Source organism: uncultured Thiohalocapsa sp., assembly GCF_913062725.1.
In the GTDB taxonomy this organism is placed as follows: Bacteria; Pseudomonadota; Gammaproteobacteria; order Chromatiales; family Chromatiaceae; genus Thiohalocapsa.
On the sequence record NZ_CAJXWY010000004.1, the window covers coordinates 57,672 to 112,030 of the forward strand.

The following is a 54,359-nucleotide window of genomic DNA, read 5'->3' on the forward strand; positions in this document are numbered from 1 at the left end:
CCGCTGGCAGGTCCGCCGCCCGTTCCACCAGCTCCCGGAAGGCTTCCCGGAAGGCCTCCAGCGCCTCATGGTCCAGCCGCTGGGCCTCCAGCAACTGCTCCGGCGGTACTTCCCGGGGCGGCCATGCAAACAGTGGATTCAGGTGCCGCCGGCGCAGGTGGCGCTCATGACGGCCGGGGTGCTGGGTGAATGACATTGGCGGTTTGGAGGACCAGAAGGTAGGAACTGGGAGTTAAGGCAAGTGTGATCCGTCGACGAAGCGTTCCGCCGTGGCGGTCGGGGCCCGGCACCGGGCTCACAGCCCCTGGCCGATCGCTTCGTACAAGGCCGCATAGTCGGCATCGCCGTAGCCGGCGTCGATGGCCCGCTCGGCCGCCGCCGCCACCGCCGCCAGCAGTGCCGTGTCGAGCCCGGCCTCACCCATGACGTCCTCCATCAGCCGCACGTCCTTCAACAGATGCTTGAGCGGGAAATTGGCGCTGGCGTAGTCGTGCGCCAGGTACTTGCCGAGCTTTTTGTCGAAGGTGGGGGCATACAGTGCGCTGCCTCGCAGCACGGCCATGAATTGCTCCACGTCGAGACCGGCCTGGCGCACCAGGCCGAGGCTCAGCGAGAAGCTGGTGGTGAGTCCGGCGATGAGCTGATTCATGGCCAGCTTGAGCGCCGCCGCCTGACCGACCCCGCCGATATGACGCGGGGCCTGCGACAGCGCCTCGAGCACCGGCAGGCAGCGCTCATACAAGGCCTGATCGCCGCCGGCCATGACCAGCAGCTTGCCGTCGCGGGCCTCGGGCAGGCTGCCGAGCACCGGCGCTTCCAGATAGGCGCCGCCGGCGGCGGCCACGCGCTCGCTCAAGGTGCGGCTCTGCGCCGGTGCGATGGTCCCCATCTGCACGATGACGCGCCCGGCCAGCGCCGGCGCCGTCTCGTCGGTGAAGAGGGTCGCTGCGATGGCCGCGGCGTCGGCCAGCAGCAGCACCACCACGTCGGCATCGGCGATGGCGGCGGCAGGTGTCTGCGACAGACGAATGCCGAGGGTGGCGAGGGGTGCCGCTTTGTCGGCGGTGCGATTCCACGCGCTCACAGCAAACCCCTGGGCCTTGAGGCGGATAGCGATCTCGCTGCCGAGCAGTCCGGTGCCGAGGATGCTGACCTGCATCATGAGCCTCTTTGGTGGTTGTTGGGCAATCGGTAGGGCCGTAGCGGGGCCGGCCGATGACCGCAGCGACCCTGCCGATCTTCATCGGCGGGCGTCATCGGCGGGCGCTCAGCGGCTCGCGGCGGCGCCGCGCAGCATGGCGATGACGGGCGCCGTGTCGGGCCGCACGCCGCGCCAGAGCCGAAAGGACTCCGCCGCCTGCTCCACCAGCATGCCGAGGCCGTCCAGCGCCCGTGCGGCGCCCTGGGCCTCGCCCCAGCGGCAAAAGGGCGTCGGCGCATCGCCGTAGACCAGGTCGTAGACCCAGGCGTCGGCGGCCAGGAGCCCATGCGGCAACGCCGGCACCTCGCCGTCGAGCCCGCTGGAGGTGGCATTGATGATCAGATCGAAGGCGCGGCCTGCCAGGTCATCCAGCCCGCAGCCGTCGACCGCCGTTGCGGCAACGCCTTGGGCGAGCGCCAGTGCCTTGGCGGGCGTGCGATTGGCGATGGTGAGCGCCGCCGGGCCGGCCTCCAGCAGCGCGCCGAGCACACCGCGGGCGGCCCCGCCGGCACCGAGCAGCAGCACCCGCTGGCGCGTGAAGTCGAAGCCGTGGTTGTCGCGCAGGTCCCGAACCAGCCCGATGCCGTCGGTGTTATCGCCGCGCAGGCGCCCGTCGTCCAGCACGAGGATGGTGTTGACGGCGCCGGCGGCTGCCGCGCGCTCGCTGCGGTCTGCCAGCAGGGCCCAGGCCTCCTGCTTGAACGGCACCGTCACATTCAGCCCGCGGCCGCCGTCGGCCACGAAGGCGCGCACGTCGCCGGCGAAGTCCTCCAGGCTGCCCAGAATACGCCCATAGTCCATGCGCTGGCCCGTCTGCCGGGCAAAGGCCGCATGAATCTGCGGCGATTTGCTGTGGGCGATGGGATTGCCGATGACGGCGTAGTGATCGGACATCAGCCCCCCATCCACTCCGCCGCCTGCTTGGCATAGTAGGTGAGGATGCCGTCGGCGCCGGCGCGCTTGCAGCCCATCAGCGCCTCCAGCACCACCGCCCGCTCGTCGAGCCAGCCCTGCTGGCCGGCGGCCTTGAGCATCGCGTATTCACCGCTGACATGGTAAACGAAGGTCGGGGCGGCGAAGCGGTCTTTCACACGCCGGACGATATCGAGGTAGGGCATGCCCGGCTTCACCATGACCATGTCCGCGCCCTCGGCGAGATCCAGCGCCACTTCGTGCAGGGCCTCGTCCGAGTTGGCCGGGTCCATCTGGTAGGTGTACTTGTTGCCGCCGCCCAGGTTGGCCGCCGAGCCCACGGCGTCGCGGAAGGGCCCGTAGAAGCTGGAGGCGTACTTCGCCGAGTAGGCCATGATGCGGGTGTTGATGGCGCCGGCTTCCTCCAGCGCCGCGCGCACGGCGCCGATGCGCCCGTCCATCATGTCCGACGGGGCGACGATGTCCGCCCCCGCTTCGGCATGGGATACCGCTTGGCGCACGAGCACCTCGACGGTGGCGTCGTTCATCACGTAGCCCGCGGCGTCGATGAGGCCGTCCTGGCCATGGGTGGTGAAGGGATCCAGCGCCACATCGGTCATCACACCCAGGTCCGGCACGGCATCCTTGAGCGCCTTCACCGCCCGCTGCGCCAGACCGTCTGGGTTGTAGGCCTCACGCGCGTCCTCGGACTTCGCCGCCATGGGCGTCACCGGGAACAGGGCCATGGCCGGCACGCCGAGCCCGGCGACGGCCCGGGCCTCTTCCACCAGCAGATCGATGCTCAAGCGCTCGACACCGGGCATGGAGGGCACCGCCTCGCGCTGGCCGGCGCCCTCGAGCACGAACACCGGATAGATGAAGTCGTCCGGGGTCAGCGCCGTCTCGCGCATGAGCCGGCGCGAGAAGTCGTCCCGGCGCATGCGACGCATGCGCGTGGTGGGATAGGCTGCACGTTGCGTGAGGACGTCGGTCATGGGCGGATTCCGCATTGAACTTGGGCTTCTCAGCCCACAACGATAGCGCATCCACGGTCGATGCCTCCACCCCGAGCCCGCACGTTGATCCGCACCCGCAGGAGGCCCGCAGAGCGCTCATGTCATTCAACGACCACGCAAACAGCCCCCACGTCATCGACATCGACCAGGAGCGCTTCGAGCAGGAGGTGATCCTCGCCTCCCGAACACTGCCGGTGCTGGTGGATTTCTGGGCGGATTGGTGCGCCCCCTGTCATCAGCTGGCACCACACCTGCACCGCGTCGTCGATGAGCTCGCCGGCGCCATCCGGCTCGCCAAGGTGGAGGTGGACGCGGGCGAGAACATGAAGCTTGCAGGCCACTTCCGGCTGCGCGGCTTTCCGACGGTCATCCTGTTCCAGGACGGCGAGGAGCGCGGGCGCTTCAGCGGCTCGCGCTCCAGTCACCAGATCCGCGCCTGGCTGCAGGAGCACCTGGGCGCCGGCGACGCGGCGGCCTGAGGGCGAGCGGGCCGAGCCGGGATGGCCCGAGCGCGCACGGCCGGCGGCGGCGCCGCGGAGGCGGCATGACGACATCGCCAAGCTGCCCCGGCACCGCCTCAGGCGGCGGCGAGCGGCGCCCGATCCGCCGCGCCCGGCGCCTGTTCGGCGGCACGGTTCAGCGCCGACAGCACCGCCCGCAGCGATGCACCGAGGGTATCCCGGTCGATGGCCGCGCCCGGCACCTGCCGACCTTCGATGTCCAGCAGCACATAGGCCGCGGCCTCCGCATCCGTGCCCGCGCCGATGGCGTGCTCCTGGTAGTCGACCACCTTCACCTCGGTGCCGAAGGCCCGCCGCCAGGCATCCGCAAAAGCCGCAATGGCGCCCTCGCCCTCGCCGGTGATGGCACGCTCGACATCGCTGGCCTGAACGCGTGCCTCGATGCGCTCGCGGCCGTTGCGGTGCAGCCGGTAGCCCGCGAGGCGGGTCGGTGCCTGCCGGCCATCGTGCACGAAATGCGCTTGGAACAGCGCATGGATGCGCTCAGCATCGATGATGCCGCCGCGCTGCTCGCTCTCGCGCTGCACGATGGGCGCCAGCGCCTGTTGCAGCCAGCGCGGCAGATTCAGGCCGTAGTCGCGCTCGAGCACGAAGGCGATGCCGCCCTTGCCGGACTGGCTGTTGACACGGATGACGGCCTCGTAGCTGCGACCGATATCCGCCGGATCGATGGGCAGATAGGCCACCTGCCAGGGCAGATCCTCGGCGGCACGCTGATGGCGCAGGGACTTGCCGATGGCGTCCTGATGGCTGCCGGAGAAGGCGGTGTACACCAGCTCCCCCACCCAGGGGTGGCGCGGATGGCAGGCGATACCCGTGCAGCGCTCGGTCACGGCGATGATCCGGTCCGGGTCCGACAGGTCCAGCTGGGGATCGACGCCCTGGCTGTAGAGATTCATGGCCACGGTCACCAAGTCCATGTTGCCGGTGCGCTCGCCGTTACCGAGCAGCGTGCCCTCCAGCCGGTCGGCGCCGGCCAACAGACCCAGCTCCGCCGCCGCCGCGGCCCCGCCACGGTCGTTATGGGTATGCAGCGACACGATCACCGCCTCGCGCCGGTCCAACTGGCGGCAGAACCACTCCACCTGATCCGCGAAGACGTTCGGGCTCGCCGACTCCACCGTCGCCGGCAGGTTGACGATGCAGGGCGCCGCCGGCGTCGGCTGCCACACGTCCAGCACGGCGTTGACCACCTCGATGGCATACTCCGGCTCGGTCTGCGAGAAGCTCTCCGGCGAGTATTGAAAGGTCCAGCGGGTGCCGGGGTACTTGGCCGCCTCGCGCTGCACCAGCTCGGCGCCGCGCACGGCGATGGCCTTCACATCTGCACGCTCGGCGCCGAACACCCATTCGCGCTGCACCGGCGACGTGCTGTTGTAGACATGCACGATCGCCTGGTGCACGCCATCCAGCGCCGCGAAGGTACGCTGAATGAGGTCCTCCCGGGCTTGGGTGAGCACCTGGATGGTCACATCTTCGGGGATCTGGCGTTCCTCGATGAGCCAGCGCACGAAGTCATGGTCGGGCTGGCTCGCGGACGGAAAGCCCACCTCGATCTCCTTCAGCCCGATGGCCACCAGCAGCCGCCACAGCGCCTGCTTCTGCGCAACACTCATGGGCGCCAGCAGCGCCTGGTTGCCGTCGCGCAGGTCCACGCTGGCCCAGCGCGGAGCGCGGCTGATGGTGCGGTCCGGCCAGCTGCGGTCGGCGAGCTGGACGGTCGGAGCGGGGCGGTATTTGCGGTGATCGAACATGGTCAGGCGCTAGGTTCTGGGGGTTAGGTTCTGGGGGCTGGGGTCGAGGTTCTGGGTTCGAGGGTTGGCGGCTCCGGACTGCGCCGGGTTACGGCCGCAGGCGTGGGAGCCACTGGCGCGGGCCGTCGCCTTGTGGGCTTGGCCCCCGCCGGCTTGTGGCCGACGCTGCATAGTCTGCGCGCATCGACCCCGCAGGTGATTGCGAATATGCCCCATGGATCGGCTTAATTGGCAATAATCTGTCGCATATAGCGCCTGTTGCGCAATTTGAACTATATTTTGCAAATCTGCGCAGTACTAAACACGGACGTCAGAAGAGCCGCCCCCAGCCCCCAGCCCATCGACGCATGCTCGACAACTACGACAAACGCATTCTCGACATCCTGCAGCAGGATGGACGCATCAGTAACCAGGAGCTCGCCGATCGCATCGGGCTGTCACCATCGCCCTGTCTGCGACGGGTGCGGGCGCTGGAGGAGGCCGGCATCATCGAAGGCTACCGGGCGCTGCTGAGCGCCAAGGCACTGGGGCTGAACCTCATCGCCTTCCTCAGCATCGCCATGGACCGGCACACGCCCGAGCGCTTCGCCAATTTCGACGCCCGGGTGGCGGCCATGCCGGAGGTGCTGGAATGCTTCCTCATCACCGGCCGCGACGCCGACTACCAGCTCAAGGTCATCGTCCGCGACATGGACGCCTACCAGGACCTGCTGCTGAACAAGCTGACCCGCATCGAGGGCGTGAGCGGCGTGCACTCCAGCTTCGTGCTGCGGCGCGTGGTGGAGCGCACGACACTGCCGGTGACGTGAGACAAACGCAGCCGCCCCCGGCCAGCGCCGGCGGCGGGCTGCCCCGAAGGTACGGGAGAAAAGATGCCAATGCCCGACGAGCACACAACTCAGCAGCGCACCGGCCGTTATTTCGTTTTGCTGTTCGGCTACATGATGGCGCAGCTGGCGATCTTGCCGATGTTCGAGGGCAATGAAACCTTGGGGGCCATCAGCGACCTCGCCTATGTCGTCGTCGTGTTCTACGTTGCCTACGCGATCCGGCACGACAACCTCTTCTGGACGACCGCAGTCTTCTTCGGTCTTATCCTGATCTTCTATGGCGTGCTCGTGCTCCATCCCCACGAGCGCGCCGTCTTCGTCGCCCTGAACTGCGCCGCCGGAGGCTTTCTGGTCACCGTCATCGTCAGTCTGATCGGCTTCATCCTGAAGCAGGAGCGCATCACGCTCGGCGGCGTGCTCGGCGGGCTTTGCGTCTATCTGCTGATCGGGGCGACCTTCACCGTCGCCTATGTCAATGTCGAGCTGCTGCGGCCCGGCTCCTTCGATTTCGGCGTGCACGGCTCAGACCCGGACGTCCTCCAGCTCTATGATCTGCTCTACTTCTACAGCTTCGTGTCGCTGCTGACCATCGGCTATGGGGACATCGTGCCAATGTCGAATCTGGCACAGTCCCTGTCCGTCCTCGAAGGGGTGATCGGCCAGTTCTATCTGGTGTTCAACATGGCCGTCCTGGTCGGCATGTATGTCTACGGCCGGCAGTCGCCGGAGGCCGACCGCTCAGGCGACGGCGAGTGATTGGCGCTGGCTGGCCATGCGTCGCGCCGTTGACCAAGTCGGCGGCGACCATGGCTCAGTCACGCTCCTCGTACAGCAGGCTGCCGTCATCGATGGCGTAGTAGAGTTCCCACTCCTGGCCGTTGGCATCGCGGATTTCCACCTCCCAGGCCTCGCGGCCGTTCTTGCGCTCGCGGTCGGTGCCCATGACCTCGCCGGGGCGCTGCGCCAGCGCCTTGTCCACGGCCTGCTGCATGGTCAAAGGCGCAGCGGCGGGAGCCCCCGTGTCCGCCTCCGCGGCGTGGAGACCGCCGGCGGCAAGGAGGGTGAGAATGGCGGCGATGCGGGATGCGGTGTGCATGTTTGTACTCCTGAGCAAGGGTGCGCGGTATGCCAGCGGCTGCGTGGACTTCCACGAGCCACCAGACTGAGACACAGCTTGCACGAGGATGCTGAAACCGAGCTGAACGCGGCAGCTATCCTTCGCGGAGGCAGACGCATGGCTTCGACGCGTGTGGCGCCGGCGGGATCACCTTTGGGCTGTCGGGTCCCGGCCGCAGGCGCCCACGAGCGGCGCAGGGCTCGGCTTTAGTCGTTGTTCACCGGCACCGGCAGATCCACGCGGGCCAGGAAGCCGCCCAGACGCGGCGAGCGTTCCAGCCGTATCGCACCGCCGTAGGACTCGGTGATCTCCCGGACGATGGCCAGCCCCAGCCCATGGCCATCCACCTGCTCGTCCAGGCGCTCGCCGCGGCGGGCAATTTGGGCCAGCTCGGCGTCGCTGCAACCGGGGCCGTCGTCCTCCACCAGCAGTCGCAGGCCGCCGCTGTCCTGCGCCGGCGCCAGCGTGCAGCGGACCCTTGCATGGGCCCATTTGCAGGCGTTGTCCAGCAGGTTACCGAGGATCTCCAGCAGGTCCTCGCGATCCAGGGAGACGGGTTGGGACAGCTGGCTCCGGCAGTCGATGTCCAACGCCTTGTGTCGATACATGGCGAGCAGTAAGCGCTTCAGGTCCGGCAATTCCAGTGCCGGATCGAAGACAGAGCCGGGCCGCGCGCGCCCGGCGATGCGCGCGCGCTTGAGCTCGCGCTCCACCAGCGCTGTGATGCGCTCCACCTCACCGGCACAGACGCGCCGCGGGCTATCAGCGGGCTCCCAGTCCGCGTCCGCTGCCGTTCGCGCCGGCCACCGCAGCTGCTGGCGCATCAGACTGAGGGGCCCCTTCAGCGCATGGGCAAGGTTGCCTGCGGCGTTGCGTGAGCGGGTCAAGCGTTGCTCGTAGACGGCGAGCAGGCCGTTGAGCTTGCGCACCAGGGGCAGGATCTCCGCCGGCACTTGCTCGGTCAGGCGATTGGCGGTGCCGCGCTCCAGCGCATCGATGTCCTGATAGACGGGCCTGAGTCGCCGGAAGGAGCGGCGCAGGATGGCTCGCTGCAGCACCAGCATCGCCAACAGGCCGACGACAGCCAGCGCCGCGAATGTCTGCTCGTAGACCCGCAGCGTGCCGAGCAGCGGGCTCAGGTCCTCGGCGACGGCGATGGTAACGGGCCCCGCCGCCACCCGGTAGCCCGCCGCGCGTACCAGGAGTGGTTGCCCCATGGGGCCGTCGCGATACCAGATGCGTACCTCCCCGATCCGCACCGGCGCCACCTCCAGATCCTGATCCCAGAGGGAGCGCGAGCGAACCACCTGCGCGCCGGTCAAGACCTTGAAATAATGTCCGGAGAAGGGCTGACGATAGACGGGCAGCAGCTGCTGGCCGGCGCCAGCCACGTCGTCGATGCGCTCCAGGCGCCCGAGCAGCGCCTGGGTGTCGTGCTCCAGCCGGGAGAGCACGTAGGCATCGGTGGTGCGGTGCAATGCCATGTGCCCGAGCCACCAGGCGGCGCCGATCAGGAGCGCCAAGCTCAAACCCAGCCCCAGATTGAGCCGGTTCTCCAGCGAGTCCCTGGGGGTGAAGCCCCGTCGATGGATGGCAGTGAGCCAACTGGCAACGCCGGTTGGACCGACGGACTGCCGCTCGGAGGCGGGCGCGTCAGGGCCGGGACGGGAAGACATAACCCTGCCCGCGCCGGGTGCGCAGATGCTGCCGACCGATCTTGCTGCGGAGTCGGCGCACATAAACCTCGATGGTGTTGCCGCCGGGCTCGGCGTGCTGATCGTAGACGTGATCGGCGATCCATTCCTTCGACAACACCTTGTCGGGGTTGCGCATGAACGCACGCAGCAAGCGGAACTCCGTCGCCGTCAGGGCTTGCTCGCCGCCGTCCGCCAGCAGGACGCACCGGCGGTCCTCATCCAGCGTCAGCCCGGCCACGCGCAGCCGCAGGCTGGCCTGACCACCACTGCGGCGGGTGAGCGCCTGCAGCCGTGCAATCAGCTCCTGTACGTGGAAGGGCTTGCCCAGGTAGTCGTCGGCGCCGGCGCGCAGGCCGTCGACCCGCTCGTGCCAGGCGTCACGCGCGGTGAGTATCAGCACCGGCGTGCGGATATCGGCGGCACGCCACTCGGCGAGCACCTCGAGTCCGGCCTTACCCGGCAGCCCCAGGTCCAGCACGATGACGTCGTAGGGCTGTTCCGTGCCCCAAAAAGCGCCGTCGACGCCGTTTCCGGCCCAGTCCACCGCATAGCCCGCATCGGCCAGGTCCCGGCGCAGTCCACGGGCGAGCCCGCCGTCGTCTTCGATGAGCAACAAGCGCATGCCAGCCGGGATAGGTGCTCAAAGGGGAAGCCATCCGCTGCCCGCGCGTCGGCGCAGCGCGCACAACGTTACCACCGCCAGCGCGCCTCAGTCGTCGAGCTCGACTTCGATCAGCGCGCCGGTGCTGGCGTCGAGTTCCACCTCCCAGAGCCGGCCGTCGGCATCCAGCACCTCCATCTCGTACACGTAGGTGCCGTGCTCACGCTCGTATTCCAGCTCCAGCTCGATGAGCGTGCCGGGCCTGGCCTCGCGCAGCAGCGGCAGAATCTCTTCCAACGTCAGGATGGCGCCCTCCTGCGCCAGCCGGCGGGCGCGGTCAGCGTCGGAGTCGGCCTGCGCCAAAGGCGGGCAGCAAAACAGCGTGATCACCGCGGTGGCAACGGATGGGCGCGTGTGCATCGGCTTGGCGCTCGAATGATGGCCGTTGCGCCGATCATGCGTCTCGACTCGAAAGGCCGCTTGTGTCTTGCGACGCCGATCCGTCATGAGCGCATGGTCGGAGTTGGTGCAGGCTATGGCGCATCTGCTACAGCGCCCGCGCCGGGTCCAGGCCCCGCTCGCGCACCCTGTGCAGAATCGCCTTGGCACGGCCCATGGCCTCCATCATCGGCTGCAGCCCCTGCGCGGAGCCGTCGGGGCTGGGGAATTCCAGCCATTCGCTGTCAGGCAGCGCCTGGAAGCCCATGCTCCAGTCCGGGCACTGACGCTCTGCCACATGTTCCTCGAATGCCAAAGCCACATCGTGATGACGCTCGTCCCTGGCGATCTGCGCGTACAGCGCGCGCACCACAGACTCTTCGCCTTCCAGCAGTTGGATGAACTGATCACCGCTGTAGAGGAGCAGACCGGTGATGCCGAGCGCCGTGTTCTTGTGCCGGGAGGTGGTGAGCAGGTCCACCAGGTCTTCGCGCTGCATATCGCGGCTGGCGGTGCTCAGGTAACAGAGTTGAAAGATCATCGATGCGCTTCCGGGTTGCTGTGCTGCGAAAGGGGTCAGGCGCCGGGCAGCCGCAGAGGCGTTCCCGGCGTACCCGGGCGCTCGGGGGTTGCTTCAAGGTGCCGGCGGCACCGGCTCCATGTGCCAGATGTCGTTGTTGTACTCAGCGATGGTGCGATCCGACGAAAAGAAGCCGCTGTGAGCCGTATTCAGCACGCTCATGCGCAGCCAGCGCTCGCGATCCTGGTAGGTTTCGGCGGCCAGCAGCTGCGCGCGGCGATAGCTGTCGAAGTCCGCCGCCGTCAGCCAGGGATCATGGGGGCTGCGGATGCCATGCACCAGCGGGTCGAAGATCCCCTGCTCGAACTGACTGAAGTGACCGCACTCCAAAAGCTGCATGACTTCTGCAAGCGCCGGGTCGTTGGCGATGATGCCGTTGGGATCATAGTGACCGCGGATGCGCTGCACCTCCTCGGCGGTGTGGCCGAACAGGAAGAAATTGTCCTCGCCCACCTGCTCGCGGATCTCGATGTTGGCGCCATCGAGGGTGCCGATGGTAACGGCGCCGTTCATCATGAACTTCATGTTGCCGGTGCCCGACGCCTCCTTGCCGGCGGTGGAGACCTGTTCCGACAGATCGGTGCCAGGGGCGAGCACCTCCATGACGGACACCCGATAGTCCGGGATGAAGGCCACCCGCAGCTGCTCGCGCACCACCGGGTCCGCATTGATGACGCCGGCGACGTTGTTGATGAGCTTGATGATGAGCTTGGCCATCTCGTAGCCCGGCGCCGCCTTGCCGCCGATGAGCACGCAGCGGGGCGCGCCGATGTCCGCGTCACCGTGCTTGATGCGGTTGTAGAGGTGGATCACATGGAGCACGTTCAGCAGTTGGCGCTTGTATTCGTGAATGCGCTTCACCTGCACGTCGAACATGAAGTCCACCGGGAACTCCACGTCACAGTTGGCGGCGATCAGGCCCGCGAGGCGCGCCTTGTTCTGGCGCTTGATGGTGTCCCAGCGCTCCCGGAAAGCGGCATCGTCGGCATGCGGTGCGAGCTGCTCCAGGCGCTTGAGGTCGTGCACCCAGTGCTCGCCGATGGTCTCGTCCAGCAGGGCGTGCAGGCCGGGATTGCACATGGCGAGCCACCGCCGGGGCGTCACACCGTTGGTTTTGTTGTTGAATTTCCCGGGCCAGAGCTCGTACCAGTCGCGAAACAGACCCTCTTTCAGCAGCTGCGAGTGCAGCGCGGCGACGCCGTTGACCGAAAAACTGCCGACGATGGCCAGATAGGCCATGCGCACCTGGGGGTCGCCGCCCTCCTCGATGAGCGACATGCGGCGCTGACGGTCCATATCCCCGGGCCAGCGCGCGGCGACTTTGGACAGGAATCTGGCGTTGATCTCGTAGATGATCTCCAGCACCCGTGGCAACAATTGCTGGAACAACCGCACCGGCCAGCGCTCCAGCGCCTCCGGCAGCAGGGTGTGGTTGGTGTAGGCCATGGTCCGGGTGGTGATGTCCCAAGCCGTCTCCCAATCCAGGTGCTGCTCGTCCACCAGCTGGCGCATCAGCTCCGGCACCGACACCGCGGGATGGGTGTCGTTGAGCTGGAAGCAGTTCTTGTCGGCGAACGCAGTGAAGTCACGGCCATGCAGTCTGGTCCACTCCCGCAGCACGTCCTTGATGCTGGCACAGGCCAAAAAGAACTGCTGACGCAGCCGCAGCTCCTTGCCGTTCTCGCTGGCGTCGTTGGGATAGAGCACCATGGTGATGTGCTCGGCGTTGTTCTTGGCTGCCACCGACTCGGGATAGCTGCCGGCGTTGAACTCACCGAGATCGAACTCGTCGGTGGCCGCCGCGGACCACAGCCGCAGCGTATTGATGGTGTTGTTCCGATAGCCGGGTATCGGGATGTCATAGGGCACCGCCAGCACGTCGTGGGTATCCACCCAGCGCCGATGCAGGCGCCCGGACTCGTCCTTGTAATGCTCGGTGTGGCCGCCGAAGGGAACGCGCTGGGTGTACTCGGGGCGCTCCAGCTCCCAGGGGTTGCCGTCGCGCAGCCAGTGGTCCGGCTCCTCCAGCTGGCGGCCGTTCTCGATGAGCTGGCGGAACATGCCGTACTCGTAACGCAGCCCGTAGCCTTTCACCGGCAGTTGCAGGGTCGCGCAGCTGTCCAGGAAGCAGGCGGCGAGACGGCCGAGGCCACCGTTGCCGAGACCCGCATCCATTTCCGCAGCCTCGATCTCCTCGTAGACCAGGCCCAGGTCGTAGAGCGCCTGCTGGGCGGCGTCGTCGATGCCGAGGTTGAGCAGCGCGTTGCTGAGCGAGCGCCCCATCAGGAATTCCAGCGACAGGTAGTAGGTGCGCTTGCAGTCGGCCTGATCGTGGGCCGCGCGGGTCCGCTTCCAGCGCTCCATCAACCGGTCGCGCAGCGCGATGGCCAGCGCCTTATACGGATAGTAAGCGGACTTGCAGTCGCGGTCGCGACCCAGGGTATAGGCGTAGTAACGCTTGAAATCCCGGGCGATGCCCTCTTTGTCCATGGGCAGGGGCGCGAGATCGAACAGCGCCGCTTTCGGCGCGCTCTGACTGAGGTCTCTGAATGGCGACATGGAAGATAGTCCAGGCATGGGGTCCGAGATGAGCCGCGGCGGTTCGTTGGCGGTACGGGCCGCCGTCGTGCCAAAGTCGTTGAAGCAAGAAACGATCCGTCGGCGCCGACGTTGGAACTAAAGATAACGCGCCCCAGCCATGGCGCGAAGCCGTTTATGCCCCATACGGTCGAGATTTTTCAGTGGGGACTGACACCAGGCATGTCGGCGCCCGATTTTGGCGCGAGGATCACGCACCAGGTGCCCCGTCGGTGCAGCCGCCCACACCCTGCAGCGGCCCCTGAACAGGCCTCGCCCGGGTGCACAGCGCGCTGCATCTGCTCACCGCACGGGGCCAACCGGCATGATTCAGCCCTATGCCTCCGGGGCCTCCAGGGCTTCCAGGGCCTCCAGCGCCGCGGCGGCCTCGAGCCAGTCGGCCTCGGCCTGCGCCAGTTCGGCATCGATGCGCTGCTTGTCGGCGATCAAGGTCAGCAGGCGCGGCTTGGCATCATCGGTATAGAGGGCAGGATCCGCAAGGGCTGCCTCCAATGCGCTGCACGCATGGCTCAGGCGCTCGACCTCGCCCTCCAGCGCTTGCACCCGCCGCCTCGCCGGTTGCAGCCGGGCCCGCTGCGCGGCCTCGCGGCGACGCTGATCCTTGCGGGAGGCCGCGGCGTCGCCGTTGGACGGAGTCTCAGCAGCCTGCTCGGCGCTTGCCCGCGGCCCGTCATCCGGCCGCGCCGCGGGCGTGGCCCGGGCCTGCGCTTTATTGCGGGCGGCGAGCCACGCCGGATAGTCATCGAGGCTGCCGGCGAAGGGCTCGGCGCGGCCGCCGTCCACCAGCAGCAGAGTGTCACAGGTGACCCGCAGCAGATGGCGGTCGTGGGAGACCAGCACCAGCGCGCCCTCGAACCCGAGCAGGGCCTCACTCAGCGCCAGGCGCATGTCCAGGTCCAGGTGATTGGTGGGCTCGTCCAGCAGCAGCAGATTCGGGCGCTGCCAGACGATGAGCGCAAGCGCCAGCCTGGCCTTCTCGCCACCGGAGAAGGGCGCCACGGGCTCGGTGGCGCGCTCGCCCTGGAAGCCGAAGCCGCCGAGGAAGTCGCGCAGCTGCTGCTCCGTGGCGGGCTTGACGCCCGGTTGCTCGGCCTGGGCTTGCAGCCGCTCGAGATGTCTGAGCGGTGAGGCGTCGGGGTCCAGCTGGTCCACCTGGTGCTGGGCGAAGTAACCGATGACCAGCCCCTGCCCCGCTTCGCGCCGCCCGCGGCGCGGCGCGATGAGCCCCGCCAGCAGCTTGATGAGGGTGGACTTGCCGGCGCCGTTGGGTCCGAGCAGCGCAATGCGATCCTCCGGGCGCAGACTCATGCCGACGTCCGCCAGCACCGTGGTCTCGCCCTGGGCCGTGGCATAGCCCGCGCGCACGTCCTCCAGCCGCAGCAGGGGGTCGGGCTGTGCCTGCGGCGGGCGAAAGCTGAAGCGAAACGGCGAGTCGACGTGCGCCGGCGCGATGAGCTCCATGCGCTCCAGGGCCTTCAGGCGGCTCTGTGCCTGGCGGGCCTTGGTGGCCTTGGCGCGGAAGCGGTCCACGAACGCGCGCATGTGTGCCACTTCGCGCCGCTGGCGCTCGTGGGCGGCCTGCTGCTGCGCGAGGTGCTCCGTGCGCTGGCGCTCGAAGGCGGAATAACCGCCGGCGTACACCTTCAGGCCGCGGCGTTCCACGTGGCAGATGCGCTCCACCACGGCGTCCAGGAAGTCACGGTCGTGGGAGATGAGCAGCAAGGTGCCGGGATAGGCCCGCAGCCAGCCCTCCAGCCAGATGACCGCGTCCAGATCCAGGTGATTGGTGGGCTCGTCCAGCAGCAGCAGGTCCGAGCGGCACATCAGCGCCTGCGCCAGGGCCAGGCGCATGCGCCAGCCGCCGGAGTAGCTCGACACGGCGCGCCGCTCGTCCCCCACCGCGAAGCCCAGTCCGTGCAGCAGCCGCGCCGCGCGGGATTCCGCCGTGTAGCCGCCGATGGCCTCGAGCCGCCCGTGCAGGGCCGCCTGGGTGACGCCGTCGTCGGCGGCCTCGGCGGCGGCGAGCCGGTGCTGCACCTCGCGCAGCTCCGTGTCGCCGTCCATCACGAATTCGAGGGCCGCCCGCTCGCCACCGGGCGTCTGCTGCGCCACATGGGCCATGCGCCAGTCCGGCGGCAAGGTCACGACGCCGGCATCCGGCTGCAGCTCACCGCGCAGCAGCGCGAACAGGCTCGACTTGCCACAGCCGTTGGCACCCGTGAGCCCCACCCGCTGACCCGCATGCACCCGCAGGTCCGCCCCTTCCAGCAACAGCTTGGGGCCGCGGCGCAGCGTGATGCCGGCGAGCTCCAGCATGCTCAGGCACCCCCGCCGGCGGACGCCGCCGCGCCGCCGCGGTCGAGCCGCCGGTAGCCGATGGCCTCGCTGAGATGCGCCACCGTGATGGCCTCGCTGTCGGCCAGATCTGCGATGGTGCGCGCCACTTTCAGGATGCGGTGATAGGCCCGACCCGAGAGCGACAGTCGGCGCATGGCCTGGGTGATCACCTGCCGGCCCTGTGCATCCAGGACACAGTGTTGCTCCAGCGCGCCGGCGGCGAGCGCCGCATTGGTGCAGCCGGCGCGCTCCATCTGACTGGCCCGCGCCTGCTCCACCCGCGCCCGCACCAGGGCACTGGGCTCGGCACCCTCCGGGCGCGCGATGAGTCGCTCCGCCGGCAGCCGCGGCACCTCCAGCTGCAGGTCGATGCGATCGAGCAGCGGACCCGAGATGCGCGCGCGGTAGCGGGCCACCTGCTCCGGCGTGCAGCGACAGCGGCCCTGGGGATCACCGAGATAGCCGCAGGGGCAGGGATTCATCGCCGCCACCAGCTGGAAGCGCGCCGGGAACTGCGCCTGCCGCGCGGCGCGGGAGATGTGGATGTGCCCGGATTCCAGCGGCTCGCGCAGCACTTCCAGCACCCGCCGGTCGAACTCCGGCAGCTCGTCCAGGAACAGCACACCCTCGTGCGCCAGCGAAATCTCACCGGGCCGCGGCGTGCTGCCGCCGCCCACCAGCGCCACCCCGGAGGCGGTATGGTGCGGCGCCCGAAACGGGCGCTCGCGCCAGTTGGCCGGATCCACCTCGGCCTGACCGCTGACCGAGCGGATGGCGGCCACTTCCAGCGCCTCGGCATCGTGGAGTCTGGGCAGGATGCCGGGTAATCGGTTCGCGAGCATGGATTTGCCGGTGCCGGGCGGGCCGATGAGCAGCAGGCTGTGGCCGCCGGCGGCGGCGATCTCCAGTGCCCGCTTGGCCTGCCCCTGGCCCTGCACCTCGGCGAGATCCGGGTAGGTCGCGGCCTGACGCTGAACGGCGGGGGCGCGGTGGGGTGCGATGACGGCGTCGCCATTGAGATGGGCGCAAACCTCCAGCAGGTGCTCGGCGGGCAGGATGTCCAGCCCCTCCACCAGGGCCGCCTCGTCGGCGTTGGCGCGCGGCAGCACCAGCGCGCGGCCGGCGGCGCGGGCGGCCAGCGCCGCCGGGAGCACCGCCGAGACCGGTCGCAGGGCACCGGTGAGCGCCAGCTCGCCCAATAGCTCGAGCCGCGCCAGCGCATCGGCGCGCAGCTGGCCCGTCGCCCCGAGAATACCAACGGCGATGGGCAGATCGAAGCGTCCACCCTCTTTCGGCAGGTCCGCCGGTGCCAGGTTGATGGTGACGCGCCCGGCGGGGTAAGAAAAGCCGGCGTTGGCGATGGCGCCACGCACCCGATCACGACTCTCCCGCACCGCCAGCTCGGGCAGTCCGACGATGGCGGTGGCGGGCAAGCCGCCCCCCGCGTACACCTCCACCGTGACCTCCGGCGCGCGAATCCCGTCGCGGGCGCGGCTATGCAGGATGCACAAGCTCATGGGGCAGGCGCGAGGTCACGCGGCGGCGCACCGACTCCCCGATGGCCGGCCGCCGGCGCCGGGCAGCGGGCGTCGTCGTCTAGTGATCGGCACCGGCGGCGGGGTGATCGGCGTCTGCGCCCGTCGCTTCGGTTTTGAGTGCGGCTTCCAGCTCGGCGACGCGTGCGGTCAGCGCCTCCAATTTCGCACGGGTGCGCGCCAGCACGGCGGCCTGGACATCGAATTCTTCCCGCGTGACCAGGTCGAGGCGACCAAGGCCGCTTTCCAAGGTGGACCGAAAGCCACGACTGAGATCCTCCTGCAACGCACGCACCCCCTCCGGCAGGGTCTCGGCGAGGCGGTGTGCGAGATCATCGAGATGGTTCGTCGGCACAGTACGAGCTCCTGTCAAGTCAGCGTCGGCGCGATCCGACACCGCGCAGTATAGCCGTCGGATCGGTTCAGCGTCGCCCCCGGAAACGCACAACAAGGGTGCACCAAACAGCCGCATGCCTCACGACGATGCGCGCAAATGGTGCAACACGCTGTTGCGTTTACAACACAAAAATCCCGAATTGGTATGTTTTTCGGCACATCCTTAGCCTTGGCACGGTCTCTGCATTGGGTGATGACCTGTAGCCGTCGATTGTGCCGACCACATCAGTCAGGTCAAGGCACCTTCCGGTTTCAGCGTCTATTTAAAAAAATCGAGGTGTACTCCAAATGACTGCGTCGACCCGCTCCCTGTTCAACCGCACAGCCAGCGCCAGCATCATCGCCAGCACGCTGACCGCCGTGTCCGTGCCAACCACGGCCCAAGAGATGGAAATCACTGCCAACATCGGTGTCGTGTCCAATTACATCGTGCGAGGTGCCACCGCATCGAACAGCGACGCCGCCGTCCAGGGCGGCCTGGACTTGACCGTGGATGGCTTCTACGCGGGCACCTGGGCCTCGAACCTGGGCGGCGGCGGCTCTGAAGTGGACTTCTACCTGGGCTACGACTTCGAACTGCCGATAGAAGGGGCGACCATCGGCGCCAATGCCATCTACTATGTGTACCCAGAGGCAGCCGATACCAGCTACGTGGATATCGGGCTCTTCTTTGGTTACGAATTCTTCTCCGCCGGCATTCAGTACACACCCTACAGCGGCAACGGCAACGAATATTTGTATGTCGACGGCGACTTCTACTACAGCGTAGGCCTGTCCTTCCCGCTGCCGAACGACTTCGGCTTCGATCTGCGCGGCGGCTACTACGACTTCAAGAACAAGGCACCGAATCCGAACGATCCCACCGAGCTCGTCACCGCCGACCGCTACAACTACGGCGCCAGCATCATCAAGGATACGGGCGATTTCGGCACCTTCAGCTTCAACGTCGACGCCATCGGCGACCCACGCAAGTACTACACCGGCGTCAACCGCGATCCCCAGGTCTGGGTCGGCTGGTCCAAGACGTTTTAAGATCCGCGCCGAGCTGTCTTCCGGCAGCTAGCATCACCGGACCGACATGGCTCGGCATCCCCCACAACCCTACGGAGCGCAACCCATGAAGCTGATTTCAGCCATCATCAAGCCGTTCAAGCTCGACGACGTCCGCGAGGCGCTCGCCGACATCGGCGTCTCCGGCATCACCGTGATCGAGGTCAAGGGCTTCGGCCGACAAAAGGGCCACACCGAGCTCTATCGCGGCGCCGAGTACGTCGTCGACTTCCTGCCCAAGATCAAGGTCGAGATCGCCGTCGACGACCCCCTGGTGGATCAGGTGATCGAGGCCATCACCGGCGCCGCCCAGACCGGCAAGATCGGCGACGGCAAGATTTTCGTCGCCGACCTCGAGCAAGTTATCCGCATCCGTACCGGCGAGACCGGTCCGGACGCGCTCTGAGCGACCCCACGGAGGCATCGATCTGATGGAAGAACCAACGATTCAACTCGCTTACGCACTCGACACCTTCTACTTCCTCATGTCCGGCGCGCTGGTCATGTGGATGGCCGCGGGCTTCGCCATGCTCGAGGCGGGCCTGGTGCGCGCCAAGAACACCGCCGAGATCCTGACCAAGAACGTGGCGCTGTTCGCCATCGCCTGCATCATGTATATGCTGATCGGCTACGGCATCATGTACCCGGCGGGCGGTAACGGCGTCGTGCCGGAGATTTCCTGGACATTCATGTTCATGAATGCCAGCGCCGACAACGCCGTGGACGCCGTGCTGGCGAGCGATGGCGACGTCTACTACGCGGGCCTGTCCGACTTCTTCTTCCAGGTGGTGTTCGTGGCCACCGCCATGTCCATCGTCTCCGGCGCCGTCGCCGAGCGCATGAAGCTCTGGGCCTTCCTGCTGTTCGCCATCGTCATGACCGGTTTCATCTATCCCGTGCAGGGCTACTGGAAATGGGGCGGCGGCTTCCTGGACGGCCTCAACTTCCAGGACTTCGCAGGCTCCGGCGTGGTGCATCTGGCGGGTGCCTCGGCGGCGCTGGCGGGCGTCATCCTGCTCGGCGCGCGCAAGGGCAAGTACGGCAAAGACGGCAGTATCAACGCCATCCCCGGCGCCAACCTGCCGCTGGCGACCCTCGGCACCTTCATCCTCTGGCTGGGCTGGTTCGGCTTCAACGGCGGCTCGCAGTTGGTGGTGTCCAACATCAGTGACGCCAACGCCGTGGCCGGCATCTTCGTCAACACCAACATGGCCGCCGCCGGTGGCCTGGTGTTTGCGCTGATCACCGCCCGGCTGCTGTTCGGCAAGGCCGACCTCACCATGGCGCTGAACGGCGCACTCGCCGGCCTGGTGGCCATCACCGCCGAGCCGCTGACGCCCACCCCGCTGGCGGCGACGCTCATCGGCGGCGTCGGCGGCGTCATCGTGGTGTTCGCCATCGTCACCCTGGACAAGCTGCGCATCGATGATCCGGTGGGCGCCATCTCGGTGCACGGCGTCGTCGGCATGTGGGGCCTGCTGGCCGTGCCCATCACCAATGCCGACGCCGGCTTCGGTGCTCAGCTCATCGGCCTCATCACCATTTTCGCCTGGGTCTTCATCACCTCCTTCATCGTCTGGCTGCTCATCAAGCTGATCATGGGCATCCGCGTCAGCGAGGAAGAGGAGTACGAAGGCGTGGACGTGGGCGAATGCGGCTTGGAAGCCTACCCCGAGTTCATGGGCGCTCGCGGTAGCACCTGACGCTACCGTTCAGGGACGACCGCGCACGGATGCGCAATCATGCTTGCAGCGGGGCCTTCGGGCCCCGTTTTCGTTGGCTCATCCCCACCAGCGCCCGGGCGTCGGAAGCACCAGCACGGTGACGCTTTTACGCCCTCCGAACGGCATCGCAGCGACGGCCGCGCGCTTGTCCTGATTGCTCACGTCCTGACACGCTGCGGCTGACGGGCGACGATCAGTTGTCGTCGACCGCGCACCGCGCTGTATTGTTATACTATTACATGTGGCAGCCAGCCGACGGCGGGGCCTGCCATCGAGGCACGCGATCTTACCCTTGTTGAGCGACACAAAACATGGCTCGTCAATGCGCCGCTCCCCTTCCTTCCCGTGGCCGCCGGTGCCACATCGGGCGCTGTCTCCGGGTCTTGTGCGCCCTGTGGCTGTGCATGGCTGCGGCATCCATCGCAGCTGCGCCGGCGCGCGCTCATGAGCTGTCTGTGTTCGTGAGCGTGCTGCCGCTGGCCACCTTCGCCGAGCGTATCGGCGGCGAGCGCGTCGAGGTGCACACCATGGTGCAGCCGGGACACAGTCCCGCCACCTATGAGCCGACGCCGCGGCAAATCACGGCCCTCGCCGGCGCCGATCTGTATCTGCGGGTGGGTGCGCCCTTCGAGGACGCCTGGATGAAGCGCATCCATGCCACCAATGCGGACATGCGCGTCGTGGACCTGCGCGCCGGCCTGCAACTGCGCCCGCAGCCGGATCATGACCATGCTCACGATCATGGCCATGAGCATCACGGCCGGGGCGGACCGGCCCTGGATGCCCATGTCTGGACCAGCCCGCGGCTGGCTCGACGGATGGCGGTGACCATCCGCGACACCTTCACCGAGCTGGACCCGACGGGCGCCGACACCTACGCGGCCAACCAGGCCGAATTCGATGCGGCGCTCGCCGCGCTGGATGCCGAGCTGCAACGGCGCCTGAGCCGCCTCGGGAATCGCAGTTTTCTCGTCTACCATCCGGCCTGGGGCTATTTCGCCGACGCCTACGGCCTGACCCAGGTGCCCATCGAGCGGGAGGGCAAGGAACCGGGCGCCCGCCGGCTCGCGGCGCTCATCGATCAGGCGCGGGCGGAAGACGCCAGACTGATCCTGGTGCAGCCGCAATTCGACCAGCGCGCCGCCGGCCAGGTGGCCCGTGCCATCGGCGGCCGGGTGGCAACGGTGGATCCGCTCTCGCCCGACTATGCCGTCACGCTGCGTCGGCTCGCGGATATCCTGGTGACGGCCGACGGCGGCGGGCAGCAGGCGCCATGAACGACGCTGCCGCCACCAGCACGCCGGCCGCCATCGAAGTCGCGGGCCTGTGCTTCGCCTACGGCGAAGTGCCGGTGCTCGAAGACGTCCACCTGACGGTCGCCCCCGGCGAATTCCTCGGCGTCGTCGGCCCCAATGCCGGCGGCAAGAGCACACTCCTGAAGCTGATCCTGGGGCTGCAGAAGCCCAGCGCCGGGCGCATCCGCGTGTTCGGCGAGCCGCCGCGGCGCGCGCGCAAGCGCAGCGGCTATGTGCCCCAGTATCCGGGGTTCCCCCGGGACTTCCCCATCAGTGTGGAAGACGTGGTGCTCATGGGCCGCTTCGGTCTCGGCTGGCGGCTCGGTCCCTGGACGCGGGCCGACCGCCGGGCGGCCGCGGCGGCGCTGCGCGAGGTGGAGGCCCTGGACTTGCGCGAGCGCCAGATCGGCACCCTCTCCGGTGGTCAGCTGCAGCGGGTGCTGCTGGCGCGCGCCCTGGTGGGAGAACCGCGGCTGCTGATCCTCGACGAGCCCACGGCGAACATCGACCAGCGCCTGGAGGGCGAGATCTTCGAGCTGCTGGCGCAGCTGAACCGCCGGCTGACCATCGTCGTTGTCTCCCACGACATCGCCTTCATCTCGGCGTACGTGAGCCGGGTGGCCTGCCTGAATCGCACCCTGGTGTGCCACACCACCGACAGCATCGACGGTCAGACCATCCAGGATCTCTACGGCGAGCACGTGCGCCACATCCATCACGCGCACGACCAGAGCGAGCCGCTGGCCACCGCCGCCGCCGGCGGGCAGCAACACGGCCATGGCTGAATTCTTCACCGCACTCGGCGCGCAGGCCTTCCTGCGCCAGGCCCTGCTGGCGGGTCTGCTGGCCAGTCTGGGCTGCGGGCTCATCGGACCCTTCGTGGTGGTCAAGCGCATCGCCTTCCTGGCGGGCGGCATCGCCCACTCCGTGCTGGGCGGCATGGGGGCGGCACTGTATTTCGGCTTCGACCCGCTGCTGGGGGCCCTCATCGCCGCGGTGGTCTCGGCGCTGCTCATCGGCTGGGTGCGGCTCACCTGGCGCACCCGCGAGGACACCGCCATCGGCGCGCTCTGGGCCATCGGTATGGCCGTCGGCATCCTGTTCATCTCCCGCACACCGGGCTACACCACGGATCTGATGAGCTTTCTGTTCGGCAATATCCTCCTGGTCCCGACCCGCGAGCTCTGGTTCATGGCGGCGCTGGATCTGCTGCTGCTGGTGGTGGTGGGTCTGGGTTATCGCCACTTCATCGCCGTCACCTTCGACGAGGAATTCGCCCGGCTGCGCGGGCTGCCGGTGGCGGTGCTGTATCTGTTGCTGTTGGTGCTGGTGGCGCTGACGGTGGTGTTGATGATCCAGGTGGTGGGCCTGATCCTGGTCATCGCGCTGCTGACCCTCCCCGCGGCCGTCGCCGGGCAATGGACCCACTCCATCACCGCCATGATGGTCACCGCCACCCTGCTCGGCGCTGGACTCACCAGCGCCGGGCTGGCATTGTCCTATACACCAGACCTACCCCCCGGGCCCACCATTATCCTGCTGGCGGGGGCGCTCTATCTGGTCTCGGCACTGGTGGCGGTGGCACTGCGGCGGCGGCGGATGGTGTCGGCGGGCGGCGGTGCCAAGACGCAGACCTGAGCCGGTGGTCCCGAGCGCGCCGTCATGACGCCGACCCGCCACTGCAGAAACCATTGACGCGCCGATGGACGAAAACACTCTCAGCCACGCCCTGAGCCGCGCCGAGACCCTGTGCCACCAGCGCGGGGTGCGCCTCACCAAGCAGCGCCGGCGGGTGTTGGAGCTGGTCTGCCGGGCGAACCGACCCGTGGGCGCCTACGAGCTGCTGGATCAGCTGCGCGATCAGGGATCAGCAGCGCCGCCCACGGTGTACCGGGCGCTGGACTGGCTGTTGGCCCAGGGCCTGGTGCACAAGCTCGAGACCCTGCACGCCTACATCGGCTGTACCCATCCGGAGCACCCGCATGCGAGCCAGTTCCTGATCTGCAACGGCTGCGGCGGCGTCACCGAGCTGGAAGACCAGGCCATCGCCGGCAGCCTGGCGTCGGTGGCCGCCGAAACCGGCTTCCGGCCCTCGCGGCCGGTGGTGGAGGTCATCGGCACCTGCTCGGACTGCGCCGAGAAACACCGGGATACATGAGGCGGACGGCACCACAGGGTCCGGTATCGAGCCAGCATCGACGTCGGCATGCATCGCAACAGCGATGGTAGTGCCGATCACGAGTGCGATGGTCATTTTCACTGTTGTTCTGTCGTAGAGAGGGCGAACCATGTCTGCGCGACCCAACCAACCCCATCGCAGCCGCTGGCTGTTGCTGACCCTGCTGATCGCCGCCGCCGGGCCCGCGGCCGCCGGCGCGGATCACGACCATGGCGACCATGATCATCACCATGGCCACCGCCAGCACGACGCCCATGTGCACGGTGTCGCGGCACTCAACATCGCCGTCGATGGCGATCTCCTGCTGGTGGAGCTCGACACCCCGGCCGCCAACATCGTCGGCTTCGAGCATCCGCCGCGCAACGAGGCCGAGCGCACGGCCATCGCCGAGGCCCGCGGGCGCCTCGCCGACGGCGCCGCGCTCTTCATGACCAACGCCGGCGCCGAGTGCGTGCAGATGTCGCATCAGGTGCGACTCGACCTCGGCAGCCCCGGGGATCACGCCCACACCGACGGCGAGATCCATGCCGACGCCCATGGCGAATGGGCCTTCACCTGCGCCAAGCCGGCCGCCCTCAGCCAGCTCGACGTGCGGCTGTTCGAGGTCTTTCCGGGCAAGGACAAGCTGCGGGTGCAGCTGATCACGCCGAGCGGGCAGCGCGGCGCCGAGCTCACCCCGGACAGCCATCGACTGGACCTGTGACCGCCGCCGCGGCGACCGCGCCGCCGGACCTGTCAGCGCCCATCGTCCAGCTCGAGGGCGTGCGCTTTCGCTGGCGCCGCAAGGGGCCGGATATCCTGGCGCTGGATGCACTCACCGTCGCCCGCGGCGAGCGCCTCTTCATCGAAGGTCCCAGCGGCAGCGGCAAGAGCACCCTGCTCGGCCTGCTGGCCGGGATCACGGTGGCGCAGGTCGGTGTGGTGCGGGTGCTGGGCGAGAGCCTGTCGGCGCGCACCGGCACCGAGCGGGATCATTTCCGGGCCGATCACATCGGCTACATCTTCCAGCAGTTCAACCTCATCCCCTACCTTGGCATCATCGACAACGTGCTCCTGCCCTGTCGCTTCTCGGTGCTGCGCCGCGAGCGCGCACTGGCCCGCGCCAAAACCCTGCGCGCGGAGGCCAAGCGCCTGCTCGGTCATCTGGATCTCGCCGACCCGGTACTGCTGCGCCAGCCGGTCACCGAGCTCAGTGTCGGCCAGCAGCAGCGCGTCGCCGCCGCCCGCGCCCTCATGGGCGCACCGGAGCTCATCATCGCCGACGAGCCCACCTCAGCGCTGGACACGGATCGCCGCCGCGCCTTCGTGCAGCTCCTGTTCGACGAATGCGCCGCCACCGGCGCGACGCTCATCTTCGTCAGCCACGACGCCGCGCTGGAGCCGCTGTTCGGGCGCACGCTGCGACTCGCGGCGGCGAACCGCGCCGCCGGCGGTGCGCGGCAGCTCGGTGCTCAGGTCGGGAGTGGGTATCGTTCGTCATGAACGAACAGTAAGCGCGGAAAAAATCATTGGAACGATTGATTCGCTACGGCTAGCTTGTCGTTCCTCGCAGCCTGGCAGGACGCTCACCACAATTCCCGCAGGCCCGCCGCCGGCACCCGCCTCGGCCCACTCAATCCAGCAGATCCCATCCAGAGGTCCATTATGAACAAGCAGCTGAACCGCTACAGCAGCCGCGTCACCCAGCCCAAGGCCCAGGGCGCCTCCCAGGCCATGCTCTACGCCACCGGCCTCACCGAGGAGGATCTGGGCAAGCCCCTCATCGGCATCGCCGGCGTCTACCTGGAGGGTAACCCCTGCAACATGCACATGCTGGATCTCGCCACCGAGGTGAAGGCCGGCACCGACGAGGCCGGCCTGGTGGGCATGCGCTTCAACACCATCGGCGTGTCCGACGGCATCAGCATGGGCACCCGCGGCATGAGCTATTCGCTGCAGTCGCGTGACCTCATCGCCGACTCCATGGAGACCGTCTGCGCCGCCCAGTGGTACGACGGGCTCATCGCCCTGCCGGGCTGCGACAAGAACATGCCGGGCTCCATCATGGCCATGGCACGGCTCGACCGCCCCGGCATCATGGTCTACGGCGGCACCATCCGCGCCGGCCACGGCCACTCCGGCCAGCCGCTGGACATCGTCTCGGCATTCCAGAGCTACGGGCAGTACATCGCCGGCACCATCAGCGAGGACGAGCGCCAGGACATCGTCCGCCACGCCTGTCCAGGCCCCGGCGCCTGCGGCGGCATGTACACCGCCAATACCATGGCCTCAGCCATCGAGGCCCTCGGCATGTCCCTGCCCTACAGCGCCTCGACCCCGGCCACCGACCCGGCCAAGTCCGAGGAATGCCGCCGCGCCGGCGCGGCCATGCACAACCTGCTGGCGCACGACATCAAGCCCAGCGACATCATGACCCGCGCCGCCTTCGACAACGCGCTGGCGATGGTCATGGCCCTCGGCGGCTCCACCAACGCCGTGCTGCACCTCATCGCCATGTCCCGGGCCATCGGCGTGAACCTGACCCTGGAGGACGTGCAGGCGGCGAGCGACCGCACGCCCTACCTCGCCGATCTCAAGCCCAGCGGCCGATATGTGATGGAGGACCTGCACCGGGTGGGTGGCACGCCGGCGGTGATGAAATACCTGATGTCCTTTGGGCTGATGCACCGCGACTGCCTCACCGTCACCGGCCATACGCTGGAAGAGAACCTCGCCGACCTGCCGGGCCTGGATGCCGACCAGCAGATCGTCATGCCGGTGACCAAGCCCATCAAGGACACCGCTCACATCCAGATCCTCAAGGGCAACCTCGCCCCGGCGGGTGCCGTGGCCAAGATCACCGGCAAGGAGGGGCTGCAATTCCAGGGCCCGGCGCGGGTCTTCGATGCCGAAGAGGACATGCTCGCCGCCCTGGAAGCGGGCAGCATCCAAAAGGGCGATGTCGTGGTCATTCGCTACGAGGGCCCCAAGGGCGGCCCCGGCATGCCGGAGATGCTCACGCCCACCAGCGCCATCATGGGCGCCGGCCTGGGCAAGGACGTGGCACTCATCACCGACGGGCGTTTCTCCGGCGGCTCCCATGGTTTCATCATCGGCCATGTCTGCCCCGAGGCTCAGGAGGGCGGCCCCATCGCGCTGCTTCAGGACGGCGATATCGTCACCATCGACGCCGGCGAGCGCATCCTGGCCGTGGACGTGGACGACGCGGAGCTCGAGCGCCGCGCCGGCGCCTGGCGCATGCCGCCCTACAAGGCCACCCGCGGCACGCTCTACAAGTATATCAAGGCCGTGCAGCCGGCCTCCGAGGGGTGTGTGACGGATGAGTAGGGAGAACAGGGCACGTCCCTGTCGCCACCGTTTTCAGGCTCCACGTGGTCGCAGGCCGCGCAGCCGCCGGCGGGGGACGCCGTGAATACGTCCCTGTAGGCTTCACGACCGCATCCCTGCGGTCGAGACCCCCGCCAGCGGCTACCCGGCCTGCTTGGGTGGTTGCATGGTCGCAGGCCGCGCAGCTCGGCGATTGGCACAGCAGCGCCCTCTGCCGCCGAACGATCGTTTTTGCCAGCCTTGTGATACAGGGGATGAACGACTACCTTCGCAGTACTGGCAACCACCGGAGATATTCGCCATGTCGCGTTTGCATGACCGCCTGACAGCGTCGATCGCTTCACCATTGGCACTGCTGGCGCTGGCGCCTGCACTTACCCTCGCAGATCCACCCCCCGCAGAGCCGCTCGTCGCCGAGCCTATGCTCATCGCCACGATCCTGGAGGATCCTCGCCCGGGGACGCGGGTGCAGATTACTGCGACCCTCCTGCACGACCTTGGTGACAATGAGGTCCTGGTTGAAGACGCCAGTGGCCGGATCATCGTCGAAGGCGGCCCCACCTGGTATCACCGCATCACCTTGCCCGCCGACGAGCCGTTGCTGATCGACGGCGAGGTGGAAATCGAAGACGCCGATCAGCCGACGATCGACATCTACCGAGTCGTTCGCGCCGATGGGAGCGAGCTGCGCATCCGTCCAGAGCAGGGTGCCTCGCCCTGGTCCGGTCGCTCGGCCACAGCCGCCTCGCCCATCGCCGAGCCACCCGCGTGGCAATAACGCCTTAGGCCCAAGGCCCAAGGCCAAAGGGCCATTTGTGCGTGCATCTTCCCCGGCGGGTGGAAACCCACCCGCCCCCAGTCTTCTTCCTCCCAGTCTTGCTACCGGTCTGCACGAAGTGGCCGCTCGCAATCGGTCCCTGCGCAAAAACCAGGCGGGCTTGGATAGCAGACACGCTCCAGCCGGGCTGCGGCCCTTCATAAGCGCCGCAAAAAGCGTCCCGGTTCCACTGGAGTCGCCGTGCGCAGGCAAGTGTTGGTTAGGGCTGGCGCACCCAGTGTGGGCTGGGTGCAAGCGCCGGGGGGGCGCAGCCGACGCACCCAGCGCGATTGGTTATACCGGGTGCAATGCAGGCGTTGCGCCCGCATTGCACCGGCTGCTCGCCGAGCGCTTAAGCGCCTGTCCGTCGAGGCCCGCTGAACACGGCCACTGCCAGGCCCAGCAGGCCTGCGAGCAAGGCCATCGCGGGCCAGCCGAGTGCCGGGATCGGAGTTGCAGCGAGCACGACGTTGAGCGCCACCGGATCGAAGATGTAGCTCTCCCGGTCGTCGAAGTCGTAGGGGCCATTATCCTGGATCGAGAAGGTCACGAGCGATCCACCCTGGCCATCGCTCTCCACGCGCTCGATCAGGTTGGGCGCATCTTCGACATCCTTCAGCAGGCTCAGCACGTCGGCGGGTGCCGCCGGGAATCGCAATGAGAGATAGATCACTGATTCCGGCTCGCCGTTCTCCGCCGTAAAGGACACGAGGCCGTCCGGGAAGTTGGCCCCCACCGGCAAGAACTGGGCATTGGCGGCATCGGACACCTCGATGTTGGTGAGCGCCCAACCGTTGCGGGGCGGATCCAGTTGCTCATCCGCGGGATCCAGCACCGAGATCGCAACCTCGCCCCCAGCCTGGGAGTAGCTCACCAGCCGGAAGCCGCGGTCGCCCTCGTACACCACCCGGGGCTGCGCCCCGGGCACGGCGGGATCAGGCGATGTCAGGCCAAGCAGCGCCACGGTGTCATCCGTGCCGTCGGCGTCCGTATCCAGGAGTGCTTTCACCAGGAAGGCGTCTTCGTAGGCGGCTTGGCGCAGTTCCGGCTGAGGCAGCTGCAGCTCCAGCACCTGGCTGCCATCGGAGAGCACATCGCATTCCGCAACCACTTTGCGGACCACGCCGTCGCGGTAGGCGAAGATGCCATCGAAGCCGCCACGATCAGACCCCTGGCCGTAGTACGGACTGTCCGTGCTTGCGCAAGCGCCGCCGGCACCGGAGAAGGTCTGGCCCGTCATGGCGTTGAAAAACACCGTGCCGTCGTCCGTCACCACGACCGTGGCACCGAGCTCCCAGAACTCGAAGCCGTCGGCTTCGGTCACACCGGTCAGTGTGGCGTCGTCCTCGTCGGCGAAGACCGCCGCCGCGGTTTTGTTCCGGGCGATCTCGGTCAGACCCTCGGTGGAGCGGACGTAGATGGCCTGGCAGGTGTCGCCTGGGTAGTCACGTCCAGCGGCTTCCAGCTGTTTTGACGGGAAGTCACCGAATTCACCCGTATGGACCGACTCGCATGGGAAGGGATCGCCAAGGGCGGTCGCGACGCTCGAATAGTCTGCCGCTGGAAAGGGGTTGTCGCCTTCTTCGCCGGCGGTGCTGTTATAGGGGGTTTCGAGCCCCGCTCTGAAGGCAACCAGGCCCACGCCGGCATCGAAGTGTGGCGTCGCACCCTCGATGCGGGAGAATCCCGCGGGGCTCTTCGACCAGAAGTCCACCACCGTCTCCGTTTGACCCGTCGACGGTGTCCACGCCTTGATGGCGCCGCCCTCGATGTAGCGATTCTCGAAGGGTCCCAACAGGTTCGACGCGTTCACGGTAAACGCCATCGGCCCGACACGCGAGCCCACCACCTCCGTGGAGCCGGAGATTGCGACGGTCAACTCGCCTGCACCCGCTCCTGCGATGATGGCGTCGGCGTCTTCGTTGGGCATGCAAAACGCATTACCCTTACCCAGGATGCGGAGGGCCCAATCCGCTTTGTCCAGGCTGCTGCCACCCGCCTTTGCGAGGATTGCACAGCCATAGAAGTCTGAGCGGCAAAAGATGGAGAAGCCGTCAACACGCGTGCCCGATAAGCGAAGTTCCAGGGCCGAACTGTAGCCGTACTCACCGGCCTGAACCTCGCCAAACTCAGGTTCAAAGTCGGGGTCGGGCTCGACGTCCTCGGCGGCCGCCAGCGTTCCGGTCAGCTGAAAGCATCGCCGCTCCGTTGGATCAACAATCCGAATCACCGTGTCGTCGTCATACGCGGCCGCCTCGCGATACACGACACGGTCGTCCGCCGCGATCAGCGGCGAAGCGGCCTTCGAGACATCGCCGCCACTCATCGCCACAATGGCCGGCGTGCCCTGGGCGTCGACATGCAGGATCGCGCTGTTGACACGCAGGTTCGCATCACGTGCGAGTGTCTCGCCGATGGTATAGCCCGGCGGCGTCACCTGCAGGGCGCCGTCGACGACCAGCGCACCGTCGGCCGCCACCATATCGGCGGAGTGGCTGATGGCGTCGACATAGGTCAGACGCGCCCGGGCGTCGGGGAGGAAGGGGTGGTCGGCGCCGATCAGTGCGCCGTCCACCGCAAAGATATCGGGCGCATTGCCAGCCTCGGACAGCCGGTCGCCCTGGAGTACGGCCTGGCCCTGAGCGATGCCGGTGTCGTAGGGAATGCGGAACACCGCCTGCTGAGCCAAAGGATCATCCGGATAAAACTGGCATTCCCGCCCCGGCCCACGGACAACCTGCCCCCCGATCACGACATGGCCACCATCCCCAATCTGGGGCCAGGGTTCCAGACTGTCGTTATACCCACTGCGGTTATCACCGCAGAGGGTATAACCGTCGACCACATCATCGGTGCCCGCCAGGGGGCGAATATCCGCCGCCCGCGAGCCGACATAAAAGCCTTGCCATCCATCCTGTGTACTGATCTGCCAGACGGCCTGGCCGTGGTTGTTCATGTGCGGGTTGGAGCCCAGGCCGTTCATGGTGCCGGTATAGCTGCCGCTGGCATTGGTCACGGGGTCGCCGACGCGCTGCAGTACCTCTTCGACCAGCTGGAAGGAACGGCCCACACGGGTGGGTCGCCTGATCACCAACTCGGCCTTGTCCGCGGTGTCGGGCGCCTCGCGCCCGTACAGTGCCCGACCCTCGCTGCGCAGCACGTAATTACCGCGGTCGTTGCCGCAATGATTGCTGGCGTTTCTCAGATAGTCTTGTGTGCACGCATCGATTGCCATGGCCGATGGCTGCCAGAAGGCGGCGCCCACGGTCACAGTCGCCAGCGCCACGGCATTCGCAATGCTCGTTTTACTGCTCATACTATCGCCTCTTTGTTGATGCTCGTTGATCGCACGAAGCCTCGCCTGCCATGACAGGGCCTACCACCACCGCTGCTCGCCCCTGGAGACGACGATATCCCATCCGGAGAATGTCTCATCGTCCAGGGCACGCTTCCCATCCGGGCCGGATACGATGCCCAACTGTCCAAAGATGTGGTGGATTTTTCCGCCCTCCAGCATCACCCCGTGCTCGGGCAGCGCCAGCGCCACGAAGGGTGCCTCCTGCGGGCGGGCGTACAAGGCCCGGCGGTCGTGGTCACGCCCCTCGAGACTGCCGAGGTGATGCAAGTGTAGGTCGGTGAGCTCGATCCCGCTCACGCCGTCGGCCACCACCAGGCCGCTGCCGGCAGCGGCGCGGATGTGCGGCGACGCCAGGCGGATGCCGCTGACGCCGCCCTCGATGGACACCACGGGGTTGCTGTAGCCACCGATCACGTTCAGGCCTTCGAGATGCCAGTGATCACGGGCGATGGACACCAGCGGCCCCCAATCGTCGTGGTGGCCGGCGGCGACCGGGTCCCCCGGCTGCGGCCCGATCAGCTCGGCGTTGCTGGTGAAGTGCACGGTGATGGGGGCCTGCGCCGTACCGGCGGCCACATCGTTGCCGATGCGCAGCGGGCCCTGGTAGCGCCCGGAGAGCACCACCAGGCGATCGCCGGGCTGCAGTTGCGCGAGCGCATGGCTCAGACTCCGCCAGGGGTCATCGCGGGTGCCGCTCCCTGGTGCGGCGGTGGTGTCGCCGGCCTTGACGAAACGATCGCCCGGCGCCAGATCATCCGCGCCGAGATAGCGGCGGGGCACCTCATCGGCGGGTATCACGGCGGCTTTGGCCAGTTCCACCGGCACGGCGCTGAGGGTCTGCACCTCGACCCGGGCGCCGGCGGGCGCGCGCAACGCCTGCGGGCGCTCGTCGCCGCGCGGCGCGGCCGCCAGGGCCGCCGACAGGGCTTCGAGGGCCTCACTGCGCTCGTGCAGCGCCATCGAGCGCTGGTAAAACAACAGCACCGAGACAGCGCACAGCAGCAGACCCAGTGTCAGGAATACAAGTCTCATGATGTTACACCCTCCACGACTGCCCGTGTGTGGCATACCCCGCCATGACTTACGGCGCTAGTCGCCCGCCCCGTCGGCGGGCCTGCAGGCAGGCATGATCGCCGGCGCACCCGCCTCCAGCGCATAGGCCAGCAAGTTCCAGTGGTGCGGTGAGTTGCCCCGCCCGGGGCGGCCCGATGAGCGAAAAGACCCCGTGCGCTCGTAGCGAAACATGACGCCATCCGACTGTGGCACCGTCGGCAGGTGGGCTTGCGCTTGCCAGGTGCGCTCGAAGCCGCGTCCGATCTCCGGCACGGCCCGCCAGTCGATGGTGCTGCCGGGCACCCAGGCCGGTACCTCGCCGACGATGACACCGAGCCCGGGGCGGTCGCTGGTGATGAGCGGGTGGCGGCCATAGCGATCTTCGGCGACGACGAGCTGGGGCCGATCCAAATAGCGGCATGCGCCGCCGGCCTGATCCTGCAGCAGGACGCCCGCAAGTGCACCATCGGCGTCGACGGCGGTGACGACACTGCGCATCGTGCCCGAGCGCGGCTCGCTCCACTGGTAGACGGCCTCCGGGGCCAGACCGGCCGGCAGTAGCCCCGGCGCCGCCTGGTCGGATGCCGGCGAGACCCGCAGCCGGGAGTCGGGCAGCAACTGCCCCGGCGGCACCAGCTCGCCCGACGCGCGGAACACGAGTACCGGCGAGTGTCTGCACAGGTCCGCCGCGCAGGGTGTATCGTCGCCGGCGGCGGCGAACACCGGGCTCAGCCCGGCGATGCAGCAACCGAATACTGCGGCAGGGAACCAATGGCTGCGACGCACGGTCTCAGCGCCCCGCTTGCGCGCTTTCGTCGACGCGGGAGCTGCAGGTCTGCAGCAAGCGCTTTTGCTCGGCGTCGAGCTCCCCCGCCGCCACTGCCCTGCCACTGACCCGTGCGATGCAGGCGACGGGCGCATTCGTCGGCGCCGCCACGCAGTCTGACAGTGCGGCCAGCACCGGGCTGCCCGCCGGCACGCGCGCCTGCTCGAAGCAGGATGCATAGCCGCCGTCTGCGCCCTGCGCTGCCTGCGCTGACGCCGGCACCTGTGCCATTGCGGCCAACAGCATCGGTGCGACGATACCGGAGAATAACCAGCGCTTGCCCAACAATGGAATAGTCATTATCACAGCCTCATCAGTTTACGGATACGCCAGGCGATGTCGACGATTCCGGTTCGGCCATCGACCAGCCCTGCCTCACCCACTACGCTCACACGGCGCTAGACGATAGCGCGCACCTGTCACGCATCAAGACGCCAGCGCCGCTGCTTACTTCAGCGCCCGGCTCATCCGGTCGCATCCAGCTCGAGCCGCGCGATTTACCGAGTGTGCCACAGAACGCTCACCCTAACGTGTCCGACCTTCAACCACACTGAAGAACGCATCCAGAACGGTTTGGCGCAATGACGCCGACGCCGTGGCGAGCGTTTTGTTGATCACAACCAGTACCGCCAGCGCATAGTGCGGGGGCAGATGCTCATCGGCGGTTGGCACGGCCAGCCAGCCGACATCAGCGCGCATCCCGTTGCTTGACAAAATCGCTTTCACCTCAGACGGCGAGCGCCAGCCGCCGTCGCTCTTGAACTTGGAGACATTGTTTGTCAAGAAAACAGGAGGGATTTCTGTCGCCTCACTTCTTGCCACTGTCTGTTCATTGGTACGCTGCCTCATCTTCTGCGTCAGCCGGTCGACATAGTGCGCGGGCAATGACGGATCGAAGACCTTGGCAACCTTTTCACACACGTGATACGTCAACAGGCTGCCAGGTGCACAAGCGAAGGCCCGATCGCGGTTCGCCTTTAATTGCGGCAGAATCTGAAACAACGTTGTGGTCACCAGGATATGAGACAGTAGGAGCAACGCATCGCCCGCGCCAGGACTCAACGCAAAGAACTGCGGCAACGACCAGTTTTTGACAAAGAGCGCGTAGGCAATGGTGGTTACGCCCAAGGTAAAGAATTGCCGCGCCCCCACATAACCCTGTATCGACCGCTCATGCAGCAGATCTTTGACGAGAAACGGCCTGAATCGATCGCCGTGCATCTCCGGCGGATCACCTTTGGCCATGAAGCGCGCAGCCTGCCCGCCCTCCAGGTAATAGATCAACGCCAGACAAATCGCATAGCCCCCTAGCTGGGACAAAGCCAGGAGACTCGGATCGCTTGTCCAGTAGTCATAAAACCCTGCCAGCAGGAGCACACTCGAGCAGATCAACAGCAGAAACATGGCCCCGCCCAAAATTTTACGCACGACCGCATTGGCCGACTTGAGTGTCAGACCCTCGGCGGTATGTTCTTTGAGGGATGCTGCGTGCTCCGGCTGCGCTCCTGTAAACAATTTTTCGATGTTGGCAAGTAGATCGCACATGCGTGCGTGGTCGTCGCCCGATAATGAGCTTAGGATTAAACGCTCGTACGGCTGCGTCTCTCCCGCTCTGGCGAATCTCGCCTCAAAAAAGCAAGTCAGGTGGTCTTTCATTTTTGTCGATCGTAACCGCTCTCTGCTAACCCCCGCTGCCGACGCTGCGGTTTCGTCGACACTTTTTCCCGGCGGGGTTGTCTAGACAAGGTGCTGGTCGCGGCCGCCACGAGACATGACGATGCCGCTTCGCCGCGAAGCCAGCTGTAGATGCAGCGTCGCGAGCATGACCGTCAGTGCCAAAGGCGAAACCGGCATCGCGGATGCTCCGGCTTCGCCCATGACAGCCTAACCGTTGGATGCCGCGTCATCGCCCGCGCGGGAAAAGCGCCCGAGCACCGCCCCGACATCTGTCTCAACTCCGTAACTCAGACGCACGGCCAGTGTCATCAGTGCACTGATCAGGTAGCGCACGAGCCCGTAGAGGAGTGCGATAGTCGCCGATTCCGGAAACCCAAGTCCGCCCAGGTATAACGCGGCTGCGAAGCCCCACTCGAACTGGCCGATGCCGCCGGGAGTCAACGGGATCAGACGTGCAATGTAGCCACCCACCAGCGCCATGATCAGCAGCGAGAAATCCACGTTGAGAATGACGTTGTCGGAAGTGAAGGCCATGACGGTGAGGTAAGCCGCCACATGCTCCAGCGAGAACGCCAGGATGGACAACAGGCTCCACTGCACCAAATGCAGCGGGTCACGCGACAGGGCCGTCAGGGCGCTGCGCAGCTGCCGCCAGAGGGGTTGGCTGGCCACGTCATGCGCGCTCGGCCGGGTACCACGCATGAACAGGAAAAGGATGAAGAAAATCACCAGTCCCCAGAAAATCTGGGTCAGCCAGGTGCCCCATCCCAGTGCGATCAGGCCGACGATGGCGTAGAACAGGATCTCGAAGCCGAAAAACAGCCGGAGCATGAACAACGCATTGAGGGCATTGCGGAGACGCTGTCCCTGACCCGCGAGCACCTGCGCCGTGGCCAGCTCGCCGACGTTGTAGGGCAGCAGACTGTTCAGGCCGACGCCGTAGTAGAGCGCGCGGGTGTGGGCGCCGAATCCCCCGGCGACACCACAAAACCGGGCCAATCCGTGAAACTGTACCGCCTTCACCAGCCAATAGATCAGCAGCAGCATCACCACGACGAACATCAGCCGCCAATCCACCGGATCTTGTGAGAGCAGATACAGCTCCACCTCGGGAATGCCGTGCACGAAGCCCATCTGCATGTCGTGGTACTTGATGAAGCCGCCGGAGATCAGGGCATCCAGCAGGCGTGTGTTCGCGAGCACATTCCAGACGCCGGCCACATCCACCAAGGCGACGATCAAGCCGGCGGCGATGAGGTAAGACAATAGTAATGTGCCAATCAGGTCACCGACACGGTTACCGGCGCCGGCCTGCTGGGTTGTGGAGGTCTTGATGGACATGATTCAGTTCTCCAATCCGCGCTGCGCAGCGCTGCCGGTTGACGAAGCCCCGGAATTCGTCGCACCGACGCCGGGCAGGGGGAACGGACGCGCATAGCTTGGCGGGCCGTAGGCGGGCGGAGGGTAACCTCCATAAGCAGGCATGGGGGCGTAGCCACCGCGATAGGTGGGCGGTGCATAGGCAGACGCGCGCGGCGCTACCCTGTACACCGGCGCGGACGCCGCCTGTGCGGGCGCCTGTGGGGATGATTCCGGCGGGGATGATTCCGGCGGGGATGCCTGTGCTGCGGATGTCGCTGCAGCCGGCGCCTCCGCGGGCCGGCGCATTGCGGCAGCGGCACGGCTCTCACCGGCGTCGACGCCAGATACCTCGCCGCCCGCTCTCGGCGGTGCCGCCGCCGGCGCAGGTGCGTCATACACATCCGCGTCCATACGGGCTGAGACGCCTGCGGTCTTGCCGTTCTCATGCAGGGCGAGCACCTCCCGGATACCGTCTTCGAGGGTGTCGCCCAGCGCCACCTTGCCGCGTAACACAACCGCAACCTTCTTGAGTTGGCTCACGGGATTCTGCTCGGAGCGCAGGAAAATCGGCTCCACATACAGCACATCGTCGCCGCCGGAGTGGCTGATGGGCAGCAGCAGCGTGTGGCCGCGGATGACTTCCATACCGCGGCGGTTCCACCAGGAGAGCTTTTGCGAGATCCCGGGCTCCTGATCGATAATGGCGTCGGCCTGCTCGGGCCCCATCACATAGGTGCCCTTGGGCACCTGCAATACCATCTTCTTGCCGTAGTCTGGCCAGTCCTGGTAGACGATCGGGATGGCGCGCAGATTGAGCGCCTTCTCGGGCGTGAAGACCATGGCCATGGCGTATTGCACCGCCTCCTCGGACGCCGGCAGCGTGCCGCCGCCGGTGGGTAGCAGCAGCGAGTAGGGCTCGATGGAGAAGGTGATCGCCTTACCACTGTCGAGCACCGGCCCCAACACCTCGTCACCGTCGTCCCACATGTCTTCCAGATTGAAGAAGTACATGGGGTCATCCATGTGGTAGTAGATATAGAGGTCGTCGAATTGCAGATGGAATAGTTGCACCGAGTAGGTGAGCTGGCTGCGTACACCTTCAGGCATGGCCTGCACCGACGCAAATAGCTCGGGATAGACCGCCGCCCAGGTCTTGATCACCGGTTGATCGCTGATCTGGTAGAACTGGACGCGACCGTCGTCGGCATTCACCGTTGCCTTTACCGAATCCTCGACGTAGTTGACCCAGCGGGTCGGCCGCGGGAAGGGGGTACGCTCATCGGACTTGTCGCCGAGCTCACTACGCATGCTGTAGGGATACCGATCGGTGGTGCTCAGCGCGTTGACGATCCAGGTGAGCTGGCCATCGGCGACGACGGCGTAGGGGTTGGTATCGAAGTAGAGGAAGGGTGCAACCGCCTCGAGGCGATCGAGGGGTGTGCGGATGTAGTGGACGCGCGTACGGTCGGTGATCAGGTCACTGAACAAGAACTCGCTCAGGCGCCCGCTGCGCCAGCCGAGCACCAACCGCTTGAGGAATGAATCCAGATAGATGCCGGTGCGGACGTCCTCCGGCAGCAGCAACTCGGCCCGATCCTGCTCGGTGGGGTAGTCCAGTTCCTTCATTTGGTCGACATTGCTGAAGGCCATGGTCTCGGCGCCCTCGCCGTAGTACACCCGTTCGTTGTCGAGCGCCAGCACCTCGTCGGTCACCTTGCCCGGGATATCGAACGACACGAACGCCGGCGTACCCTCTTCGGTAACTTCCCCTGCGTACGCCATCGCGACACCAAAGCCGTGGGTAAAGAGTACATAGCGCTGCCCCCAATAGTTGAGCCAGGGGACGGGCTCGAACAGGGGCAGCTCGCGCACCGCACTGACCAGCATGCGCTTTTCGCCACCGAGGTAATAGCGGACATTGTCTACACTCAGAAACCGATAGTAGGCCCGCAGCTTCTGCTCCTGCTGAAAGATATCCAAGGTCGGGCCGTAGATCATGGCATCGCCACCGGTCTGGACGATGCGCTCGGCATGCTGCGGATCGAGCAGCCGTTCGAGATACGACTGGAAGCCGGGCCACAGCGGTGCATTACGCACCGTCGTGCTGGCCAGCAATTCCTCCACCGAGGGCAGCGGCGCATCCTGGCCGTTGGGCATGAAGTCGATGGCCTCGATGTCTTCGAGCCCATAGGCGGCACGGGTGGCCTCGAGGTGACGGGCGATGTACGGCAGCTGCACCACAGGCTCGTTGGGCTTCACGGCCACCATATCGCGCAGCTCGACGCCGGCCTTGAACGCGAAATCGAGTGTCAGCAAACCCACCAGCAGCGCCGCCGCCAGTCCCCAGCGGACGCCGGAGTGTGACGGTGCGTCGTCGGCCTCGGCCTGCGCCGCTCGCGCCAGTTGCGTGAGCAACAGGACGATGGCGATGGTGATGCCGATGATCACCAGGGTGGTGACGTTGATGTAGTTGAGGTTGGAGAACAGGCCGGTCACGTCCAGCACGTCCGCGCCGGCGTGGACGCTCGAGTCGGCGTTGTCCCACACCACCGCGTCGTAGCGTCCGAGCCAGACGCCCACAGCGCCGGTCAGGCCCACCAGCACCACGCCCAAACGCACGGGCCAGGTGGCGATGCTGCCCAGGAATGCGCTGAGCTGGCTCAGGTGCGGCGCGGGCTCGTTGCGCTCGCGCACGGCGAAGGCGCAGGCGATGGCCGAGCCGAGGAACACCAGGGCTGCGCCGAGCGTGAAACTCCATATAACCCAGAGATAGGGCAGATCAAAGACATAGAAGCCCAGATCGTGACCGAACACCGGGTCGTCTTCGCCGAAGCTGATGGCCTGCGTGCCGAACAGGAAATCGGCGTAATGTAGCGCCAGCATGTAAGCAGCGACGGTTGCGAGCAGGAAGCCCGGCGCCATGATCCAGCCGCGCGAGCGCAGGGGGTGCGCGAAGGCAGGTGCCCAAGCCGCCGCCGCGAAGCCGACCAGCGCTACCACATAGAGCGTTGCACCCGTGGAGAAATTGGTCCAAAACACGGACTGCAGATCCAGGCTCTCCATCAGCCAGTAATGGCCCAGCAGCACGCTGATACGATCCAGTGTGAAGAGCGCGACCAGGATGGAGGCGACCGTGACGGCCCGGTTCCAAAGACGCTGCCCGGAGGGCGCCGAGGGCGGGGCCATCAGCGCCGCGTCGTTGCTGGCAGTGTTACTGCTCATCATGTCTCATGCTCATGTCGTTGATTAATTTTGCGCCTATTATGTGGTGATGCCGCGGAATAATGCCGCTGGTGATTGACAATCTCACCCGCACGTACAGGATCTGATGACGCTGGACGAAGCGCTCAGATGTAGTGCCCGATGCTCGACGCTCGATGCTCGAATGGATACTTGTTGTTGTATGCTTAGCTGGCGTCACCTCACCAACGGTCCATGCGATATCCGTAAGGCGCCGCGATCATAGAGCACCATATCTTGATCCGCAACTCCGGTTTCCGCCGATGAGCCCTGTCGGATGCACTCAGTACTGAGTGGCGCGCCACCCGGCATGGCCTAATTGCATGCGCAGAAACGCTCTTCGGATGTTGTTATGGCCGCATCAATTGTCTGAACGGCAGTCCGGTCCATCGTGTGCAGGGCTAACAGGGCGCTCGGTCTCATAGCTGCCTGTCTCGTTTGCCGGTCTTCTGACACAAGCGTTGAGCACGAGCGAGACTGAACGTGAGCGTCTCGTCATCGGACAGTCTAGGGATGAGTGATTAACGGCGGGTTAATGGCAGCGGCTTTCAGCCGCTGTCAGCAAAGGCTTTCCTACGCTTTCCCGGGTCTTGCTGTGAGGAGACCAGCCAAATCGTATCTGACACAGGCTCAATCTTTCACGATTTGTGCTTTACACCAGCCGCACAATCATCGGTGGATGCCCTACCCCAGAAGAATATCGCGCACCACGCCTGCCGCGATAGCCCATGACTATGGGTGAAGTGGACTACCGCTGTGGCCGCCGGAGCGCCGGTGAAGCGAAGGCTGGCGAAGACGTCGCTCCTGTGTCACCAGTGCGCTCACGGGCTTGGCGAACGTCGGACGGAGTTTTACCATCGTCGCATGACAAGCCCGTTGGTCTGCGGATTCTCGATGCCGAACACTTCGACGAACGCCATGCTTCACGCCCTGCTCGTGGAAGACGATGTCGTGTTTCGACGCACGCTGGCGGAGGCGGTGGCGGGGCTGGGCACCAATTGGGCGACGCACGCCTTCGGCAATGGCCACGACGCCATCGCCTTCTGCGCGCAGGCTGCTTGTCCGGACTTGGCCCTGGTGGATCTGGGGCTCCCGGACTGTAGCGGCGTGGAAGTGATACGCGCCCTGGCTCAGCAGTGTCCGCGCACGCCGGTGATGGTAGTGTCGGTGTTCGCCGACGAGGCCCGCGTGTTGGAGGCCATCCGCGCCGGCGCCTTGGGCTACATCCTCAAGGGCGATCCTAGTCTGCTCATCACCCAGGCCGTCGAGCAGTTGCTGGCGGGGGTATACCCCCTGAGCCCAATGCTGGCCAATTATCTGTTCAAGCTGGCCCGTCCGGGGCTAACGCCAAGCGACCCGAATGCGCCACGCCTCACCCCGCGCGAGACGGAGCTGCTGGCGCTGATCGCCGATGGCAACAGCTACGCGGAGTGCGCCGAGGCCATGGGTATCGCCCTGTCGGGCGTGCAGACCCATGTGCGCAACCTCTACCGCAAGCTCGGTGCACACTCACAGTTGCAAGCGGTGAAGCGGGCACGCGATCAGGGGCTTTTGTGATCGCGAGAGCACATATCGCTTTATTTGCACGCCGGCACCCGCAGCCGGATGCGGGTGCCGCAGGCCCGTCGCTGGAGCACAAGGTCGCCGCCGATCTCGCGCGCGCGCGCCTGCATGTTGCCGATACCGCGGCCGTAGGTCAGATGCGCCGGTAAACCGATGCCATCATCGCTGATGTCCAGTCGGATACCATCCGGCTGCCCACACTCGATCTCGATCAGGATGCGCGTGGCGCGGGCGTGCTTGAGGGCGTTGTTCAAGCCCTCCTGCAGAATGCGCATCATCTGCAGGATCGTGCGGTCCGGCAGCGGCGGACAGGCCGCTAACCTGAGGCGCCAGTCGACGCGGATGGACACTTGCGCCAGCCGGCGCTGACAGCGGTATCGATACTCGGCCAGGGCGCGCGCCAGACTATGCTCGGTGTTACCAAGTGTATCGACCAGCAGATGCAGATCGCCCATGCATTCGTCCAGCAGGACCGCCCCTTCCGACAGGCTCAGCGTGCCCTGGCTCATGCGCAAGCGTGCGGTGGCCAGCTGAGAGCCGAGTCCGTCGTGCATATCCCGCAGTAGGCGTTGGCGCTCCGCCTGACCGGCAGCCTCGCGCTCAGCGGCCACCCGCATCGCATGGGCACGCGCCAGCGCCGCTTCAGCGCGTTTCTGCGGGCCGATGTCGGTGATGGCACCGGCCATGCACAGGGGCGCGCCTGTGGCATCTCGTTCCGCCTGTGCACGCGAGCGAAACCAACGGTACTCGCCATCGCAGGTGCGCAGGCGCAGTTCCACATCAAAGGGCGCCTGACGCCGCAGCTGGGCGTCGCGGGCGGCGCGCACCTTAGGCAGATCTTCGGGGTGTACCAGTGTCTCGAAGCCGGCGATGCCAGGCGCAATCACGTCCTCGGCCTGCGCCTGCGATGCATGACCAAGCAGTTCCAGATAGCGCGGCGATAGGTACACCTGATCGGTTTGCACCTGCCACTCCCAAAGGCCATCGGAGGTACCGCGCACGGCGCGGGCGTAACGGGCCTCGCTGCGACGCAGGCGATCGGTTTGCGCCTTGAGCTGCAGATGCACAGCAACCCGTGCCCGCACCACCGGCGGCTGGATAGGCTTGTTGATGAAGTCCAGGGCGCCGGCCTTGAGCGCCCGCACCTCGCTTGTGTGGTCGTTTTCTGCGGTGACGAAGATGATGGGGAGCTCAGGTTGGTCACGGTGCAGTTGCGCACAGGTCGCATAACCGTCCAGACCGGGCATACGCGCATCGAGCAGGACCAAATCGAAGGCATTGCCCGCCGCCAGTGCCAACGCCTCGGTGCCGCTGCTTGCGCTGCGCAGCTCGCCCATACCCGCCAATGCACGCCGCAGGGTTTCGATGGCCATCGGGCTATCGTCAACGATGAGCAGGCGCCAGGGAGCATCGGTGCTCGGGGTGACAGCATGCGCGGCGGACTCGACCACGGGCCCGGTGGATGCCCCGGCGGATGCGCACCAAGGGGCACTGGCGGCACGCAGCGCTTGCAACGCGGCATCGAATGCGGCCAGTCGATCAGCCACGGCACAGTCCTGATCCGCGATGGCCTGCTCCAAGGCAGCCGCCGCCGCCATCAATTCCTGTGCGCCAATCTGCCCGGCGATGCCCCGCAGCGTATGCAGCCGACGGGTGGCGGCGGTGGTGTCACCGATGGCCAGATCGCAGGCGGTCTGTGCCGAGGCATCGGCGAAGTCGGCGGTAACCCCCTGCAGCAGACGCAGAAACAGCGTCGCATCCTGGTTGACCATGCGCCAGGCGAGGGCGCGATCGATGCCGGGGATGTCCGGCAAATCCGGCTCGGGCTCGGCGGCCCGGGCCGCAGGCGCCGGAGGTGCATGAAGGGCGGGCGTCGCCGCGGCTCGGAGAAACCGGCGAATCACCGCCTGCAGCAGGTGCGCGTCGATGGGCTTGCTCAAATGCGCATTCATGCCTGCGGCGTGCGCCGCGTCGATGTGCTCGGGGAAGGCGTTGGCGGTGAGCGCAATAATGGGCACCTCGGCATCGAGGGCGCGGATGCGGCGCGCGGCCTCGTAGCCATCCATGATCGGCATCTGCAGATCCATCAGAATCAGCGTCGGTGGGTCGTGCGCGGCGCCGACACCGCAAAGCTGCCGGAATCGCTCGACCGCCCGGGCGCCATTGTCCGCGACCTCGATGGTCAGGCCGGTGTCGGCCAGCAGCCCGCAGACGATCTGCTGGTTCACCGCGTTGTCTTCCACCAGCAGGATGCGACGGCCGCCGAGGGGCATCGGCTCCGGCGGCGGCACGTCCGATACGGCCAGGGTCGCAGGCACCACAGCCGCGCTCGACACGCTTTCGGTGGCGGCCGCGGGCAACGCTGCCGCAGCCGGCGCCGTGGTCGCGGCCAGCGGCTCGGCGGCGATCTCGAAGCGAAAGCAGCTGCCCGCGTTCGGTCGGCTCTCGACTTCTATCCGTCCGCCCATCAGTTCGATCAGCTGCTTGCTGATCGCCAATCCGAGGCCGGTGCCGCCGAACCGGCGCGTGGTGCTTTCGTCGGCCTGGGAGAAGGCCTGGAACAGGCGCTGCTGTTGCTCGGTACTGATACCGATGCCGGTGTCCGACACCTCGAAATGCAGACGTCCAGCTTCGCCGCCGAGGCCGCCGGGGCGCACGCGCAGGCGGACCTCGCCGCGATGGGTAAACTTGATGGCATTGCCCAGCAGGTTGGTGAGTATCTGCTTGAGCCGCAGCGGGTCGCCGCGGTACCGGCTGGCCAGCGCGGGATCGAGCGCGATGCCGAGTGTGAGTTGCTTGTTGCGTGCACTGAGCTCCAGCAGCTGACGCACGTCGTCCACCGCCTGACGCAGATCGAAGGGGACCCGCTCGAGGGCCAGCCGACCCGCCTCGATCTTGGACAGGTCCAGGATGTCGTTGAGGATGCCGAGCAGCGACCGCGCCAGGCCCTCGAGCTTATGCAGCTCTTGCCGCTGCCCGGGGGCCAGCGCGCCGCGCAACACCAGCTGCGCCAGGCCGATGATGCCGGTGAGCGGTGTGCGGATCTCGTGGCTCATATTCGCCAGAAACAGGCTTTTCGCCTGGTTGGCGGCCTCGGCGCCGGCACGGGCCTGGGCGAGCTCCGCGGTGCGCTCGGCAACCCGTTCTTCGAGGTGCTCGCGGTAACGGGCCACCGTAGCCGAGAGCTTGCGCTCGGCGATGAGCGCACTCGCCAGCCGCGACACCAGCAACACCCCGAGCACCAGAAACACCGCGGTGAAGGCATAGGTCACCCAGTAGATGCCCTCGAACGACGAGCGTCCGCCCAGGCGCAGCAGGTCGAGCACGCTGGCGACCACCAGCGCGCTGGTGGTGAGGGTGACCATGGCATGCAACGCCTGGCGCGAGCGCCACGACCAGACCACCATGGCCAGGGTCAATACGATGGTGGCAGCACTCAGGGGCATGTAGAGCGCCAGCACCACCCAGCGGTCGTTGCCGCTCAGCCAGACGGCCAGGGGCATCAGCAGGGCGTAGCCGATCAGCACCGTCCGCAGGTAGCCGCGGGCGCGGCCGAAGAAGGCCAGCAACATCAGCATGAACAGCGGCGCCGTGACCATGCGGATGGAGAACACGAACCAGCTGTAGAGCTCGCCATCCACCGGCACCACGGTGATGAGGCCGTTGAGATTGCTGAGCGCATTGGCGATGGCGCAGAGGCCAAACCAGAGATACAGCGACTCGGAGCGCAGGATCCAGGCCAGCGCCAGGGCCAACAGCCCCAGCGACAGCACGATCCAGGTCAGCGCACGCAGCGACTCCACCTGCCACAGATATCGCTGCAGATAGGGCCCGCGGTATAGGGCATCGGCGGCGCCCACCCGCACCGGCGAGAGACCGTTCATCTGCCGGTCGTTGACGTATAGCGCGATCTCGATGCGGTTGTCGCCTGCGCGCCACAGCGCTGGCGGCGGCACGAACAGGTTCGGCTGATGCAGGCAGCGCAGGTCTTCCAGGGCGCCGATGGCGCAGGCGCCCACCATGACGCCGTTCAGGCTGAGCTGGCCCGACAGGCTGAGCTTTGGAATGTAGAGGCCCAAGGGTGCCGTCGGGGCCGCGTCCAACTGCAGCCGCAACTGATAACGCACCCGCCCACCGCCGGCGGGGATCTCCGCGGCGCTCAGCACATGCGGCAGTGTCACCTCACGCGTGCCGGCCGGAGAGATGAAGGTCGCCTCGTTGAGCGTCAGCAGGTCGGGCGCCGGATCGGGCGCCGGCTCCGCCGCCGCCACGCCCATGACAGCCAGCCACAGGACGATCCCCAGAGACCAGCACATGCCGGGATTGGAAGCTTGGCGTGCATGGCAATGCCGGAGCGCGTGCATGGGGGTACTGCAACTGGCCTTGGGATTAGGATCGCCTGGCGCCGACGCGTGCGGCGAAGCCTGGTGCAACACGCATGGCGCTCTGTAAGATACGCGCGCCGGCGCCGAGAGGCGACGGTGATCGCACCAGCCCCCGCCACTGCGACCGTCGTACCCTACCCCGCGGCTGGCCATCCAGCCATCGCACACTGAACACTTCGGCCCAATGATTCGCCTGCCCCACTGCGCGCTGCTCCTGCTCGCGAGCGCGGTCCCATCCGCCTCGGCCCTCGCCGTCGACCTGGTACCCCAGGACGTGGTTCCGCCCCCGCCCGGCCTGACCACGGTGCAGTTGTCCTACAGCGCCAGCGTGCGCGGCGACCTGTTCCGGGAAGGCAAGCGCCAGGCCAGCGACACGCGACTGGACCTTGACGCCGTCACCCTGCGCATCGGGCGCACATTCCAATGGCGCCAGAAACCAGCCTATGTGCGTGCCGACGTGGCGCGCGGCCGTATCGATCCCGGCGGATCATTGCAGTCCTTCGATGCCAATAGCGGCATCGGCGATCTCAATCTCATGCTGGCGGCCTGGCCCTATGTGGACCGCGACGCCGAACGCTATGTCGGGATCGCCGCCTACCTGCGACTCCCCACCGGCACCTACGATCCGCGCAAGACCATCGGCCTGAACACCAACATCGGCCAAAACCGGCTCGCCGGGGCACTGCAGGCCGGCTACGGGCAGCGCCTGGTGGGGCCGCTCGCGTGGATGATCGCGGGCGATGTCGCCGTGTTCGGCGACAACGACGAGTATTTCGGCCCCAACCCCCAAGCGAGCACCTTCCGTCAGCGGCCCATCTTCAGCACGCAGACCGCGCTCACCTATCAGTTCAATCCCTCCGCATCACTGGGCCTGAGCTATTTCTACAACACCGGCGGCGAGACCCGCCTCGGCCAATCCGACTGGCACAATCGAATGGACCTGCACCGCTACGGCGTCACCGCGCAGATCCGCCTGCCCATCGGCCGCCTGACCATCGAATACGGCGGCGACATCACAACCCATAGTGGCCTGCTCGAAGAGACGCGCTGGGCCGTCAGACTGGGCACCGTCTTCCGCTGATCGGGCGGCTGCCAACCTTTTCCCAACCTTCGTCGTCTAGTCTCCCCGGTGTGCGCCGGCGGGCCGCGCCCGCCGGCGCCCGCGAACGGCCAACAACGCAACCGCAAGAGACAAGACAGCCGCCGCCGGCGGAGGAGTATTCCCATGATCTATGCAAGCCCCAACACCGACGGCGCCGTGGTGAGCTTCAGCGCGCGCTACGACAACTTCATCGGCGGCGAGTGGGTGGCGCCGGTGGACGGCACCTACTTCGACAATGTATCGCCGGTCAACGGCAAGCCCTTCTGCCAGGTGGCGCGCTCCGGCGCCGCCGATATCGAGCTGGCGCTGGACGCCGCGCATGCCGCCAAAGACGCCTGGGGCCGCACCTCGGTCACCGGGCGCGCCAACACCCTGCTCAAGATCGCCGATCGGATCGAAGCGAATCTCGAACAGCTCGCCGTGGCCGAGACCTGGGACAACGGCAAGGCCGTGCGCGAGACCCTCAACGCCGACCTGCCGCTGGTGGTGGACCACTTCCGCTACTTCGCCGGCTGTATCCGCGCCCAGGAAGGCAGCATCGGCGAGATCGACGAGCACACCGTGGCCTATCACTTCCACGAGCCCCTCGGCGTCGTCGGTCAGATCATCCCGTGGAACTTCCCGCTGCTGATGGCCGCCTGGAAGCTCGCCCCGGCGCTGGCGGCCGGTAACTGCGTGGTACTGAAGCCCGCCGAGCAGACGCCGGCGTCCATCATGCTCATGGTGGACCTCATCGGCGACCTGCTGCCCGCGGGCGTGCTGAACATCGTCAACGGCTACGGCCAGGAGGCGGGCAAGGCGCTCGCCACCAGCCAGCGCATCGCCAAGATCGCCTTCACCGGCTCCACACCGGTGGGCGCCCAGATCATGCAGTACGCCGCGGAAAACATCATTCCATCCACGGTGGAGCTGGGCGGCAAGTCGCCGAACGTCTACTTCGCCGACGTGCTGGATCAGGAGCCCGAGTTCATCAGCAAATGTGTCGAGGGCGCCGTGCTCGCCTTCTTCAACCAGGGCGAGGTCTGCACCTGCCCGTCGCGGTTGCTGGTGCAGGAATCGGGCTACGATCAATTCATCGAGCTGGTTATCCAGCGCGCCCTGCAGATCAAGCGCGGCAACCCGCTGGATACCGACGTCATGGTGGGCGCCCAGGCCTCCCAGGAGCAGTACGAGAAGATCCTGAGCTACATCCGCATCGGCCAGGAGGAAGGCGCCCAGGTGCTGCTCGGCGGCGATGTCGAATCGGTGGACGCCGAGCTCAGCGCCGGCTTCTACATCCAGCCGACGCTGCTCAAGGGCACCAACGACATGCGCGTGTTCCAGGAGGAGATCTTCGGCCCGGTGGTGTCCGTGACCACCTTCAAGGACGAGGCCGACGCCCTGGCCATCGCCAACGACACGGAGTTCGGCCTCGGCGCCGGTCTCTGGACCCGGGACATGAACCTGGCCTACCGCATGGGCCGCGGCATCCAGGCCGGTCGCGTGTGGACCAACTGCTACCACCACTACCCGGCGCATGCCGCCTTCGGTGGCTACAAGAAGTCAGGTGTCGGACGCGAAACCCACAAGATGATGCTCGATCACTACCAGCAAACCAAAAATGTGCTGGTGAGCTATGACGTGAGCCCGCTCGGGTTCTTCTAACCAGCGGCCGTCACCGGGCTGCGGATCACCGCAGCCCTGGTCGCCAACGCATCCCACCCGGCATGTCTGCCCTCACCCCCTCGGCACTGCGCCAACCGCTCCTGGCCCTGGGCTCACGCTTCTACGCGCGCATCGAGCCGACGCCCCTCACCAATCCGCAGCTCGTCGCCTGCGACGCCGATACGGCGGCGCTCATTGGCCTCGACCCGGACAACTGCGGCGGCGACGACTGGCTGGATCTGTTCAGCGGCCGGCGCCTGCCCGACGGCTGTTGCCCCCTCGCCCTGGACTACGCCGGCCATCAGTTTGGCCGCTTCAATCCCTTTCTCGGTGACGGCCGCGTGCTGGTGCTCGGCGGCCTCGACACGGCACATGGCTGGCTGGAGCTGAGCCTCAAGGGCGCCGGGCGCACACCCTACGCCCGCGAGGCAGACGGCCGCGCCGGGCTCACCGAATGTCTGCACGAGCTGGCGATGAGCCAACGCCTGGCGCGCCTGGGTATTCCGACGGCGCGCGGCCTCTGCGTCATCGCCGGCGATGAGCAGGTGTATCGCCAGGGCTTCGAGCGCGCGGCCATCCTGGTGCGGCTCGCGCCGAGCCATCTGCGCTTCGGCAGCTTCGAGCACTGTTACTTCAAGCGCGACGTCGATGGCCTGCGGGTGCTGGCGGATTACCTGATCGCGCACCACTACCGCAGGCGCATCCCCGCCGACGGTCATGCCCACGCCGCCCTGTTCCGGGCCATGGTCGAAGACACCGCCGATCTCATCGCGCGCTGGCAGGCCGCAGGCTTCGTGCACGGCATGATGAACACCGACAATCAGTCGGCGGTGGGTATCACCCTGGACCTGGGCGCCGCGGCCTTCGTGCCGGACGCCGCCGATGCCGCCACCCGCGACGCCTTCGTCGCCAGCCCACTGGACGAGAAAGGCCGCTATGCCTTCGGTGAGCAGCCGACACTCGGCCTTTGGAACTGCAATGTGCTGGCCCGGGCGCTCTCACCCATCATTACGGCCGCCGAGCTGCGGGCGGCCCTGCAGACCTACGAGCCGCGCTATCTCGGGCAGTTCGAGGCATGGCGCGCGGCGTGACCCCAAGCCATAGTCCGGGCCGTACTCAGCCGAACCGGATCGACGCGGCGTCCGCCAGCTCGGTCAGGCGCTCGCGCACCATCTCACTGCCGGCGGTGCTGCGGCTGATGGCACCGATGAGCGCCCCGGGGTCGTCGCAGGCCGCGAGCGCCTGCCCCATCACCGCGTCGATGCAATGGCGCCACTCCTCCAGCGCCGGCGACGCCGAGCGTGCCAGCAACGGCCCCGCATACAGACCGATGGCCTCGGCCGCCTGTCGCTGATGCAGCAGCTGCCAGAGCACGATGAAATCCGCCCACACGGGCAGGCCCAGGCGATACGGGCGCGAGCCGATCTGCCCATCCAGCGCGCCGCGCAGCTGCGACAGCTCCGCCTTGAGGGTGGAGCGGGAGACGGCGGCGTCGCCATAGAGCGCCGCGTGCAGGGCATCCAGCGTCAAGCCGCCCGGATGCAGCGCCAGCAGACACAGGATCTCTACCTGCCGCAGGGGCAGCGCCAGTGCCCGCCCGCGGAATTGCACCCGCGGCTGACCCAGGCCCCACAGCTCCAGCTCCGCCCGCGGTGCCTCCGGCGGCAGCGCCTCGGCGATGCATCTGGCTAGATCAGATGCCGCCGCCTGTCCGAGCGGCGTATGCCGATCCCAGGTGGTGGAGAGATCCAGCAGGCCGAGACAGGCGCCCGTCTTTGGATGCAGCACGGGGGCGCCGTAGCAGACCCAATCGTGCAAGAAGGGCTGGAAGTGCTCGGCGGAGAACACCGTCACCGGGCGGCGCAACCGCAAGCCCAAGCCCACCGCATTGGTACCCACGGCGGCCTCGTCCCAGCGGCCGCCATGGACAAAATTCACCGCCTCTGCGGGCCTTACCATGTGGCCGCTGGCGTAGGTCCAGAGCAGGCGCCCGCAGGGCCCGGCCACCGCCACCAGCAGCGAGCCTTCCCGCGCCAGGGCCTGCAACCGCGGGCGCTGCGCGTCCAGTGCCTGGCGCAGCGGCGACGCCTGCCACAGCTCGCGCGCCAGGGCCGCATCCTCCACCGGCGCCTTGGGCGGATGACGGTTCAGGTAACGGGCGCTGCGCCGCCAGGAGGCCAGAATCTCAGGGGGCGGCGCGGCGGCCTGCTGACCGTCGGGCGCCATGAAGGCCTGCCAATCGCGGTCGGCCCGACGGCGACGCTGCGACAGCGCAGTGCCATCGACGTGGTGGGATTGCAAGGTCGTCCTCCCACCGCCGGGCCGCGAGATATCGCGGCCCGGGCGGCTGTGGTGCGGCCGTGTGTCGGCCTAATTATTGTCCGCCGCCCGCATGACCCGCTTGCGGATGCTCATCATGAAGCTACAGGCAACACGTGCGTGGCGGCTTGTCTCGGGCGCTGACCGCAGGGCGCGCTCGCGATCGCGCGCCTCCCACCGGAGCGTAGGCAGTCCGTGGGCAGTGGTCAAGGACGCGATTGCGGGTGATCGCGCTGACGGGCGGCGAAGTTTAACGCCGCTGCGATGGCCGCTGCCTGAAGGTTGGGGTCATCCTTGAGGACGTGCATCTGCGAGGCGCCACAGGCCAGCTTCGTCAAGCAGTTACTTCATGGCGCGGAAACCCAGCAGACTGATCAGCCCCGACAAAAGGAGAAGCGCATAGCCGGACAGAGCGGGTATGGGCTCGATTCTCTGCTCGACGACCAGGAGTTCGATACGGCCCTCGTTGATCTCGGCGTTGAAGTCATAGGCAGCGCTGTTGTCGCGCACGCGCAGCGTCGAGGCATTGAGCGCGCCGGTCGCGGTAATGATATCGCTGATACGGTCGCCCAGAGCCAGGTTCTGCGCATTATTCTTCACATCGATCTGCAGCGTTGTGTTCGGTTCCAGCGTCACGTCGCCGCGTACCTGCAGCGCGGAATAGGTGCTGCCAGCAGTCTCCGGCGTATCGACGGCAACCCCGAGCAAGCCGCCGGTCGACTGTGTGTAAGTACCTTCGATCTCGCTTTCAGCGGGGCTGCCAGTGTCTGCCACTGCCTGAGCGTCAGTCAGCTCCTTGATGTACAGTTGGCCGCTATTTACCAGTTCGACCGTCGTATCAATCGCCAGCCGGCCCGCCATGATGCCGCCGCTCTGATTCTGGATGACACCGTCGACGGTTGTGCCTGAATCCAAGCGGAGTGCTCGGTCTTGGGCAAGAATCTTTCCGCTGTTTACCAGGCCGCCGTTGAGGCTTGAGTCACCCCTCAACTCTATACCATCAATGCCCTCGATGGTTCCGCTGTTCAACAGGCCGTTATCGATCCGCGTCTCTTCGTCGATCTCAACGACGACGGCCGTCTCCGAATTGAGACTGCCGCTATTTTCAATGCCGCCTTTGATCCATGCGTTGTCATCGATATCGAAAGCTTCACCCTCCGCATTAATGGTGCCAGTGTTGATGAGGCTGCCCTCGATGATACCCTCGTTATCTGAGAGGTTGTCATCATCATCGCCGTAGACCGTGATGCCATTGTCGCCGGCAGAGGTAATTGTACCATTGTTGATCAGGTCACCCTTCACCAAGCCGCTATCAAATTCGATACCGCTCTCGTTATTGTTGCCGCTGCTTGTAATACTGCCATTGTTGATAATGCTTCCGTTTACGGCTTCCTGGTTTATATCCACGTCAACGGCATCTTCGTCAGTCCCTGTGACGCTGCCGTTGATAATGATCGAGCCGTCCACGCTGACATCATCGACCTCCATACCCTTGTCGCCGGTCGACTCGACGACTCCGTCAATCTGTATGGCCCCGCTGACGTCTGTGTCATCGAAAGTGATCGAGGGCGTTGACGTGCTGGAGGTAATGACAGAGCCGCTCTGCGTCACCGTCAGCGAGTCTCCGTTTGAGATGGTCACGGGTGTTGTTTCCGCCGTATCAATCGTTCGTGCGACAGCCTGAGCCATTGATGCAAGGGCCAACAGGGCGCCCGCGGCCACAATTGTCTGTCTCATTTGCAGATCCTCAGATGTAAGCGTCAAGTACGAGCGAGACGATGCGACCGTCTCGACGCCGGACAGTCTAGGCATGGGTAGTTAACGGTAAGTTAATGGAGTAGCTAACGGTGAGTTAATGGCAACTGCGTTTCAGTGGCAGCTCAGCGAGCGCTTGACTGGGTTTCCCGGGCCTTGCGAGACAGAGCAGCGGGGGCCGGACGAGTCGGACGCCGGGCCACGGGGCCCTGCAACGCCCCACTGATCGGTCCGCCTCCTCGGAGCCCGGCTTGACCAGGCAGCCGGTGGCGGCTGTGGCAGCGTAGCCGTTCAGACCCCCCGCCCAGATAACCGTTGCTGAGGGCAGACATTGCTGGGCGAGCTATGGCAAGATCTTGCGCCAAGTCCTTCAACGCCAAGCGCCGACGTACCGCCCGCTCCGAGTTCCCTGTGCAGCTGAGCAAACACGATCTCTTGCAGCTTGATGCCGACGCCTTGGCGGCGCTGAGCCATGCCCAGTTGCAGGGGCTCTCGGAGAAACTGCTCGCCGATCTGAAGCTCGCGCACGAGCGGCTCGATCAAGCCCCGCACAACAGCTCGCGCCCGCCAAGCAGCCAAGCGCCCTGGGAACGGGGCCGCGACGAGGATCACGACGACACTGATCCAGACGCTCCCAGCGACTCGAGCGCGCCGGCGTCGAGCACCGCGCGCGCCGACGAGCACGTCGACCCACCGGCTGACAGCGCCGAGGGGTCTCAGCCCGAGCCCGCCACCAGCGCATCGCCCTCAAGCACGGATGCTGACGCCCCGCCACCCAAGCGCCCCGGACAACGCCGCGGCGCCACTGGCCATGGTCGCACCCAGCGCTTCGCCATCATCCACCGCCTCGAGCATCATCCCACGCGCTGCGCGCGCTGTGGCAGCGATCTGCAGGACCGGGCTCCCGGCGCCTGCTATCACGCCCACCACGTCATCGACCTGAGCGACCTCGGTGAGGAGCGCATCGGCCTTGAACTCACCGACACCCTGCACGCCTACCACGAGCGCACTTGCGGCTGCGGACACAGCACCCGCGCCGAGCCTGGCCACACGCCGGGTGATGCGGCCTGGGATGTGGCCTTAAGCGAGCGCCATCTGGTCGGCCCGCGGCTGTTGAGTTTGATCTGCGCCCTCTGCACCCGGCAGCGCCTCTCGCGTCGGCGCATCCAAGAATTCCTCGGCGACTGGCTGCGCCTTCAGCTCTCGATCGCCACCATCAACCAATGCCTCCACGAAGCCGGGCGCGCCCTCGATGCGGTGGTCGAGGAACAGTTACTCCAGCAGGCCCGCGACAGCGGCCTGCTGCACGCCGACGAGACCAGCTGGTTGGAGGCCGGCAAGCTGGTGTGGCTGTGGGTCTTCACCTCGGCCACCACCACCATCTTCACCATTGGAGCGCGCTCCAAGGCGGTCTTGATGAGCGTCCTTGGCCCGCTGTTCAACGGCTGGCTGATGAGCGATGGCTACTGGGCCTATCGCGATCTCGACAACCGGCTGCGCTGTCTGGCGCATGTGCAGCGCAAAGCCCGCGGCTTAGAGGAGAGCCTGGATCGCCAAGCCCGCGCCTTTGGTGAGGCGGTCAATACGTGCCTCCAGGCGGTCATGGACAGCGTCTACGCCGCGCGTGAGGGACCACCGCCGATGGACTTGCGTCAACAGCACGCCGAACAACTCAACGCCTTCTGGTGCCTGTGTCTCGAACACATTGATGCCGCGCATGAGAAGACCCGTGCGCTCGCACGCGAGTTGCTCAACGACTTCGACACCTTCTGGGTGACGCTCGATCATCCGGAGCTGCCGTTGACCAACAACGAGGCTGAACGAGCCTTGCGTCATTGGGTCATTGCTCGGCGCATCAGTCAGGGCACCCGCACCGCGCAGGGCTCACGCACGGTGGCGGTGCTCGCCAGCGTGGTCGACACCTGCCGCAAGCGCGGGCTCTCGCCTTGGGACTTCATCGCCGAGGTCGTTGCGGAGCGCCGGCGCGGTCGACCAGCACCGTTGTTACCGGTGGCCGCTTGAGCCGGTGTTGACACACCTTCGGGGCGTGCATTTGGGTGGGGGTCTGAACGCTTATTGCGCCAGGCAAAGCCTGGAAGAGGGGGAAACATGCTGACATGACGTAAGCACGTGGAAACCTTTTCTCGCGA

At 66.6% G+C, this 54,359-nt stretch carries 43 protein-coding genes (1 of these 43 only partly in view); 19 read left to right on the forward strand and 24 right to left on the reverse strand.

Features of this window, described 5'->3' with window-relative positions:
* From QZ588_RS01850 to hemB, 4 genes are all read right to left on the reverse strand, one after another.
* Positions 1-196 carry the 5' portion of a hypothetical protein gene (locus QZ588_RS01850; RefSeq protein ID WP_295539152.1) on the reverse strand. The gene continues 497 nt to the left of window position 1, outside the view, so 196 of the gene's 693 nt are visible here — the first part of the coding sequence; it begins with the start codon at positions 194-196; its stop codon lies off the left edge, out of view.
* Between the two features lie 99 nt (positions 197-295).
* Positions 296-1,159 (reverse strand): NAD(P)-dependent oxidoreductase, encoded by an 864-nt coding sequence (locus QZ588_RS01855; RefSeq protein ID WP_295539262.1) that lies wholly within the window; start codon positions 1,157-1,159, stop codon positions 296-298.
* Positions 1,160-1,267: 108 nt separating this feature from the next.
* On the reverse strand, positions 1,268-2,095 hold the full coding sequence (gene aroE, locus QZ588_RS01860) for a shikimate dehydrogenase (protein ID WP_295539155.1): 828 nt from the start codon (positions 2,093-2,095) through the stop codon (positions 1,268-1,270).
* A complete protein-coding gene (hemB, locus tag QZ588_RS01865) occupies positions 2,095-3,108 on the reverse strand; it encodes a porphobilinogen synthase (protein WP_295539158.1) in 1,014 nt (337 codons plus the stop codon). The genes aroE and hemB overlap by 1 nt, the downstream gene beginning before the upstream one ends.
* A 119-nt stretch (positions 3,109-3,227) precedes the next feature.
* On the opposite strand from hemB, the gene QZ588_RS01870 reads away from it, so the two are divergent.
* Positions 3,228-3,608, forward strand: a complete 381-nt coding sequence (locus tag QZ588_RS01870) for a thioredoxin domain-containing protein (RefSeq protein ID WP_295539160.1) — start codon at positions 3,228-3,230, stop codon at positions 3,606-3,608.
* Between the two features lie 98 nt (positions 3,609-3,706).
* Here QZ588_RS01870 and leuA read toward each other — a convergent pair whose 3' ends face one another.
* A complete protein-coding gene (gene leuA / locus QZ588_RS01875) occupies positions 3,707-5,410 on the reverse strand; it encodes a 2-isopropylmalate synthase (protein WP_295539264.1) in 1,704 nt (567 codons plus the stop codon).
* 341 nt (positions 5,411-5,751) lie between these two features.
* Here leuA and QZ588_RS01880 point away from each other — a divergent pair, with 341 nt between their 5' ends.
* Positions 5,752-6,213 carry an Lrp/AsnC family transcriptional regulator gene (locus tag QZ588_RS01880; protein ID WP_295539162.1) on the forward strand — a complete coding sequence of 154 codons (462 nt, stop codon included), beginning with the start codon at positions 5,752-5,754 and terminating at the stop codon, positions 6,211-6,213.
* A gap of 63 nt (positions 6,214-6,276) precedes the next feature.
* Positions 6,277-6,990: a potassium channel family protein gene (locus QZ588_RS01885; protein ID WP_295539165.1), complete on the forward strand. Its 714-nt coding sequence runs from the start codon at positions 6,277-6,279 to the stop codon at positions 6,988-6,990.
* Between the two features lie 55 nt (positions 6,991-7,045).
* Here QZ588_RS01885 and QZ588_RS01890 read toward each other — a convergent pair whose 3' ends face one another.
* The 9 genes from QZ588_RS01890 to QZ588_RS01930 form a co-directional block, all read right to left on the reverse strand.
* Positions 7,046-7,330, reverse strand: coding sequence for a PepSY domain-containing protein (locus QZ588_RS01890; protein ID WP_295539168.1), 285 nt, complete (start codon positions 7,328-7,330; stop codon positions 7,046-7,048).
* 227 nt (positions 7,331-7,557) lie between these two features.
* Positions 7,558-9,027: a sensor histidine kinase gene (locus tag QZ588_RS01895; RefSeq protein ID WP_295539170.1), complete on the reverse strand. Its 1,470-nt coding sequence runs from the start codon at positions 9,025-9,027 to the stop codon at positions 7,558-7,560.
* Positions 9,005-9,670, reverse strand: coding sequence for a response regulator transcription factor (locus tag QZ588_RS01900; RefSeq protein ID WP_295539172.1), 666 nt, complete (start codon positions 9,668-9,670; stop codon positions 9,005-9,007). The genes QZ588_RS01895 and QZ588_RS01900 overlap by 23 nt, the downstream gene beginning before the upstream one ends.
* 87 nt (positions 9,671-9,757) lie before the next feature.
* Positions 9,758-10,069 carry a PepSY domain-containing protein gene (locus QZ588_RS01905; protein WP_295539174.1) on the reverse strand — a complete coding sequence of 104 codons (312 nt, stop codon included), beginning with the start codon at positions 10,067-10,069 and terminating at the stop codon, positions 9,758-9,760.
* Positions 10,070-10,196: 127 nt separating this feature from the next.
* On the reverse strand, positions 10,197-10,628 hold the full coding sequence (locus QZ588_RS01910) for a BLUF domain-containing protein (protein WP_295539175.1): 432 nt from the start codon (positions 10,626-10,628) through the stop codon (positions 10,197-10,199).
* Positions 10,629-10,721: 93 nt separating this feature from the next.
* Positions 10,722-13,226: a glycogen/starch/alpha-glucan phosphorylase gene (locus tag QZ588_RS01915; RefSeq protein WP_295539177.1), complete on the reverse strand. Its 2,505-nt coding sequence runs from the start codon at positions 13,224-13,226 to the stop codon at positions 10,722-10,724.
* A 354-nt stretch (positions 13,227-13,580) separates the two neighbouring features.
* Positions 13,581-15,581, reverse strand: coding sequence for an ATP-binding cassette domain-containing protein (locus QZ588_RS01920; protein ID WP_295539178.1), 2,001 nt, complete (start codon positions 15,579-15,581; stop codon positions 13,581-13,583).
* A gap of 2 nt (positions 15,582-15,583) precedes the next feature.
* Entirely contained in the window at positions 15,584-17,119 is a 1,536-nt protein-coding gene (locus tag QZ588_RS01925; RefSeq protein ID WP_295539180.1) for a YifB family Mg chelatase-like AAA ATPase, read from the reverse strand.
* A gap of 79 nt (positions 17,120-17,198) precedes the next feature.
* Positions 17,199-17,492: an accessory factor UbiK family protein gene (locus tag QZ588_RS01930; protein WP_295539182.1), complete on the reverse strand. Its 294-nt coding sequence runs from the start codon at positions 17,490-17,492 to the stop codon at positions 17,199-17,201.
* 329 nt (positions 17,493-17,821) lie between these two features.
* Between QZ588_RS01930 and QZ588_RS01935 the strand changes: the two genes are divergently transcribed.
* From QZ588_RS01935 to QZ588_RS01985, 11 genes are all read left to right on the forward strand, one after another.
* Positions 17,822-18,565: a TorF family putative porin gene (locus QZ588_RS01935; RefSeq protein WP_295539185.1), complete on the forward strand. Its 744-nt coding sequence runs from the start codon at positions 17,822-17,824 to the stop codon at positions 18,563-18,565.
* A gap of 85 nt (positions 18,566-18,650) precedes the next feature.
* Positions 18,651-18,989 carry a P-II family nitrogen regulator gene (locus QZ588_RS01940; protein ID WP_200239048.1) on the forward strand — a complete coding sequence of 113 codons (339 nt, stop codon included), beginning with the start codon at positions 18,651-18,653 and terminating at the stop codon, positions 18,987-18,989.
* Between the two features lie 25 nt (positions 18,990-19,014).
* Positions 19,015-20,286, forward strand: coding sequence for an ammonium transporter (locus QZ588_RS01945; protein WP_295539190.1), 1,272 nt, complete (start codon positions 19,015-19,017; stop codon positions 20,284-20,286).
* Positions 20,287-20,768: 482 nt separating this feature from the next.
* Positions 20,769-21,584 (forward strand): zinc ABC transporter substrate-binding protein, encoded by an 816-nt coding sequence (locus QZ588_RS01950; RefSeq protein ID WP_295539192.1) that lies wholly within the window; start codon positions 20,769-20,771, stop codon positions 21,582-21,584.
* Positions 21,581-22,387: an ABC transporter ATP-binding protein gene (locus QZ588_RS01955; RefSeq protein ID WP_295539194.1), complete on the forward strand. Its 807-nt coding sequence runs from the start codon at positions 21,581-21,583 to the stop codon at positions 22,385-22,387. The genes QZ588_RS01950 and QZ588_RS01955 overlap by 4 nt, the downstream gene beginning before the upstream one ends.
* The gene (locus tag QZ588_RS01960) at positions 22,380-23,240 is read left to right on the forward strand and encodes a metal ABC transporter permease (RefSeq protein WP_295539196.1); all 861 of its coding nucleotides are present in this window, start codon (positions 22,380-22,382) and stop codon (positions 23,238-23,240) included. Before QZ588_RS01955 ends, QZ588_RS01960 begins: the two co-directional genes overlap by 8 nt.
* A gap of 64 nt (positions 23,241-23,304) precedes the next feature.
* Positions 23,305-23,760 (forward strand): transcriptional repressor, encoded by a 456-nt coding sequence (locus tag QZ588_RS01965; RefSeq protein WP_295539199.1) that lies wholly within the window; start codon positions 23,305-23,307, stop codon positions 23,758-23,760.
* Positions 23,761-23,890: 130 nt separating this feature from the next.
* Positions 23,891-24,484 carry a DUF2796 domain-containing protein gene (locus QZ588_RS01970; protein ID WP_295539201.1) on the forward strand — a complete coding sequence of 198 codons (594 nt, stop codon included), beginning with the start codon at positions 23,891-23,893 and terminating at the stop codon, positions 24,482-24,484.
* Positions 24,481-25,263, forward strand: coding sequence for an ABC transporter ATP-binding protein (locus QZ588_RS01975; RefSeq protein ID WP_295539204.1), 783 nt, complete (start codon positions 24,481-24,483; stop codon positions 25,261-25,263). The genes QZ588_RS01970 and QZ588_RS01975 overlap by 4 nt, the downstream gene beginning before the upstream one ends.
* 162 nt (positions 25,264-25,425) lie before the next feature.
* Entirely contained in the window at positions 25,426-27,108 is a 1,683-nt protein-coding gene (gene ilvD, locus QZ588_RS01980; RefSeq protein WP_295539207.1) for a dihydroxy-acid dehydratase, read from the forward strand.
* Between the two features lie 193 nt (positions 27,109-27,301).
* Positions 27,302-27,886 (forward strand): hypothetical protein, encoded by a 585-nt coding sequence (locus QZ588_RS01985; RefSeq protein WP_295539209.1) that lies wholly within the window; start codon positions 27,302-27,304, stop codon positions 27,884-27,886.
* Between the two features lie 391 nt (positions 27,887-28,277).
* On the opposite strand, the gene QZ588_RS01990 is transcribed toward QZ588_RS01985, so the two are convergent.
* The 7 genes from QZ588_RS01990 to QZ588_RS02020 form a co-directional block, all read right to left on the reverse strand.
* Positions 28,278-31,241, reverse strand: a complete 2,964-nt coding sequence (locus tag QZ588_RS01990) for a choice-of-anchor U domain-containing protein (protein WP_295539212.1) — start codon at positions 31,239-31,241, stop codon at positions 28,278-28,280.
* 60 nt (positions 31,242-31,301) lie between these two features.
* The gene (locus tag QZ588_RS01995) at positions 31,302-32,315 is read right to left on the reverse strand and encodes a hypothetical protein (protein ID WP_295539215.1); all 1,014 of its coding nucleotides are present in this window, start codon (positions 32,313-32,315) and stop codon (positions 31,302-31,304) included.
* A gap of 57 nt (positions 32,316-32,372) precedes the next feature.
* Positions 32,373-33,122 (reverse strand): hypothetical protein, encoded by a 750-nt coding sequence (locus tag QZ588_RS02000; RefSeq protein WP_295539219.1) that lies wholly within the window; start codon positions 33,120-33,122, stop codon positions 32,373-32,375.
* Positions 33,123-33,126: 4 nt separating this feature from the next.
* Entirely contained in the window at positions 33,127-33,462 is a 336-nt protein-coding gene (locus QZ588_RS02005) for a hypothetical protein (RefSeq protein ID WP_295539221.1), read from the reverse strand.
* Positions 33,463-33,687: 225 nt separating this feature from the next.
* Positions 33,688-34,818: a hypothetical protein gene (locus QZ588_RS02010; protein ID WP_295539224.1), complete on the reverse strand. Its 1,131-nt coding sequence runs from the start codon at positions 34,816-34,818 to the stop codon at positions 33,688-33,690.
* 228 nt (positions 34,819-35,046) lie between these two features.
* The gene (locus QZ588_RS02015) at positions 35,047-36,180 is read right to left on the reverse strand and encodes a lysylphosphatidylglycerol synthase transmembrane domain-containing protein (protein WP_295539227.1); all 1,134 of its coding nucleotides are present in this window, start codon (positions 36,178-36,180) and stop codon (positions 35,047-35,049) included.
* A gap of 3 nt (positions 36,181-36,183) precedes the next feature.
* Positions 36,184-39,426 carry a UPF0182 family protein gene (locus QZ588_RS02020; RefSeq protein ID WP_295539231.1) on the reverse strand — a complete coding sequence of 1,081 codons (3,243 nt, stop codon included), beginning with the start codon at positions 39,424-39,426 and terminating at the stop codon, positions 36,184-36,186.
* 933 nt (positions 39,427-40,359) lie between these two features.
* Between QZ588_RS02020 and QZ588_RS02025 the strand changes: the two genes are divergently transcribed.
* Positions 40,360-40,998, forward strand: a complete 639-nt coding sequence (locus tag QZ588_RS02025; RefSeq protein ID WP_295539234.1) for a response regulator transcription factor — start codon at positions 40,360-40,362, stop codon at positions 40,996-40,998.
* A 20-nt stretch (positions 40,999-41,018) separates the two neighbouring features.
* On the opposite strand, the gene QZ588_RS02030 is transcribed toward QZ588_RS02025, so the two are convergent.
* Entirely contained in the window at positions 41,019-45,320 is a 4,302-nt protein-coding gene (locus tag QZ588_RS02030) for a response regulator (protein ID WP_295539237.1), read from the reverse strand.
* Positions 45,321-45,573: 253 nt separating this feature from the next.
* On the opposite strand from QZ588_RS02030, the gene QZ588_RS02035 reads away from it, so the two are divergent.
* The 3 genes from QZ588_RS02035 to QZ588_RS02045 all read left to right on the forward strand — a co-directional run bounded on the left by QZ588_RS02035 (position 45,574) and on the right by QZ588_RS02045 (position 49,226).
* Positions 45,574-46,470 carry a transporter gene (locus QZ588_RS02035; RefSeq protein ID WP_295539241.1) on the forward strand — a complete coding sequence of 299 codons (897 nt, stop codon included), beginning with the start codon at positions 45,574-45,576 and terminating at the stop codon, positions 46,468-46,470.
* Between the two features lie 144 nt (positions 46,471-46,614).
* Positions 46,615-48,135 (forward strand): aldehyde dehydrogenase family protein, encoded by a 1,521-nt coding sequence (locus QZ588_RS02040; protein WP_295539244.1) that lies wholly within the window; start codon positions 46,615-46,617, stop codon positions 48,133-48,135.
* 62 nt (positions 48,136-48,197) lie between these two features.
* A complete protein-coding gene (locus tag QZ588_RS02045) occupies positions 48,198-49,226 on the forward strand; it encodes a protein adenylyltransferase SelO family protein (protein WP_295539247.1) in 1,029 nt (342 codons plus the stop codon).
* A gap of 25 nt (positions 49,227-49,251) precedes the next feature.
* Here QZ588_RS02045 and QZ588_RS02050 read toward each other — a convergent pair whose 3' ends face one another.
* Positions 49,252-50,436, reverse strand: coding sequence for a helix-turn-helix domain-containing protein (locus QZ588_RS02050; protein ID WP_295539250.1), 1,185 nt, complete (start codon positions 50,434-50,436; stop codon positions 49,252-49,254).
* Positions 50,437-50,796: 360 nt separating this feature from the next.
* Complete coding sequence (locus QZ588_RS02055; RefSeq protein WP_295539253.1) at positions 50,797-52,191, reverse strand: hypothetical protein; 1,395 nt, start codon at positions 52,189-52,191, stop codon at positions 50,797-50,799.
* Positions 52,192-52,554: 363 nt separating this feature from the next.
* Here QZ588_RS02055 and QZ588_RS02060 point away from each other — a divergent pair, with 363 nt between their 5' ends.
* Positions 52,555-54,231: an IS66 family transposase gene (locus QZ588_RS02060; protein ID WP_295539255.1), complete on the forward strand. Its 1,677-nt coding sequence runs from the start codon at positions 52,555-52,557 to the stop codon at positions 54,229-54,231.
* Positions 54,232-54,359 lie beyond the last annotated feature (128 nt).

What these genes read in the sequence shown, in the direction of transcription:
- QZ588_RS01855 (WP_295539262.1), bottom strand. Translation starts at nt 1,159, where the DNA reads ATGCAGGTCAGCATCCTCGGCACCGGACTGCTCGGCAGCGAGATCGCT.
- aroE (WP_295539155.1), bottom strand. Translation starts at nt 2,095, where the DNA reads ATGTCCGATCACTACGCCGTCATCGGCAATCCCATCGCCCACAGCAAA.
- hemB (WP_295539158.1), bottom strand. Translation starts at nt 3,108, where the DNA reads ATGACCGACGTCCTCACGCAACGTGCAGCCTATCCCACCACGCGCATG.
- QZ588_RS01870 (WP_295539160.1), top strand. Translation starts at nt 3,228, where the DNA reads ATGTCATTCAACGACCACGCAAACAGCCCCCACGTCATCGACATCGAC.
- QZ588_RS01880 (WP_295539162.1), top strand. Translation starts at nt 5,752, where the DNA reads ATGCTCGACAACTACGACAAACGCATTCTCGACATCCTGCAGCAGGAT.
- QZ588_RS01885 (WP_295539165.1), top strand. Translation starts at nt 6,277, where the DNA reads ATGCCAATGCCCGACGAGCACACAACTCAGCAGCGCACCGGCCGTTAT.
- QZ588_RS01890 (WP_295539168.1), bottom strand. Translation starts at nt 7,330, where the DNA reads ATGCACACCGCATCCCGCATCGCCGCCATTCTCACCCTCCTTGCCGCC.
- QZ588_RS01895 (WP_295539170.1), bottom strand. Translation starts at nt 9,027, where the DNA reads ATGTCTTCCCGTCCCGGCCCTGACGCGCCCGCCTCCGAGCGGCAGTCC.
- QZ588_RS01900 (WP_295539172.1), bottom strand. Translation starts at nt 9,670, where the DNA reads ATGCGCTTGTTGCTCATCGAAGACGACGGCGGGCTCGCCCGTGGACTG.
- QZ588_RS01905 (WP_295539174.1), bottom strand. Translation starts at nt 10,069, where the DNA reads ATGCACACGCGCCCATCCGTTGCCACCGCGGTGATCACGCTGTTTTGC.
- QZ588_RS01910 (WP_295539175.1), bottom strand. Translation starts at nt 10,628, where the DNA reads ATGATCTTTCAACTCTGTTACCTGAGCACCGCCAGCCGCGATATGCAG.
- QZ588_RS01915 (WP_295539177.1), bottom strand. Translation starts at nt 13,226, where the DNA reads ATGTCGCCATTCAGAGACCTCAGTCAGAGCGCGCCGAAAGCGGCGCTG.
- QZ588_RS01920 (WP_295539178.1), bottom strand. Translation starts at nt 15,581, where the DNA reads ATGCTGGAGCTCGCCGGCATCACGCTGCGCCGCGGCCCCAAGCTGTTG.
- QZ588_RS01925 (WP_295539180.1), bottom strand. Translation starts at nt 17,119, where the DNA reads ATGAGCTTGTGCATCCTGCATAGCCGCGCCCGCGACGGGATTCGCGCG.
- QZ588_RS01935 (WP_295539185.1), top strand. Translation starts at nt 17,822, where the DNA reads ATGACTGCGTCGACCCGCTCCCTGTTCAACCGCACAGCCAGCGCCAGC.
- QZ588_RS01940 (WP_200239048.1), top strand. Translation starts at nt 18,651, where the DNA reads ATGAAGCTGATTTCAGCCATCATCAAGCCGTTCAAGCTCGACGACGTC.
- QZ588_RS01945 (WP_295539190.1), top strand. Translation starts at nt 19,015, where the DNA reads ATGGAAGAACCAACGATTCAACTCGCTTACGCACTCGACACCTTCTAC.
- QZ588_RS01955 (WP_295539194.1), top strand. Translation starts at nt 21,581, where the DNA reads ATGAACGACGCTGCCGCCACCAGCACGCCGGCCGCCATCGAAGTCGCG.
- QZ588_RS01960 (WP_295539196.1), top strand. Translation starts at nt 22,380, where the DNA reads ATGGCTGAATTCTTCACCGCACTCGGCGCGCAGGCCTTCCTGCGCCAG.
- QZ588_RS01965 (WP_295539199.1), top strand. Translation starts at nt 23,305, where the DNA reads ATGGACGAAAACACTCTCAGCCACGCCCTGAGCCGCGCCGAGACCCTG.
- QZ588_RS01970 (WP_295539201.1), top strand. Translation starts at nt 23,891, where the DNA reads ATGTCTGCGCGACCCAACCAACCCCATCGCAGCCGCTGGCTGTTGCTG.
- ilvD (WP_295539207.1), top strand. Translation starts at nt 25,426, where the DNA reads ATGAACAAGCAGCTGAACCGCTACAGCAGCCGCGTCACCCAGCCCAAG.
- QZ588_RS01990 (WP_295539212.1), bottom strand. Translation starts at nt 31,241, where the DNA reads ATGAGCAGTAAAACGAGCATTGCGAATGCCGTGGCGCTGGCGACTGTG.
- QZ588_RS01995 (WP_295539215.1), bottom strand. Translation starts at nt 32,315, where the DNA reads ATGAGACTTGTATTCCTGACACTGGGTCTGCTGCTGTGCGCTGTCTCG.
- QZ588_RS02005 (WP_295539221.1), bottom strand. Translation starts at nt 33,462, where the DNA reads ATGACTATTCCATTGTTGGGCAAGCGCTGGTTATTCTCCGGTATCGTC.
- QZ588_RS02010 (WP_295539224.1), bottom strand. Translation starts at nt 34,818, where the DNA reads ATGAAAGACCACCTGACTTGCTTTTTTGAGGCGAGATTCGCCAGAGCG.
- QZ588_RS02015 (WP_295539227.1), bottom strand. Translation starts at nt 36,180, where the DNA reads ATGTCCATCAAGACCTCCACAACCCAGCAGGCCGGCGCCGGTAACCGT.
- QZ588_RS02020 (WP_295539231.1), bottom strand. Translation starts at nt 39,426, where the DNA reads ATGATGAGCAGTAACACTGCCAGCAACGACGCGGCGCTGATGGCCCCG.
- QZ588_RS02025 (WP_295539234.1), top strand. Translation starts at nt 40,360, where the DNA reads ATGCTTCACGCCCTGCTCGTGGAAGACGATGTCGTGTTTCGACGCACG.
- QZ588_RS02030 (WP_295539237.1), bottom strand. Translation starts at nt 45,320, where the DNA reads ATGTGCTGGTCTCTGGGGATCGTCCTGTGGCTGGCTGTCATGGGCGTG.
- QZ588_RS02035 (WP_295539241.1), top strand. Translation starts at nt 45,574, where the DNA reads ATGATTCGCCTGCCCCACTGCGCGCTGCTCCTGCTCGCGAGCGCGGTC.
- QZ588_RS02040 (WP_295539244.1), top strand. Translation starts at nt 46,615, where the DNA reads ATGATCTATGCAAGCCCCAACACCGACGGCGCCGTGGTGAGCTTCAGC.
- QZ588_RS02045 (WP_295539247.1), top strand. Translation starts at nt 48,198, where the DNA reads ATGTCTGCCCTCACCCCCTCGGCACTGCGCCAACCGCTCCTGGCCCTG.
- QZ588_RS02055 (WP_295539253.1), bottom strand. Translation starts at nt 52,191, where the DNA reads ATGAGACAGACAATTGTGGCCGCGGGCGCCCTGTTGGCCCTTGCATCA.
- QZ588_RS02060 (WP_295539255.1), top strand. Translation starts at nt 52,555, where the DNA reads ATGGCAAGATCTTGCGCCAAGTCCTTCAACGCCAAGCGCCGACGTACC.